This is a genomic window from Solibacillus sp. FSL H8-0523, assembly GCF_038051985.1.
Lineage (GTDB): Bacteria > Bacillota > Bacilli > Bacillales_A > Planococcaceae > Solibacillus.
Genome location: NZ_CP150291.1, coordinates 4,092,696 through 4,144,207 on the forward strand (window position 1 = coordinate 4,092,696; position 51,512 = coordinate 4,144,207).

Here is a 51,512-nt window from a genome sequence, read left to right on the forward strand (position 1 = left end):
AATCTTTATAGAATAATAGGTATCTTCATGTATCATATTGTCAGAAAAGTTATTTTATTTCAAATATTAACCTGCAATTTTCAGAAGATTTTACTTTCAATATTTTGCTATACTACTATTTGTTAAGAATTATTTAAGCGGCTTATTAAAATGAAACGATAGATTTTAATTTTTACAGTGATGGTAGTGTCATTTTAACCCCTGTACAAAGCATGGTAACACTCGAGAAATTTAAAGAACTCGTAAAAATTAAACTTATGCAGGAATTATTGTATACTGAAGATATTCTATTAGTAGGTGAGAAAATTATGCGTATAAATAAATTTTTAGCAGAAACAGGCATCACCTCTCGTCGTGGTGCCGACAAATGGGTTGAAGAAGGACGAGTTACCATTAATGGTGAGCTAGCAACAAACGGGAGCCAAGTGGAAAATGGCGACCAAGTTTGTGTAGATGGCAAACCGGTACAGCGTGAAGAACAGCTTGTTTATATCGTATTAAACAAACCAGTGGGTATTACAAGTACGACGGAAAAGCACATTGAAGGTAATGTTGTCGATTTCATCAATCACCCGTTACGTATTTTCCATATCGGGCGTTTAGACAAAGATTCAGAAGGCTTACTACTGTTAACAAACGACGGTGATATCGTAAACGAAATTTTACGTGCCGAAAACCATCATGAAAAAGAGTATGTCGTACAGGTAGATCAGCCAATTACGGAAGACTTCCTGCATGAAATGCGCTCAGGCGTTGAAATTTTAGATACAAAAACACTGCCTTGTCGTGTAGAAAAGGTATCGTCGCAAGTATTTAAAATTATTTTAGAACAAGGCTTAAATCGTCAAATCCGCCGTATGTGTTCAGCACTTGGCTATTCGGTAAAACGTCTGCAACGTATTCGCATTATGAATATCCAGATTGGCAACTTAAAAGTTGGTCAATGGCGCGATTTAACCGATACAGAACGAAACGAACTCTTTGATTTACTAGACTATACACCAAAGCAATAAGTGCAGCTGCCTCCTAAAAGCTACACATTTTGCGCTTTTAGGGGGATACACGATGCTGACGATACACCCGACTGAACATTTAACAGGATTAACGGTAAGCGGAGATTATTGGGATTTAGATGACATCATTCAAGCCATTCATGAAATTGTTGGTGAAGAAATGCATTATTTTCACTATGAAGGTGCACGAAAACGCCTGTTAAAGGTTTGTGCAAAAATGCGCCAAGCAGCAAAAGGTGAGCATGACATTCACTATATCGCCAATGGTATTAATAAAAATGCCATTAAAAAAATGAAGGCCATTGTCCCTGAACGCAGTGTTTATTATGCGGTAAATATTCTCCTACCTGAACTCGTCTTTACCGCTTTAGCGTTAAATGATTTCGTAGTACTCTATAAAGAAACTGTGGATGATTCGGAGTGGAGCTTGGTGACGACCTCGGTTCGAAAGTTCCAAGCAATGATTGCAGATGCAATTGCGTCATTCATGACAGAAGATCATTATCTTTTATTTTTAACGACGCTCCATACAAAGTCGCCGCTGTTTCACCAGTATGCAACGCAGTATGTCGATATTTTAAACTTGGAATATTTAGCGCTATCAAAAGAAGAACGCGCGGAGTATATCACTTCGTTTACACTGCGTCTATTAGCAGAAGACGAGGCTTATAAAGTACTAATCGATCGACTATTAAACGTAACCCGAATTTCAAAGCAATCGCTATATGAAGTGGTGCTTACCCTAAAATATCCTGAAGATGAAAATATTCTTTGGTAAGATAAAAAGGGAGCTGAACAAAAATGTTCAGCTCCCTTTTTAAATTTGTTCAAATGCCATTTTCTTAATCATTAATTATAGTCCACCTAAGTAGGCTGCTTTTACTTCTTCACTTTCCTGAAGCTCTTTCGCAGTACCAGCAAGTACGATTTTTCCCGTTTCTAATACGTATGCGCGGTGTGCAACTGACAACGCCATATTGGCATTTTGCTCTACAAGTAAAACCGTTACCCCTTCTTTATTGACCATTTTAATAATGTTGAAAATGTTTTTTACCATAAGTGGTGCCAGACCCATTGATGGCTCATCCATGATGATTAGCTTTGGTTTTGCCATTAGTGCACGGCCCATCGCCAGCATTTGCTGCTCCCCACCTGATAACGTACCAGAGAGCTGCTTACGACGCTCTAACAGACGTGGAAATAGCTCATACACATGCTCCATGTCCTTTTTGATGCCGTCCTTATCTTTACGTAAATAGGCACCCAGCTCTAGATTTTCCTCTACGGTCATATTCGAAAATACACGGCGGCCTTCTGGAACGTGTGAAATCCCGTCTTTTACAATCGATTGCGCGGCTTTCCCATCAATTGCTGCGCCTAAATATTCAATTGAACCACGCTTTGGCTTGAGTAAACCCGAAATCGTTTTTAATAGCGTGCTTTTACCCGCACCATTTGCGCCGATTAATGTGACGATTTCACCTTCATTTACTTCGAGGGAGAGCCCTTTTAAGGCTTGAATATTGCCATAGTAAACATCGATGTCATTAATTTTTAGCATATTATTCTGTTACCTCCTCACCTAAGTATGCTTCAATTACTTTTGGATTTGAACGAATTTCCTCCGGTGTACCATCCGCAATTAATTGCCCGTGATCGAGCACATAAATACGTTCACAAATCCCCATAACTAAATGCATGTCATGCTCGATTAATAAAATTGTTAAATCGAATTCTTTCCGGATGAATGCGATTAATTCCATTAAATCATGCGTTTCTTGCGGATTCATACCAGCAGCTGGCTCATCTAGTAATAAGAGTTTCGGATTCGCCGCTAACGCACGCGCAATTTCTAAGCGGCGCTGCATGCCGTACGGTAAATTTTTTGAGAGCTCATCTCGGTACACATCTAAGCCAAAGATTTTTAAAAACGCGAGCGATTCCTCTTCCATTTTCGCTTCTCCTTTAAAGTGACTCGGTAAGCGGAAAATGCTTGAAATTAAATTATGCTTCGCTAATCCATGGTTCGCTACTTTTACGTTGTCCAGTACCGATAACTCTTTAAACAAGCGAATGTTTTGGAATGTACGACTAATGCCTTGGCGTGTTACTTTATATGGATCGAGTCCGCCAATTGATTTGCCGTCAAACAGAATTTTGCCTTCCGTTGGCGCATAAACCCCAGTTAACATATTAAATGTTGTGGTTTTACCAGCACCATTCGGCCCAATCAACCCAACTAACTCCCCTTGATTCATATAAAAATCAACGTTTTGTACCGCTTTTAACCCGCCAAATTGAATGCCTAGTTTATCTACTTGAAGAAGTGCACTACTCATACACCAGTACCTCCTTTTTTACCGAACTTGAAGAATTCTGTGATTTCTTTCGTGCCAAGTAATCCTGTTGGACGGTAGAGCATGACTAAAATTAAGACAAGTGAATAAATAATCATCCGTGTTTCTGGGAAGCCTTGTAGGTACGTAGAAACGATTGTTAAAAGAATCGCTGCAATAACAGAACCTGAAAGACTACCTAAACCGCCTAATACAACGAAAATCAAAATATCAAATGACTTTAAAAAGCCAAATGCTGTCGGTTGAATTAAGTAATAGTTATGCGCATAAATCGCACCTGCAACGCCGGCAAAGAATGAACCAATCGCAAATGCCACTACCTTGTAGTACGTTGTATTAATCCCCATGGCATCTGCTGCAATTTCATCTTCACGAATCGAAATACACGCACGGCCATGGCGTGATTTGGTAAAGTTCGCAATAACTAAAATCGTAATGAAGGTACCGAAAAACGCATATGTCCATGTTGCCTGATGTGTAACAGTCATCCCTGCTGCACCACCAACATAGTCAATATTTAAGAACACGATTCGAATAATTTCAGCAAAGCCCAGTGTAGCAATCGCTAAATAGTCCCCTTTTAAACGTAAAGACGGAATTCCTACGAGTAAACCTGCTAATGCAGCAACAACGGCACCTACTAAAATAGCTGTTATAAATGGCATCCCTAGCTTCATTGTACAAATTGCTGAAATATAGGCCCCTACCGCTAAGAAACCAGCATGACCAATCGAAAACTGTCCAGTAACCCCGATAATGACATGTAAACTAACCGCAAGCATAATGTTAATGCACATCGCAATAAACATATTCTGATAGTAAAACGCGATAACCCCGTTTGAAATTAATAATTGAACAACCGCGTAAATAACAAGTGCTAGGACCGCATAACCCCAAAATATTTTTGACTTTTTCATGCTGTTCACCTACACTTTCTCGCGCGTATTTTTACCGAAAATACCCGCTGGACGAATGATTAAAATTAAAATTAAAATGACAAATGCTGCAGCATCGCGCCATAGCGAATATCCAAGTGCTGAAACAACGGTTTCTACTACACCTAACAGTAAACCACCAACCATCGCCCCTGGAATGATACCAATCCCACCTAATACGGCTGCGATAAACGCTTTAATCCCTGGGAGCATCCCCATAAGTGGATCAATACGTGTATAGTAAATCCCAAAAATTACCCCTGCTGCACCTGCTAAAGCTGAACCAATCGCGAATGTTGCTGAAATTGTATTATCAACATTAATTCCCATTAGCTTTGCTGCGTCGGCATCATGTGAAACTGCACGCATCGCCTTTCCGATTTTTGTTTTATGAACGATGAATTGTAATAAGAGCATTAAGAAAATCGATACTGATAAAATGAAAATTGCAAGCGTACTAATTTGAACACCGAAAATATCAAAATTCGTTTTTGAGAATACATTTGGGTAGGCTTCTGGTGACGAACCACGGAAGAAGATAACCGTATACTCAATAAGTAGCGAAACCCCGATCGCTGTAATAAGTGCTGCAATCCGTGTCGCATTACGTAAACGTTTATACGCAATACGCTCAATAATTACTCCGATTACCGCACACAAAATCATCGCTAAAATAAGTGCTAAAAAGACGTTCATTTCCCAGCGAGCGATCGCATAAAAGCCAATGAATGCACCGAGCATGAACACATCACCATGGGCAAAGTTGATTAATTTAATAATCCCATATACCATCGTGTAGCCAAGTGCGATTAGCGCATAAATACTGCCTAGCGAAATCCCGTTTACGAGCTGTTGGATCCATTCCATACCTTTCACTCCTTTATCTTTTTTATGTACGACCAACGAAAAAAAGGGAGGCAAAATTTTCGCCCCCCCCTACTTGTAGTAAAAAATTAAGGATTTACTTTAGAGTTGAACTGTTGCTTACCGTCTACGAATTCTAGAACTGTTGCAGATTTTACTGGGTTGTGGTTTTCGTCAACTGTGAATGTACCTGTTACTAAGCTTAAGTCCTTCGTTGCTGCTAGTTGTTCTTGAACAGCTACACTTGTAATGTCACCATCGACACGGTTGATGGCATCGACAATAAAGTAAATTGAATCATAGCCTAATGCGTGGAAAGCATTTGGTGCTTGGCCATATTCATCGTTAAATGCTGTTACGAAATCTTGAATTTTTGCATCTGGATCTTCAGATGAATAGTGGTTCGTGATAAATGTATTATTTAATGCATCACCACCAGCTAAATCTACTAATGTTGGTGAATCCCAACCATCAGCACCCATTAATGGTACGGTAATACCCGCCTCACGTGCCTGCTTAACAATTAGACCAACTTCTTCGTAATAACCTGGAATGAAGATGAAATCTGGATTTTTGCCTTTAATATTTGTTAACTGTGATTTGAAGTCTACATCTTTTGCTACATACGCTTCTTCAGCAATAACTGAACCGCCGTTTGCTTCAATTGTTTCTTTGAATGATGCTGCTAGTCCTTTTGCATAGTCAGATGCGTTATCCGCAAAGATTGCTACATTTTTCGCTTTTATCTCATTTGTTGCAAAGTTCGCTGCCACTGTCCCTTGGAATGGGTCAATGAAACATGTACGGAATGCATAGGCATTTACTGAACCATCGTCATTCACTGTAACATTTGGTGCTGTACCAGAACCCGTTACCATAGGCACTTTATGTTGATTGGCAATTTGAACGGTTGCTACCGAGTTACCCGAAGTTGCTGGTGCGAGCATTGCTACAACTTTTTCCTGCTCAGCTAAACGAATTGCCGCAGAAGTTGCCTCTGCTGTTTCTGATTTATTGTCTACTGGAATGTACTCGATTTGTTTGCCATCGATACCACCTGCAGCATTAATTTCTTCAATTGCTAATTTTGCCCCATCATTAATAGATGAACCGTAAGAAGCGACATTGCCTGATAATTCTAAGTTAGCACCGATTTTAATTGTGTCACCCGATACTGCGTTACCGCTTCCCGATTTGCTTGCATCTTCATCTGATCCGCAACCTGCTAATACCCCTGTTAGTAGTGCTGTTGCCATAAATAATGAACCATATTTTTTCATTTTGTTGTGTTTTCCCATCTTTGTGTCCCCCTAGTATACTTTTAAAAGTTTGATATTTCTGATAATTATACTTAATTTAGCACCATCCGACAATCTATTTTTTAAATATTCAGAATTGAAGATGCGAGAATAATTAAGTAATATATTCCAACTTCTGTATTGTAATTTATTTAGAATATTTAGTCTACTGTGATTTTTCTGTAAATTTTACAGATTTAGCGTTAATAAAATTTACAGTTCCAGTTTGAATACATGTAAATTTTATTAACTGTGCATTACGAAATACGGAAGACAACGATACGCTCATTTTCATTTTTTTCATGTCTTAATTTTATATTCATATAGTATTCTAATGCTAAATCCTGCTGTAAATAATCTAAGTAGTCGGGCGATGGATAGTATAGGACAATATCGATGATGCGTGGGTTTTGCTCATAAGATGTGTAAATATGCTGCATAAACTCACGAAATACATGAACCGAGAACGGGTTGAAGAAGAAAAATACTTGGTCTTGTTTTTTTATTTCATAGTGTTCTGCAATTAAATGGTAAAATTCAATCGCACCTTGTTTTTTTCCACACTTTTTTAAATACCGCTCTTTATTATGCTCAGCTTCCACAAAAAACTTTTGATCCATCTCAATCCCTTTAGCTGGAACATCAAAACGGTGATAAATATAAATTGGCACACGTCCTTTGCCACAGCCAACGTCTAAAAAATGTCCACCCGCTGGCATTTCATAATGCTCGAATAGCTGCTCTAGCCCACTATAAGGAGTCGGTTCGTAGCGATGGTATTTCGCTAGCTTTGGAAACCCATACTGAAAACCAACTGTGTCAATATTTAAAAATTTATCAAATTGTTGTTCATTCATTACATAAAACTCCTCACAAAAAAGCTATTCTATAAATTTACCTTATAGAACAGCTTTCAATTTTACTCTATCGTTTATGGACATTATACACTCATTTGAACATGGAATGCTTGCACCAGTCCATGAGTTCTACCTCTCGCATTGCAATGATCCTTCAAAAACTGAACCTATTCTGTTCTACGGTTTCTACCCCTTCCACAACAACCTTTAAATTAAGCGAATTTCCTAATTGAATAATCGACTTAATAATCGATAAATCTTTTTCTGACATCGGGACGTCCTCAATAAAAAAGCAACCTTTTAATTAAAAAAGTTGCTTTGTAGACGATCCGTTATTGGTCTTTTTTCTCATGTTCAAGTAACCATTCTTTTCTCCATAGTCCCCCTGCATAACCAGTTAGCTTTCCATTCTTACCGATTACACGATGACATGGAACAATAATACTCAATTGATTTTTACTATTTGTCATTCCTACGGCGCGTACTGCCTTCACATTACCAATCACTTCCGCAATCTCTTTATATGAAGCCGTTTTACCAAATGGGATGGTTGTTAAAGCTTGCCACACGTGATTTTGAAAGACCGTTCCTTCATGTAGATAAGGCACTGTAAATTGCTGACGTTCTCCTTTAAAATATTCATCTAATTGCTCATAACAACGGTTCAAAACAACTGGTGTCGCTTCTGTTTTTTCAAAGACTACGTGCTCACGTGATGCAAATAATACCGCTGTGATCTGGTGATTTGTTGCCGTTATTTCAATCACGCCAATCGGTGAATGATAATCTAATTGATAGAACATATAGAACCTCCGTTTTAATAGATAATTTGCCCTTTACTATAACGTACAAAAAAAGAACCTTCAATCTCCGAAGGGATTAAAGGTTCTTTTTTGATTATTTATTTAAGTTTAACGCTTCAGCAGTTGATTCATGTACTTCTTTAAGAAGTGCTGTGTTTTCAGCTAAGTTTTGACCATAAGCTGGAATCATTTCTTTAATTTTTGCTTCCCAAGCTTTCACTTCTTGTGGGAAACATTGATTAATTACTTTTATCATTACAGATACTGCCGTAGAAGCACCTGGAGATGCCCCAAGTAATGCTGCGATTGAACCGTCTTCTGAATTAATTACTTCTGTACCGAATTGTAATGTACCTTTACCAGCCGGTGTGTCCTTAATAACTTGTACACGTTGACCCGCTACAATAATTTCCCAATCCTCTGACTTAGCAGTTGGTACGAATTGACGTAATTCTTCAATACGTTTATCTTTAGAAGCCATAACTTCTTTCATTAAATAAGTTGTTAGGTCCATGTTTTTCATACCACAAGCCATTAATGTAACTAAGTTATGTGGTTTGATTGAAGCTGGTAAATCCATATAAGAACCTGTTTTTAAGAACTTCGTATTGAAGCCTGCGAATGGTCCAAATAATAATGATTTTTTGCCATCAATGAAACGCGTATCTAAGTGAGGTACTGACATTGGAGGTGCTCCAACTGCCGCCTTACCATATACTTTAGCGTGGTGTTGGTTGACAACTTCTTCGTTGTTACAAACTAGGAATAAACCTGAAATTGGGAATCCACCAACATGCTTCGATTCAGGGATGCCTGTTTTTTGTAGTAACTCAAGGCTACCACCACCAGCACCTAAGAATACGAATTTTGCCGTGTGGTATTCTACTTTACCGCTATTTTTATCGTGGACTTTAACTTCCCATAAGCCTTCTTTGTTACGTTTTACATCAAGAACGCTATGGTTGTAGTTTACATCTACATCTTGCTTTTGTAAGTTTGCAACTAACGTTCTTGTTAACGCACCGAAGTTTACGTCTGTACCTGTATCAATTTTTGTCGCCGCGATTGGCTCTTTTGATTTACGGTCATTCATAATTAATGGAATCCATTGTTTTAACGTTTCTGGATCATCAGAGAATTCCATTCCTTCAAATAATGGGTTAGCTGTCATTGCTGCGTGACGCTTTTTAAGATACTCAACATTGTTCGCACCTTGTACCATACTCATGTGTGGTAAAGGCATGATGAAATCTTGAGGGTTTTCGATTTGACCTGTTTTTACAAGGTAAGACCAGAACTGTAAAGAATCTTGGAATTGCTTATTTACGTTAATCGCTTTTGTAATATCGATTGTTCCATCTTTTTTCTCACTTGTATAGTTTAATTCGCATAAAGCGGCATGCCCTGTTCCGGCATTGTTTAATTCGTGAGAGCTTTCCTCACCTGCTTTTGCTAACTGCTCAAATACAGTAATTTTCCACTCTGGTGCTAATTCTTTAAGCATTGTACCTAAAGTAGCACTCATAATTCCGGCACCAATTAAGATAACGTCTGATTTAATATGATTGTTACTCATTTTTACCTTCCCTTGTATATATTAAGATTTTTAGAATTTTGAAAGCGCTCTATTTCATTGTCGACAACATAATAATGGAAAAGAGCTACGTATTCTAGATCATTTATTGCCTTCATGTAGTGTAACATAATTGTTAAAAGATTAAAATATATACGGATTGCTTAGCAGTAAGGTAGTTAAAAGCACATCATTTACGAGAAATCTCCTTACAATTATGAGCATTTTTTGCCTCGGAAGAATTTAATTGTTTTTATTTTCTATATTTTCTTACTATTAACCCTTGCTTTTTACATGTTCTTTATATCTTTACGTAGGGATGTTACTGCAATGGTCTACCCGTGTATTTTTCAAAACCTTTATAGGCATTCTTTTTATGGCCTCGTTTTACAAGCAAAGCAAATATTTTACGTTGTAGCCAAAGCGGTATACCCGCTACTAATGTATTTTGCATGGAGAGAATAAGCGCTGTATGAGCCATATTTTTAGGATTACCCTTCCCATCAACTAACCCGTCATTGATTAGACCATAGTGAATACGTACAGATTGTTCAAATTGACTCGGTGGCGTTAAACGTACACGGAATACAACCGGTTCATCATGGTTATTGGTAAATGTATGTGGTGTATTTAATGTCACTAATCGCATATCTCCAGGCTGTAGTACATGTTGCTCTTTTCCTAAAGTCACCGTTAATTGCCCTGAAATCACTTCAAACGTTTCTTCAAATTCATCATGCACATGTAATGGTGGGCCTTCTCCTTGTGATGGCAATGTAACCTCTATGTAAAGATACTTTCCTTGCGATTCTTCTGCTGTTTCCAAAAAGGTGATTTGCTCACCTGTAATTTGGTGTTTTACTGTACGATTCATATACGCTCTCCTTTTATAATACTTTTTGTTACTCGTAGCATAATTGTATGTTAAATTTGATATATATAATAGAAGTTACTTTTATTAAAATTGTAGGAAATAGGATAAACATCATGATGAACATATGACAAATGTAAATAGTTCAAAGTGAAAATTCCTTTTACAATTAACTATGTATGAGATAGGGGGATGTTTATGAAAATTTTTACGGATAGTGGTTCAGACTTACCAAAAGCTTATTTTGATAAGGAAGACGTACATCTTTTTCCGTTACGTGTATTAGTGAAGGGTGTCGAGTATGATGATATTATTGGCATCTCAACTGATCAAGTTTACGCAGCAATTGCAGAAGGCGAAGAACTTAAAACATCACAAGTTTCATTAGAAGTCTTTTTAAATGCTTTTGAGCAACTAGCAAAATCGGGGGAAGAAGGAATTTATCTTGCCTTTTCTTCTGCGTTATCGGGTACTTGCCAAAGTGCCATTTTAGCAAAAAATCAATTACTAGAAACATATCCAGACTTAAAATTAGCGATTATTGATACAAAATGTGCTTCATACGGACAAGGCTTAGTCGTAAAAGAAGCCGTACGTTTAAATAAATTTGGTATTGCATTTGACGATGCCGTTACACAATTAACGGATATGGCGAACTCGATGGAGCATCTCTTTACGGTTGGCGATTTAAATCACTTAGCAAAAGGCGGTCGTGTTTCAAAGGCAAGTGCTATTGTAGGTGGTTTACTAAATATTAAACCAATTTTAAATATGGAGGATGGAAAGCTTGTACCGATCGAGAAAACACGTGGTTTTAAAAAAGCCATCCAACATATGATTGCCCTTATGAAAACGCGTGGTGGCGACTTTACAAATAAAACGGTCGGCATTTCTCATAGTAATGATGAGGAATTAATGCACGAGGTAAAAGTTGCGATTGAAGAAGCACTTCAGCCAAAAGCCATTGAAACAACAACGATTGGCTCGGTCATCGGTGCACATGTTGGACGCGGTACAGTTGGCATTTACTTTACCAATACAAAATAACACTTGAAAGCTAGCACAATTTACATGTGCTAGCTTTTTGTTCTTTAAATGAAAAAAACCGATGCAAGTGCAATTCCTGTAATTGCACCTAAGGCAATCCCATAGCCAAACCCTGCGCCTGCGCCAAATCCCCAAAAGCCAATGCCATAACCACCCGCATCTGGCATGAGCCAGACATTGCGATTATCTACTTTGGTAATACGTCCGACGTGCACATTCCCACAATTATCGGTGATTCGTACACGCTTCCCTTGATATTTACAACACATGTTATACGCGGCTTGTGGATTCATCTTTTCCCCCTCCTCTCATTTTTTCTACTATATGTTTAAGGAAATCGCACATACGAGCGTATCGTCTAATTCATATAGTAAGAAGAAAGGAAGGGAGATTTTTTGGAGATAATCGATACACGAAAATTATTTTACGACCTGAAGAATCGTAGCACACACACATATCCGCTCGTACAATCTATTTTCCCAACGATTCCACCCGCAGCTGTACAGTACGAATTACAGCGTCAAGGCTTATTAGAAAATGGCGAAATGTCTTTACCGCTAGATGTATGGACAATTGCTAAAAGACAGCTGGATGATTTGGTGAACCAATGGGCTGGACCCCCAACGAAAGTAGCCATTTTACCAATTCAACATGGCTATGTTAAAAATGGTGTTGCCTATCCGCATGGCATTTGTTTATTTGTTTCGCCCCATACCTCAGTAAAAGAACTTCTTGCACTCATTACACATGAATATCACCATATTTGTCGGCAATCCTATTACGCAGACTCTCCTACTTTATTAGACGCGGTCATTATGGAAGGCTTAGCTGAGCATGCTGTTGAAAGTTTATTTGGTGAACATGCCGTTAGTTCATGGACAAAACGGTATTCTTTAGAAGAGGTAATCGATTATTGGCACAGGTATTTTCTAGAATACGTAACCGTCCGCGGCTTACATAATCACCAACATTTTTTGTTCGGTGACGGCAAGCAACTACCAGCTCATATTGGTTATTGTATGGGGTACCGCATTGTTGAAGCGTTCTTGACTAAAAATCCCTTACTTACAACACAACAATTGCTGCAAGTTTCTTCTGAAGAAATCGCTTTAGGTGCCGGTTTTACATTGCTATAGGTATGTAAAAAACCATTAATGCATGTCTACGAATAGACAAACGTTAATGGTTTTCACGTTTACTTTTGAGTTACTGGGGCTGGGTAGTCGAAGCCTTTTGTATCGACCTCAACTTTTTTCATTTTTTGATCTTGTAATGGCTTGTCGCTTCCATCGCGCTCTACTGCAACGATTTCATCAATAACATCCATTCCTTCAATCACTTGTCCAAATGCTGCATAATCACCGTCTAAATGTGTTGCCGACTCAGTCATAATAAAAAATTGTGAGCCTGCTGAATTTGGATCCTGTGTACGCGCCATCGATAACACGCCGCGCTCGTGGGTTAGTGTATTTTCGAAGTCATTCGAAGAAAACTCTCCGTTAATTGAATAATCTGGCCCACCCATACCTGTTCCATCTGGGTCGCCACCTTGTACCATGAAGCCTGGAATAACACGGTGGAAAATTAAGCCGTCATAGAAGCCATCTTCAACTAATGAAATGAAGTTCGCTACTGTATTTGGTGCTGTTTTTGGCTCGAGTTCGATAACAATTTTTTTGTCATTTTCCATCGTAATGGTCACGATTGGGTTTTCTGTTACGTCATTTGCGTAATTTGTATTATCTGTTTGTTCCTTACTTTCTGTTGTTTTGTCGTCACCACATGCTACGATCATCAGCATTGCCATTGCCGTTACGAATAAAAGTATCGTTTTTTTCATAAAATTCCCACTCCTTTTCTACGTAATTCAATCATACTTCGAGCGGTTAAACAAGTATTGTGACTAACTTTTTGAGGGGCTCAGCTTCCAACAAAAAAAGGGCACGTATCTTGTACGTACCCCTTCTACATTACCAGCCTCTTCGTCTTTGGCAGCCACATCCACTCGGTCTAAACGGCGTGCCACACATTCTATTCGTTTGATAGCATTCATTGACAACTGATTGCGTGTGCGGGAAATGATGCTCATGATGCATATATTGTTGATTAACCGTTGTTAAATGTGATGGATGAATGTGCGGTACAACTGAATTCGTCACGTTTCTTTGAACATATTGTCTCGTTGGGGATACTTGTGGCGATGCATATTGATTTGGAGCTGTCTGTGTTGGCAATTGCTGAGCATTATTTAACATCCCTTGATTCATAGCACCATCAAATAAATCAAGCCAGTTTCTATTAACCATTGTGATCTCCTTTCATCATTTATCTTTATTAACATATGAAATAAAACACACATGACCTATTTACATGCCTATTGTTACTTACTTAAAATGTGCGCATCTAAAAACCATCTAAACAATTGAATGAACAAAAGTTTAGATGGCTCATTTAGTTAAGTCTTTGCTATAGCATAATTCGTCGCTTCTTTTAATGCCTTTTCCTCTATTGGAATGCGCACCGAAAGCATGATGACATTTAAAATAGTAAAAATAATTGCGGTCACATACGCGCCGAACATGAAAGGCAGTACCAAAATTTCAAGGCAGACAACTAAGTAATTGGGATGCCGGATATATGCATACGGACCTTTCACAACGACATTTGCACCTGGTAAAATTATAATTTTCGTATTCCAAAACGTTCCGAGTGATACTAAACACCATACCCTTAACAGTTGTAGTAATAAAAAGAAAACTAACCAAGTAAAATGCGGCATAAGATTGGATTTAAAAAAGAAAACTTCAATAAGGAGACTAACAAAAAAGCTTACATGTAACAAAATCATAAATGGATAATGAGAGGCTCCAACTTCATAAGCCCCTTTTACTAGCATTAATTTTTCATTTCTTTTTGCAATGCGCAGTTCTACAAACCTTTGAATGATAACGAAGACTAGAATGAAGTAAAAGATCAACTTACTCCCCCCATTCCAATAACACAGCTTCGCCACTAAAACCTGGACCTAGCGCAACTAATAAGCCATGCGTATTTGCTTTATTTTCTTTTAACATAAATTGCTCTAACACATAAAGAACGGTCGGCGAGGACATATTGCCGTAATTTTTTAATATTTCACGTGAAACATCTGTGTGCTCTTTTGCTAACGCTAATGCTTCCTCATAAGCACTCAGTACCTTCTTTCCACCCGGATGTGCTACGAAATTTGTGATATTACTCGGATCAATTTGATAATCCTTTAAAAATTCATGAATAAAAGGGCCAAGCCAATTCGTTATAATACCCGGAATACTTTTAGAAAATACAACATGTAAGCCACTATTTTTCACATCCCAGCCCATTACATCTTCAGATTTCGGCATCCACTTTGATCTACGGCCAATGATAGACGGTATCACCTTGTCTTGTTCTAGTTCTACAAGATCCCCGCAAACAAGTACACATGCCGCCCCATCTGCAAATAAAGACGTCCCGACTAAGTTACTTTTTGAATAGTCGTCTTTTTGAAATGTTAGGCTACATAGCTCCACACAAACAACGAGCACTTTTGCATTGGGATATGCTTTGCAATAATCATAGGCCCTACTAATGCCAGCCGCGCCCCCCGCACAACCAAGCCCCCAAATCGGCATTCGCACCATTTGGTCTGAAAAAGGTAAAAGGTTCATAACACGGGCATCAATGCTCGGTGTTGAAATCCCTGTGCTGCTAACAAAAATGAGGGCATCAATCTCTTCAGTTGAAAGATCAGCTTGCAAAAATGAGCGATTCGTTAAACACCTTTGAATAACTTCCACACTATACCGTGTAGCGAACTGAGTATAAAGCGCATTACGCTCTTCAAACGTATGCGCTTCACGATACCAATCGGGTGGAACGCAAAAATTCCGTGTTCCTATTTCACCATTTTCAAAAACCTTTAATAACCTTTCGAGTCTAGGAATCTTATACTGAAAAAGCTCTTTTGTTAGTTGTTCAATATTGGCCTGAGCTAATGAAAAAGGCGGTGTATATGTACCAACCGAAGCGATTTTTGGAATGACGATTTCTCCTTATACAAATTACTTTCTTTCAATGTATGGATGAAGGATGTGAAATATACAAAATGCTTGGATTCAATTTTAATTTAGCTTTAAAACAGTTTAGTTCCGTCATCGTCTGGTCATACTTTGAGTGTTAAAAAATTTGGAAACCTATTGGAGGCAAGAGGATGAAAGCTTTAGTCTATGCAGGTCCCGGAAAAAGAGAAGTACGTGATGTTGAAAAGCCACGTATTCTGAACGATGGAGATGCGATTGTTAGATTAACGAAAACAACAATTTGCGGTACGGATTTACACATTCTCGGTGGCGATGTACCCGCTTGTAAAGAAGGAACGATTTTAGGACACGAAGGTATTGGAATCGTTGAAGAAGTTGGTTCAGGGGTGAAACACTTTAAAGTTGGCGATAAGGTGATTATTTCATGTGTTACCGCTTGTGGTGTTTGTGATTACTGTAAAATTGCGTTATACGCACACTGTAAAGATGGTGGTTGGATTTTAGGACATCTGATTGATGGTACACAAGCAGAATATGTACACATTCCACACGCGGATAACTCGCTTTACCACATTCCAAAAGGGATGTCTGACGATGCAGCCGTTATGATTTCTGATATTTTACCTACAGGATTTGAGATTGGAGTACTAAATGGCCAAGTTTCTCCTGGTGATACGATTGCCATCATTGGTGCGGGTCCAATTGGCATGTCCGTATTATTTACGTCTCAATTTTATTCACCCGCTACCATCATCATGGTGGACTTAGATGAAAACCGACTAGCAGAAGCCAAGCGCTTTGGTGCTACACACACCATCAATTCTAAAGATGGGGATGCAGCCATAAAACAAATTATAGAAATAACAGGCGGCCGAGGTGTTGACGTTGCGATTGAAGCAGTAGGATACCCTGCCACATTCGATATATGCCAAAAAATATTAGCTCCGGGTGGTCACTTAGCAAACGTTGGCGTACACGGAAAACCTGTAGATTTACAATTACAGGATCTTTGGATTCGTAATGTTACGATTACGACTGGGCTTGTATCCACAAATACAATTCCTATGCTGTTAAAAACGTTAGTAAACGGCAAAATTCCTGTTGAAGATCTTGTTACACATAACTTCAAATTCGATCAAATTACAGAAGCTTATGACACATTCAAAAACGCAGCAAAAGAAAAGGCACTGAAGATTATTATTGATTTTTAAATAAGTAACAAGTTTATTAATCCACTATATGAACAAAAAAAATGTCCAAAAACCTATACTTTTGGGCATTTTTTTTATTTTAGTGATTTATGCTGTTGTTACAATTTACATATACCCTTTTAATAAAAACCTAGTATATTTCCTTTACTTTGTACAAAAAATATTACGGTATTTGTTACAAATTTCGTATTACTATCATTAATTTTGGAGGTATTTAAATGTCGTTAATTGGTAAAGAAGTATTTCCCTTTAAAGCACAAGCGTATAAAAATGGTGAATTTGTAGAAGTGACAGAACAAGATTTCAAAGGCCAATGGAGTGTGATCTGTTTCTACCCAGCAGACTTTACATTTGTTTGTCCAACTGAACTTGAAGATCTTCAAGGACAATATCCAGAACTACACAAACTTGGTGTTGAAGTATATTCCGTTTCAACGGATACTCATTTTGTTCATAAAGCTTGGCATGATTCATCCGAAGCAATTGGGAAAATTACGTATACAATGATTGGCGATCCTTCACACCAGATTTCTCGTGACTTTGATGTGTTAATCGAAGAAGAAGGTGTTGCTGATCGTGGCACTTTCATCATTGATCCAGATGGTGTAATTCAAGCTTTTGAAATTAATGCAGGTGGGATTGGACGTGACGCAAGCACTCTTATTAACAAAATTAAGGCAGCACAATATGTTCGCAACCATCCAGGTGAAGTTTGTCCAGCAAAATGGCAAGAAGGTAGCGAAACGCTCAAGCCAAGCCTTGACCTTGTAGGTAAAATTTAAGGAGTGATACTCAGTGGCACTTGATGCAGAAATCAAATCTCAATTAAATCAGTACCTACAACTGCTAGAAAACAATATCGTGCTAAAAGTAAGTGTTGGGTCTGATAAAGTTTCAGACGAGATGTTAGCCCTAATTAATGAGCTCGCTTCTATGTCATCTAAAATTACAGTGGAAAACGTAGCACTCGTGAGAACACCCAGCTTTAGTGTCAATCGGGTCGGAGAAGATACAGGTGTTACTTTTGCTGGTGTCCCTTTAGGTCATGAATTTACCTCTTTGGTGTTAGCTTTGCTTCAAGTAAGCGGACGCGCACCAAAAATAGATCAAAATGTAATCAATCAAATTAACAATATTGATGGTGAGTATCATTTTGAAACATACGTTAGCTTAACTTGCCACAATTGCCCTGATGTTGTCCAAGCGCTAAATATTATGAGTGTACTAAATCCAAACATTACACACTCCATGATCGACGGCGCCGCATTCAAGGAAGAGGTGGAACGCAAAGATATTTTAGCTGTACCCGCTGTTTATTTAAATGGTGAGCCCTTTGGAAATGGCCGCATGGTGATTGATGAAATCCTAGCTAAATTAGGAACGGGTCCAAAGGCAGAAGAACTTTCAAACAAAGAGCCCTACGATATCCTTGTTATTGGTGGCGGTCCTGCGGGAGCTAGTGCAGCGATTTATTCAGCGCGTAAAGGAATTCGTACAGGTATTGTCGCAGAACGGTTTGGTGGCCAAATTTTAGATACACTAACCATTGAAAACTTTATTAGTGTAAAAGAGACAGAAGGGCCAAAACTTGCGCAAGCTCTTGAGGAGCATGTGAAGGATTATAACATTGACGTAATGAACCTACAGCGAGCAAAACGGTTAGAAAAGAAAGACTTAGTGGAGATTGAATTAGAAAACGGCGCTCTTCTTAAGAGTAAAGCGGTTATCATTTCAACTGGTGCTCGTTGGCGCAAGGTGAATGTTCCTGGTGAGGAAAAATTTAAAAATAAAGGTGTCGCCTATTGTCCTCACTGTGATGGTCCTTTATTTGCAGGAAAGGATATTGCCGTTATCGGTGGCGGTAACTCTGGTATCGAGGCAGCAATTGACCTTTCCGGTATTGTCCATCATGTAACGGTACTTGAATTCGGCACAGAACTAAAAGCAGATGATATCTTACAAAATCGTTTACGCAGTCTTTCAAATGTAACTGTTCTCACAAATGCTCAAACAACAGAAATTACAGGTAAAGATAAAGTAAATGGGCTGACATATGTAGATCGTGAGTCCGGGAAAGAAAAACACATCGAATTAGCTGGTGTGTTTGTCCAAATCGGGTTAATCCCAAACACTGACTGGTTAGATGACACACTTGAACGCAACAAAATTGGTGAAATAACTGTTGATAAGCGTGGTGCTACTACAATTCCTGGTGTATTTGCTGCTGGTGATTGTACGGATAGCGCCTACAATCAAATTATTATCTCAATGGGATCTGGTGCTACTGCTGCATTAGGGGCGTTTGATTATCTAATTCGAAATTAGTTGTTTCTTACAAGCTCTCCTATAAATATTCCCGTAAATTAAGCAAAGAAGCATGATGTTTTTAGATGTGCTTTTGGCAAATTAAATTCTAAAAAAGCTCAAAATGATTTGAGAACATCATTTTGAGCTGAATTTTAGAACCGCACTTACTTATGATACGGTTCACCCTTAATAATTCTAAAACTTCGATAAATCTGCTCCACTAACACCAACTTCATTAACTGATGTGGCAATGTCATTTTACCAAAGCATAGCTTTTCATCGGCGCGCTTTAAGACATCATCATGTAAGCCAAGTGAGCCACCAATAACAAACGCGACTTTGCTTTTACCGTACGTCATTAGGCTATCTAAATCCGTAGCCATTTCTTCGCTCGATTTCATCTTACCATCTAGTGCTAGCGCAATCACATATGTGCCATCATTAATCTTCGCTAAAATACGTTCGCCTTCTTTGCGTTTTACGATATTCATGTCAATCTCACTTAGCGTTTCCGGTGCTTTTTCGTCTGGTACCTCCACTAAATCGATTTTTGCATAGCCACCTAAACGCTTAACATACTCATCGATGCCCATCTTTAAATACTTTTCTTTCAATTTCCCGACAGAAATGACCGTTATATTCACAACTTATCCACCTTTACACGTAATTTACAAACAAGTTATACACAGGAGTTATCCACTTATCCACAGGCAAAAACAACATATGGTGTAAAGTTATTTACTTGATACAATATATGTCGCTTTCTCTTCACAATAAGAGCAACCTGTTGATAACTTTTCGTCTTCTGTTAAAAAATCCATCATAGGATACTCTCCAGTTTCTGCAACGTGCATATCTAAAGCGTGGTCTATATGGGTTTCACAGCTATATTTTTTCATTTTATAATCCTTCTTTCTTTTCTGAAATTTCCACAAACTTATTCACAATTTCAAGATGTTATCCACAACCTATTGTAACAAACAAAAAACAAGTAGAAAAGAAAAGCCTTTTTCTTCTCTACCCGTTGTGTGTAAATTGTAAATATTATTCAGTTATCCACAACTACAATTGTGCATTTTCCACTAATTCTAATTGTGCTTCTACTAGCTGACCTTGGCGATATACTTTGATCTGCAATGTATCACCAATTTGTTTTTCGTTGTATAAGTGCTTGCGTAATTGAATTGCATTTTCAATTTTTTGGCCGTCCATCTCTACGATGACGTCATATTGCTGTAAGCCTGCACGCTCAGCAGCAGAACCACGCACCACTTGAGAAATTACAACACCGCTATTAACCTCTGCTGGTAATTGCAGCGTCTGTTGTTGATAATACGCCGGCACCTCTGTTAAATCAACTAATGAAATGCCCATCGTTGGACGTTTCACTTCACCACTTTGCTCTAATTGCTCAATGATTGGTATGGCTGAATTAATTGGGATGGCAAAGCCTAACCCCTCTACAGAAGATTGTGCAATTTTCATGGAGTTAATGCCAACTAAGTCGCCCGCTACATTAATTAACGCACCACCCGAGTTCCCCGAGTTAATAGCTGCATCCGTCTGTAATACATCGGTTGACCAGTCCTCTACACCATCATCATTTAAATCGACTGGCACTGAACGATCCTTACCTGAAATAATGCCGCGCGTTACTGAGCCGTAAAAGTCTAAACCAAGTGGATTCCCGATTGCCACAACAGTTTCCCCTTGTTTTAGCACATCTGAATCGCCAAACTGTGCAATGGTATCAATACTTTCACTTGCAATAGATAGTACCGCTAAGTCTGTCCAAATATCACTTCCGACTAATTGTGCTTCTGCTTTTGAACCATCATCTAATGTCACTTCAATTTGCTTCGCACCGTCGACTACGTGGTGATTCGTTACAATGTATGCACGCTCACCTTCTACTTTATACACAACACCCGAGCCACTACCAACCTCTTGTCTCGTTGCTGTATTTTGACTCCAGAAGTTTGGGGCAACGTCTTGGATATTCGTAATCCCTACAACGGCACTCGATACCTTTTCAACGGCCTCTGTCACATCATTCGTCACTTCTGTTGCGTTTTGTGTAATCGTAGACTTGGGTTCATTACTACTATTCGAAACTTGAGTAGCACCAGGTAATTGATTGGCAAGCGAAGGTAATAGTAACCACAAAAGCAATGCGCCGACGATGACACCACTCAAGCCTGAAACAAAATAGCCCCACTTGCTGCCACCTTTGTTATTTTTCTTATGTTGACGTAGTTGCTTTTCATCTTCCTCACGCTTTAAACGTGCCTCCAGCTCAGCAACACGATCTTGTTGTTTTTGTTCATCCTCTGGAAAATAGCCCATCACACTCATCCTCTCTTGTTGTTCCTTTTGTTAGTATTAGCATACACAGCAAACATTAAAATTAGATGAAAAATACTTAAAACATTACTAAAAAAGTAAAAGAACTTTGCCAAAATTATTTCAGCAAAGTTCTTTTACCCTTATTTAGATGGTTACAAGCTTTGTTGGAATATTTGCATCTGTATCATGCAAATTTAAATATTCCCCAGTAACGATCCCGCATGATTGTAGCGTTTGCGTAACACTCATACGTGCTAATTCCTTCATATTGTTATCTTTACTTAAGTGCGCTAAGTAAATTTGTGTTGGTTTTTCAGCTACAACATCCGCCATGGCAACTGCTGCATCTTCATTTGACACATGCCCCACATCAGATAGAATACGACGCTTAATACTCCATGGGTATTTCCCCATTTGAAGCATGTTAACATCATGGTTACTTTCAAATACATACGCATCTGCCGCAGAAATATAACCCTTCATGCGGTCACTTACGTAGCCCGTATCGGTAATAACAACAAGTTTACGCCCATCTTGCCCGAACGTATAAAACATTGGATCCGCTGCATCATGCGATACCGCAAATGACTGAATATCTAAAGCACCGAATGTTTTCATTGTTTCCATATCGAAATGGAAACGTAAATCAGTCGGGATGTTGCCAATAAGCCCGTCCATCGCATCCCAAGTTTTCGCATTCGCAAAAATCGGTACATTGTATTTACGTGCGACAACACCCAATCCCTTAATATGATCACTATGCTCATGCGTTACTAAAATACCGGATAAGCTTTTCATATCACGATCAATTTCAGCAAAAAGCTGTTCCATCTTCTTACCACTTAAACCGACATCTACTAAAAATGAATGCTCATCATTTTCTACGTAAACTGCGTTGCCCGTACTGCCACTAGCTAAAACGCTAAATCGCATCATTAAAACTCCCTACTACTCTAAATCCTCTTGCCCTTCTACGACTTCGGATAAATCATTTTGAATCTCTAAGATCTTACCTTCTACCGCATTTACAAAATGAACTTCCTCGGATTTATCCGACAAACGAACTCGTACTTCCCAAGTAGGCGCAAAAACCTGTGTTTGTGCTAATTGTACACTCGTCGAATAGCCTAGGTTCATTTTTAATATTTGAGAATCTGGTTTCAATAAATTTTTACCATATAAAACTTGTAACACTTGAATCGGTGTTAGTAAGTTTTGTTGTTTTTTTAATTTTTCATGCTTCTCCAGCATTGTTTGCTCATAGGCCACTATCCGCTCATCATCATTCCAATAAATTTTTACATAACCCCGTACATTATAGTAAAGGGTTACGTTATTAACCTTTTGGAAGAATATCGCCACTTTATTTTCCTCATCGACACTCCATAATTTATACGAATCCCCTTGATGTACGTGACTATGAAGAAACTCAGTAAATTTATCACGTCCAGCGTTTTCCTGCAATTTCACAGGCTTGTCCATTTTGATAAGTAATTTGTTACCATTTTCAATTTCTGTTTTTTGATTCGCAAAAAATGGGACTTCTGAAGGTGCGAAGTTTTTAATTTGTCCTGAATAATAGGCCGCACTTTCATTGTTACTTGGTAAGGCAATATACGTAATATTATCTTCCTTTAATTGCGATTCAATTTTTGTCGTTCCACCTAATACTTCAATTTTTTGGCCCTCATTATAGCTCTCTAAATACTGTGTATATAAGAAGATATTTAAAATTAAGAACACCCAAATAAAAATCGTCTTCGTTCTATTCCAATCCATTCATCACACCTCCTAATTGGTCAGGTGTGATGCGCGTCAAATCATTATTTGAAATAACAAACCAGCTCGGGTCAAAAATATAAGCATCAGGATTTTGAATTAAATGATAGCCCATCACGATTTCATCCACTTCTTCAAAATTGTAGTCTTCTGAATTCCGAACATAGTCAACAACCATTTCGCCTGAAGGCAAATTCTTCACCAAACGCTCATTTGGAACGTCACTTTCAATAGAATAATATGGACGGCGGTAACGGAATAAACGGTTTTCGCCCCACGTCGTAATAATACTCGTTGTGATGTTACTATAAACTGGATAGCCATGTAAAAACAGCTGATATTCAATAATATGCTTACCGACATTCATCGACGATAAGCGGAAATCAGATGTGAAGCCTCCATGCTCATTTACATACTCAAAGCTATCGAATATGAGGTTTGTTGAAGGAATCGGTGCAATGCTTTCCGCAAGATAGTTTACGTAGTTCAAAATTTTATTTTGTGTATCAACTTGCATCCACGACATATCATCACTATATTTTTCAGACTGTGGACTTTCTATGTTGCGCTGCACAATACTAGGATTCGTAAAAACAATATTTTTAAAGCTATCTAACGATAATTCCTCATCTAAATACGTATACTGAGTCGCCTCAATCGGATCTTGTACAACATATAAGGATCGTAATGAATCACGCTCGATTTCTGTATATGACGTATATTGTTTAGCTGGCTCTATAATTTTTGCTAAAAATCGTTGGTTGCTTTGTAAATCAATATAGCCTCTAAATAACAACCGTTTTTCTGTATTTAAAAATAATAACTGTAGCTGATCTTGTTCTTCAAGAGTTGACCAATCAATAATCAAACGTGTAAAACTTGCATCTGGTAGTAAATCCTTATTGTAAAAAGTCAACACATTCGAAAAGGTTTGCAGTGGGATTTCTTCATTGAAAAATAAAGTTGCACGATTATTTGTGCGTACAATTTCATTCATTCTCACATCTGAAATATTACTGTCAATTTCAAGATCAGAAACCTGCCAAGTAATTAAATGACGATATAACTCATTCAAGACACTATTTGATACCGTCCCTGTAAACAGATCATTTTGCCGATATAATACGCGGTAGGGCCTCAAGACATCCTGCATTTGCTTTGGCTCACTAATTAGTACTTCTTCTACCTGTGTTTCCTCAATCAGCTCATACTCCGGCTTATAATTCCAAATGAGGAGCGTTAACGTAATACTTAAGAAAACAAGGAACGCTAATAAAAATGATTTTATTTGCTCAACATACTTCATTCCCAATCCCCCGCCTCATCTAGTTCATACGGTAGTGTGAAGAAGATTGTTGTGCCTTGCCCTTCCTCACTTTCAGCCCAAATTTTTCCGCCATGCGCTTCAATCATTTCCCGCGCAATCGCAAGTCCTAGCCCTGTACCACCCATCGAACGGGCACGCGCACGGTCCACACGATAGAAACGGTCAAAAATGCGACTCACATTTTCTTTTGGTATCCCCAACCCGTCATCTGAAATCATGACACGTAACATATTGTCATGCACCGTAAAGCCAAATCGAATATTGCCACCATCCGGAGAATACTTCAAAGCATTTGAAATAATATTATCGATAACTTGCGTTAATTTGTCTGTATCAATATCTACGTAATAGCTTTTCTCTGGTAAGAGACGCGCAAATTCAACATGCTGGGATTTCGACATTTCAAAACGGTCAATAATGCCCGTAAAGAATTTATTAAACTCAACAAATTCAAAGTTTAATTCATATTCTTGACTATCCATTTTTGAAAGCTGCAGTAAATCATTTACCAAACGAATCATACGTTCGGTTTCCGTTTGTGTCACATTTAAAAACGTCGGTGCAATGTTTTCATCACGCCAAGCACCATCCGCTAGCGCCTCTAAATAGCTGCGCATCGTTGTCAGTGGCGTTCGTAATTCGTGTGAGACGTTCGCTACGAATTCACGACGCTCCATGTCGATTTTTTCCTGCTCAGTAATATCGTGTAGGACAGTAATTAAACCATTTACAAAGCCTGTTTCTTTTTGAATAACCGAAAAGTTCGCACGTAAAATATATGGTGCATCATTCACACTAAAATCAAGGTTTACTGGCTCTTTCATATGAATTAAGTCTTCAAAGCTATATTCCTGATCCAACCTTAATACCGATGCAATCGGACGGTTTAACGTTGATTCACGTGAATCATGGAGCAAATCAAGTGCCGGTTCATTAATTAAAATAATCTTCCCTTTACGGTCTGTTGCTATTACCCCGTCGGTCATATTACTAAGTACACTTGCTAGCTTGCGACGTTCTGCTTCAGTTGTTGACTGCGCTTCTTGCAGGCGGTTTGTTAAATGGTTAAAAGCAATCGCTAATTGACCAATTTCATCGGTACCATATACACGAACTTTACGTGAATAGTTCCCTTTAGACATGGCCTGTGCCTGTTTCCGCATATCCGAAATTGGTCGCGTAATGGTACGTGCTACTAAAATCCCTAAAATAATCGTAATCACCAGTGACATCACAATCCCAGCTGCAAAAATACGATTTATTTCACTAAGTTGTTCATATACCTTTTCGATGTTTGACTCTACATAAATAGCACCTTTCACTTCACTATTTGGACCAACCGTTTCGGTAATAGGAGAGGCAAGTACCCACACCCGATCACCAGTATCACGCTCAACTGAAATCGTATCAAGCAATGTTTCAGCAGAAATCGCATTACGAATAATTTCTTCATTTGCACGTTGCCCAATTAGCGCCTGATTGTCTGCTTCAGATGTAGCTAATATTCGATTCCGATTATTAACGACATTAATTTTATTTATATCCTCTGTTGAAAACTCATGTAAAATTGCACCCAAACTTACTTCAAGCGAGGATGTCTCATCACGGTCTACCTTTAGCATCTCTTCACGAATGCTATAGTGCACTAATTCAATACGCTGCCTGATCGAGTCTTGGAAATTGGTTTTTAAATTCGTCTCCAGCTGCTTCATGAAATAAATACCAATTATTTGCAGGGCGATAATAATTAACAGCATATAAATCAAAACAAGCTTTACATGAATCGATTTGAAAAAACTAACTTTTTGCATGTAGTCTACTCCTGTTCAGGATTACGTAAGTAGTAGCCGACCCCTCGTCTTGTCACAATCCACATTGGATGACTTGGATTGTCCTCGATTTTTTCACGTAAACGACGAATCGTTACATCTACTGTTCGTACATCCCCAAAATAATCATAGCCCCATACCGTTTGTAATAAGTGCTCACGTGTCATCACTTGTCCGATATGCTTTGCTAAATAATGTAATAATTCAAACTCACGGTGTGTTAATTCAATCGTCTCTTCACGCTTTAATACTAAATAAGCATCCGGCTGAATTGTCAGTGAACCAACGACGATATCATTCGTTTCCACTATCTCTTCTACTTGTGCTGGTACATTTAAACGTCGCATATTTGCCTTTACACGTGCGATTAATTCGCGTGTACTAAATGGCTTTGTGACATAATCATCTGCGCCCATTTCAAGTCCTAATACTTTATCAATTTCCGAACCTTTCGCTGTTAGCATAATAATCGGAAAATCATATTTTTTTCGAATTTCACGACATACTTCCATGCCATCACGCTTTGGTAACATAATATCTAATAGCATTAAATCTGGTTGTTCTTCTTCCACTTTTTGTAATGCCTCATCGCCATCATAGGCGCAAATAACGCGGTAACCTTCTTTAATTAAGTTAAATTGCAAAATGTCTGCAATCGGCTTTTCATCATCAACAACTAAAATCGTTTTATCCATCTTACATTCCTCTTTTCTTTAGAATATCTCTATATTGAAAGGGTTTCATTTAATATCACTATTCTTACTCTATCATGGTTTCACTTTTGGCGCATTATACAGATAGTTTAGCGGATTATTTTCCGGGAAATAAAGTATTATTGCACAATATTTTTTGAATTTTTTCACATATTTATATAATTATTATACATAATTTTACACCATTAAATAAAAAACAGTCTCACAAATACTGTGGACTGTTTTTTTGATAAATAATACCCGTAAAAAGCGAGGTATCCTTTTTTTCTACTGTGGATTTTCTAGAAAACTCAAACTTGCCAATCCACTAACATTAATTTAAATAGTCTAACGGATTTACTTCGGATCCGTTTTTATGAATTTCAAAGTGTAAATGTGTTCCCGTTGAACGACCCGTTGAACCCATTACACCAATTGCAGCACCTTGTCCAATGACTTGACCAACTGAGACATCAATTTTTGATAAATGTGCATATAGTGATTCATAACCGTTATTATGATTAATCACGATATAGTTTCCGTAAGTCGAATGACGGCCTGCTGTTTTTACAACACCATTATCTGATGCTTTAATTGTGTAACCTGATGGACGAGCGATATCAATACCGTAATGGTAACGACCCCATCGATGCCCCATCTGACTTGAAATATACCCACCCTCTGCTGGCCAAGCAAATGTACCTGTACCCACTGAAGGAATTACTTTTGTCCCAACAATGACAATGCGGTTTTCTGGCTCGACAAGAATGTTTTCAGCTGTTTGTACACGCTCTGTACGCACGCCATTTTCTTCCGTGATTACATACGTTACTTCTTTTTTACCGACAGCGCCTTCTTGCTTGACAACTTTTTCACCTTTTAACATTGTTGGATCTTCTTCAACAATCTTCTCAAAGTCGATTGTTTCTACTATTTTCTTTTCATGCACAGCCTTTACAGATAAAAACGGCTTTTCTACTGTCACGTTTAACTGTTGACCAATTTGCAAGACAGAAGTAGCTGTTAATCCTGGATTTAACTCAAGTAACTGAGCTGTTGTTAAGCTGTGTGATCTTGCAATCGAACCTAATACATCTCCAGCTTTTACGGAGTACGTTTCTTTTTGTGCAGCACCTGTTTGTAACGTTTGTACAGCTTGCTCTACTGATACAATTTCAGCAGGATCTACTAGTAGTTCTTCTGTCACAATGTCTTCTGATAATTCAATATCAATAATACGTGTTTCATTCTTTTGTAAAGCGGGTAAAGAAGAGTCGGTATTGTTTTTTACTTTTTGTAATTGATTTTGTGTAACAAATTGAAGCTTTAATCCGTCAGTTACTGCTTCAATCTCTTCTTTGGCCTTTAATGTAGCAACTGCTGTGTCCCCTACCTGTAATGAGTAGGCTTTTGCTTGTACAGTAATTGCTTGTTGAAGGTCTTTTGTTGCTTGCGCTTCATTTGTATCAACAGTAAATACTTGTTCTGGCACGACCGTAATATCTGATCCTGCAACAAGCTCCATCTGCTCATACTGCTTACTCGCTTCTATCTCTTTTTGTTTTACAATTTTTGCAACTGTTGCCTCATCAGCAACAGATCCCACATAGGTATTTGCTACATAAACATGGTAAATCTTCGCAAACTCTTCTTTATTTGTTTCGTTTGCAAACCCTAAATTAAATGTCACTGTTGAAACAAGTAGCGCTAATACTGCAGCTATTTTAAGTTTACCGTTGTGACGATTAATTAGACTTGGCTTTTTACCTGTCAAATCTAACTGGCTTTCATTTGATTCCATGATAGAGCCCCTTCCAAAAACTTCATTCTATATTATAAAAAAGTATTATTTATATTACTTTAACTTTAAAAACACACTTTGCTACTGTATCATAATTCTCATTTCAATAGAACCTTTTCAAACTTTTTGTAATGAAATTGTATTATTTTCTAAAAATTTGTTACATTCTCATTACTAGTTTTGATAACTCTATATCTTTATATTCAGTTGCGTGTTTATTTATTCTCTCATCACCCATAATCCATATAAAAAAGGCAACGGGTGCATGATACAATCCGTTGCCTTTACTCTATTTAAACGCTATTTTATTCCCAAATGGCATTTACAATGTTCGTTTGTTCACGTGCTGGGCCAACTGAAAAAGTCATTAGTTGAATACCCGTTAGCTCTACGACACGATTTACATAGTTTTGTGCATTTAGTGGTAAGTCTTTAAAGTCACGAACGCCTGTCACGTCTTCAGACCAGCCAGGTAGCTCTTCATAGATCGGTTTGCACTGTTCAATAATTTCTAGGTTTGCAGGATACTCGGTAATGATCTCACCATTGTAGTCGTATGCTGTACAAATTTTCACCGTATCCAGACCCGCTAATACATCAATTGAGTTTAGCGCTAAATCGGTAATACCCGATACACGGCGCGAATGACGTACAACAACTGAATCGAACCAACCGACACGGCGTGGACGTCCTGTCGTTGTTCCATATTCACGGCCAACCTCACGAATTTGATGACCAACTTCATCATGTAATTCTGTTGGGAATGGACCATCCCCAACACGAGATGTATACGCCTTACATACACCAACTACACGAGAGACAGCATTTGGTCCAACACCTGAGCCAATTGCGATTCCACCTGCTACAGGGTTTGATGATGTCACAAAAGGATATGTACCTTGATCAACGTCTAGCATAATGCCCTGTGCGCCTTCAAATAGCACTTTACCCCCTTCATCAATCACGTCATTTAACACTTTTGATGTATCGGTTACATACTGAGCAATTTCTTGACCATATGCATAATATTCTTCAAATATATCATCAAAGTTTAAGCCCTCTACTTCATAAAACTTCGTAAATAAGCGATTCTTTAATTCTAAGTTTGCACGTAATTTTTTTTCAAAAGTCGGTTTATCTAGTAAATCCGCCACGCGAATGCCGATACGACCTACTTTATCTTGATAGCATGGACCAATTCCTTTAGCAGTTGTACCAATCTTTTGGTCTCCACGGCTTTCTTCATCTACAATATCTTGATGAATATGATACGGTAGAATAACATGTGCACGATTTGAAATTCGTAAGTTTGACGTATCAATGCCACGTGCCTTCAAGCCCTTTAATTCCGTTATAATCGACTTTGGGTTAATGACAACGCCATTACCAATAACTGATAATTTGTCCGAATAAAAAATCCCTGAAGGAATTAAATGCAGCTTATACGTTTCTTCACCAATTTTGATTGTATGACCTGCATTATCGCCACCTGCAAAACGTGCAATGGCATCTGCTTTTTTTGAAAGGAAGTCTGTAATTTTACCTTTACCTTCGTCTCCCCACTGTGTACCTACTACAACTACTGCTGTCATAAATGCGCACCTCCGACGAATGAGCCCCCTAAACTTTTAGGCGTCCAATTCTTATTCATAAAATTATTCTTACTCAAGTTATTTTATAGTGAAGCATGAACATTTTAACAATTCCGAAATGTAAAAGTCAACAAAAAACACGAACGTCCTTGAATTGTTATCAAAGAACGTTCGTGTTTAAAGGCTATTCCTCACGCGGTGGTGGGGTAAATTCTAAGTTTAAGAATTTATTATATTCTTTTCGGAATGCTAAGCTTACTGTACCGGTTGGACCGTTACGTTGCTTTGCAATAATAATTTCGATAATGTCCTTACTTTCGGATTCTTTATCGTAGTAATCGTCACGGTAAAGGAACGCAACGATATCGGCATCTTGCTCGATCGAACCTGATTCACGTAAATCACTCATCATCGGACGCTTATCTTGACGTTGCTCTACACCACGTGATAGCTGAGATAGGGCAATTACCGGGACTTGAAGTTCACGGGCTAATCCTTTTAACGAACGGGAAATTTCCGATACTTCTTGCTGACGGTTTTCCCCGGGCTTCCCACTACCTAAAATGAGCTGTAAATAATCGATTAAAATCATCCCAAGACCATTTTCTTTTGCTAAACGTCGGCATTTGGCACGGATATCGGCCATACGAACACCCGGTGAGTCATCAATATAAATACCCGAGTTCGATAAACTTCCCATTGCCATGGTCAGCTTGCTCCAGTCATCATTCTGCAAATCCCCGGTACGTAAGCGTTGAGCATCGATATTGCCCTCTGCACATAACATACGCATGACAAGTTGGTCGGCACCCATCTCTAAAGAGAAAATCGCGACATTTTCACGCGCCTTTACAGCAACGCTTTGCGCAACATTCAGTGCAAATGCTGTTTTACCAACAGATGGACGCGCTGCTACGATAATTAAATCATTGCGCTGGAATCCGGCCGTCATCTTATCGAGGTCACGGAAACCAGTTGGAATACCTGTCACATCTCCGGCACGTGATTGTAGCTGCTCAATATTATCAAATGTGTGAACCAATACATCTTTTACATGCTTGAAATCCCCCGCATTTTTACGGTTAGATACTTCAAGCATTTTCTTTTCAGCTTCAGCTAAAAGAATTTCTACTTCATCTTCACGCGTATAACCATCATCCGCAATTTTCGAAGCCACTCGGATTAAGCGGCGTAAAATCGCTTTCTCCTCTACGATTTTCGCGTAATGACCAATATTGGCAGCAGTCGGAACCGCGTTCGCCAACTCCGTCATATACGTTAAACCGCCAACATCCTCTAGCTCTTTTTTCGCAGATAATTCTTCCGTGACAGTGACAACATCAATTGCTTTTCCTTGGTCGCTTAAATTCAGCATCGTTTGGAAAATCTTTTGATGCGCAATGTGGTAAAAATCATCGGCGATTACGATTTCAGATGCTGTAATAAGTGCTGGCGGCTCAAGGAAAATTGCGCCAATTACCGAGGCTTCTGCTTCGGTATTATGTGGCGGCACGCGGTCCATCATGGAATCGCTCATTGTTGTCGCTCCTTATTCTGCAATTACATGTACTTTTAACGTTGCCTTTACATCTTGGTGTAACTTAACCGGAACGTTTGTAAAACCTAATGAACGGATACCATCGCTGCAATCCATTTTACGTTTATCTACTTTAAAGCCATGTTTCTTTTGTAATGCATCTGCAATTTGTTTTGTAGAAACGGAACCGAATAAACGGCCACCTTCGCCTGATTTTGCTTTAATTTCTACTGTAAGTTTTTCTAATTCGTCTTTTAAATCTTTTGCTGCTTGTAATTCAGCTGCTGCATTTTTTTCAGCTAGGCGCTTTTGGCCTTGTAACTCGCTCATTGCTTGCGCATTTGCTTCTTTTGCATGGCCATTTTTAATTAAAAAGTTGCGTGCATAACCTTCTGAAACCTCTTTAATTTCGCCTTTTTTACCTACATTTTTAACGTCTTTTAAAAATACTACTTTCATGATTGTTGACTCCCCTCGACTGTTTCTGTAATTGCTGCTACTAAACGTGTTTTTGCTTCATCAATTGAACTCGCTACAAGTTGTGTTGCGGCATTGGTTAAATGCCCACCCCCACCGAGCTGCTCCATGATGAGTTGCACGTTCACTTCACCTAATGAACGGGCGCTAATCCCAATGAGCCCGTCGCTACGATGCGCAATAACAAACGCTGCACCAATATCTTTCATTGTCAGTAAAATATCGGCTGTTTGTGCAATGAGCACCGAATCATACACGACTGAATTTTCCCCATTTGCAACGGCGATTCCTTTGTAAGGGAACTCTACCGTTTGGACAATTTTCGAACGTGTGACATACGTGTCTATATCTTCTTTCAGTAAACGCTGGATCAGTACTGTATCGGCACCAAATGTACGTAAATACGATGCTGCTTCAAACGTACGGGCACCCGTTCGGAGTGTGAAGCTTTTCGTATCCACAATAATACCAGATAATAGCGCTGTTGCCTCTAGTGGTACTAACTTTTCGTTTTGTGGCTGATATTCGAGCAATTCTGTGACAAGCTCGGCTGTAGAAGATGCGTACGGCTCCATATAAACAAGCGTCGGATTCGTTATAAATTCTTCACCACGGCGATGATGATCAATTACAACGACCTTATCAGTTTTACTAAGTAAACGATTATCAACGACTAAGCTTGGTTTATGTGTATCGACAATGACAACAAGTGATTTTGCTGTCATTTTTGACAACGCTTCTTCTGGTGAAATAAAACGATCATAGAAGTCTGTTTTCTCTTCTAGCTCTGCCATTAAACGGTCCACACTACCATGTACTTCTTCTGAGTTCACAATAATATAACCATCAATACCGTTCATCGCCACCATTTTACGTACCCCTACACATGCGCCTATCGAATCCATATCTGGGTTTTTATGTCCCATGACAAACACGCGATCACTATCTTGAATTAAATCACTTAAGGCATGTGAAATGACACGGGCACGTACCCTTGTGCGTTTTTCCACAGGGTTGGTTTTTCCGCCGTAAAAGCGAATTTTACCGTTCGACTGCTTAATCGCCACCTGGTCACCGCCACGTCCTAATACTAAATCAAGCCCGGATTGTGCGAGTTGGCCAAGCTCTACTAATGACTGTGAACCTGCACCAATCCCAATACTTAACGTTAATGATAGATTTTTTTGTATCGTACGTTCACGCACCACGTCTAAAATAGAAAAGCGCTTTTGCTCTAAATCCGATAAAATCGACTCATTGAAAACTGCAATAAAGCGATCGGACGCAAAGCGTTTTACGAAAATATCATACTGTGCCGCCCATTCATTAATAATCGACGTGACCATCGTATTCGTTAAACTACGCGCCTGATCATCCATACCCGAGGTTAATTCATCGTAGTTATCGATAAATAAAATCGCTAATACAGTACGGTCTGCTAAGTACTGCTTCTCAACTTGAATTTGCTTTGTGACATCAAAGAAATATAAAATCTTTTCGTCTTTTTTATAGAACACATTATATTTACGATCAAATAATGCAATTGAAAGCTCTTCTTTTTTACCTTGTGCAACAAGAGTATGCAGGTTTTCCGAAATCCCAAAGAGCTCTTGCCCTACTAATGAACCTTGTTGAAGCACACGCTGCATAAAAGGATTGGCCCATTCAATCGAAAAATCATCATTTAATATAAGTATTCCAAATGGCATCTCTAAAAATGCCTCTTCGCCAACATCCTTCATGCGAAACGACAAGGCTTCAATATGCTTTTCTGTTTCTAAATACGTTAACAATTCTAAGCGCAACGCATAATACATTGTTAGTGCATAAATGATTACAAAGGCAATTCCAATCCATATATTCCACATCATAATAAGGACAGCTGCTGCTAAGCCTAGTAAACACAATACTAGCAATGGATATCGAATTGGTCGTTTACGAAAAATCCCCACTTCAATCAGCTCCTCATTTTTGACTCTTTTGTTGAATATAATCTCGTGCATTAAAGCCTAAATCAATAATTCCTATTAAAACGACAAACGAATAAAAGGGAATCGCAACAAGTGTACTAATGACCTTTAAAAACTTTGGCTGCTTATAGCAGTCAAGCATATAGTGAATAAAAGAAATCCCTTGTACGGTTAACAGTACCCATAAAACCATCGAAACATTTAGCATAATAACTGCCAATGCTGAATCTGGTTCTGGACGCACGAACAAGTTAATTGATAACACAATTAAATAATACCAAAGTACAGAACGTGGTAAGCGTAGCTCACTAAACTTCGCAAATTTCGGTACATCTACTTTCAAACGCTTTAAAATCGGTAAATTTACCGCCATGAATAGTAGTGTGAATAGTAACATCGCCAGTGTAATAGAAGCTGGAATCGTCATTTCTAACGTATTCAACATACTTGTTAAATTCTCCATCACTTCTTTTGGTGTTGCTTGCCCAGTGATTTTCTCTGACATCTTAATTGATTCCATATACGAAGTTTTCATTAAATCAAGTGACTCTCGAATAAAGTCTACTTCAAATAAACGAACTGCAATCACGTACTGAATCGCAAATGTAATGAGTAAAACAACGCTTGTTGATATAAACATAAAGACTTTGCTTTTTTTATTAAAAATAGCGTCACCAATCGTCATACCTGCTGCGGCAAAGATTAATGAAGCTGGTAGAATGAGCAATCCACCAATAAAAAAAGTAACCGCTACGGCCGCAACAAAAACTAACGCCGATGATTTTCGATCGTAATGCGCACTATACCAAATAATCGGTAGTGGTGCGATCAATGCTGCCACGATATTCGCCATAGGCACATAAAAAACGATGGCCATTAACACTGTAAATAGTGCAATCATCATCGCGCCATGTGCTAACTTCCTTGATTGATTATTTTGCATGGAGAACCTTCCTTATCTAAGTGTTCGAAAGACTTTTAAATTGAGCATTGTGCTTACGTCTTCCTTATGATGGGTCCTATAAAATGTGTATCGGCCCTTCAACTTTTCTCACCTTTCTATTGTACCATTTTTATATAACCAAACAAACTAACGCTACGCAATACATGAAATTGAAAAACAAAAAAGCCATTGAAATCTAAAATTAGATTTCAACAGCTTATTAATGGTTAGCAAGTAACCAAATGAGACTTATTTGTCTTCAGCAACGAATGGTAATAAAGCCATAATACGAGAAACTTTGATTGCAGATGTAAGTTTACGTTGGTATTTAGCTGAAGTACCTGTTACGCGACGTGGTAAAATTTTACCGCGCTCAGAGATGAATTTCTTTAAAAGATCTACATCTTTGTAGTCGATGTGCGTAATGTTGTTAGAAGTGAAGTAGCAAACTTTACGGCGTTTGCGGCCTCCGCGACGTGGTGCCATTATCGGTGTCCTCCTTTAATTTTTATTTTGTAGATAATTGAAGCTCTTAGAACGGTAAATCGTCTTCAGAAACTTCAATAGGTCCTTTGCTATTCGCAAATGGATCTTCATCTACACGTGTATAATTTTGCTGATTTTGAGGTGGTTGTTGATAAGAACCATAAGATTCCTGTGGTTGCCCACCACCATAGTTTTGGTTTGACTGATTCGATGTTGGTTGCCCACCATAGTTTCCGCCACCGCCGTATGATGCAGCTGGTGCTTGTCCACCTTGAGATGCATTTGCTCCTCCGCGCGGTTCTAAGAACTGCACAGCGTCTGCAATTACGTCCGTTGTATAGACACGCTTACCATCTTGTCCTTCATAGCTGCCTGTTTGAATTCGGCCTTCTACACCAATCAAACTCCCTTTTTTCATGAAGTTTGCTAAGTTTTCAGCTTGCTTTCTCCAAGCAATACAACCAATGAAATCTGCTTCGCGTTCACCCGATTGGCTCGAAAAAGTACGGTTTACAGCAATTGTAAAACGCGCCATTGGAACTCCACTCGGTGTGTAACGAAGCTCTGGATCTTTTGTTAGTCTTCCAACTAATACAACACGGTTAATCATCAATATACCCTCCCTTTTTTCAGCAGTTTTGTTTAAAAATTATTTGTCTTCTTCGCGTACTGCGATGTGACGGATGATATCTTCGCTGATGTTAGCTAAACGAGTGAACTCGTTGATCGCTTCAGTTCCAGCGTTGATTTTCACGATTTGGTAGAAACCTTCGCGGAAGTCGTTGATTTCGTAAGCTAAACGGCGTTTACCCCACTCTTTTGCTTCAGTGATCTCTGCACCATTTGAAGTTAAGATTTCGTTGAAACGCTCTACTAAAGCTTTCTTCGCTTCTTCTTCAATGTTTGGGCGGATGATGTACATTAATTCGTACTTTCTCATTTGTGTTTGCACCTCCTTATGGACTTGGGCTCTCCTGTTAACAGGGAGCAAGGAGTAAGTAACTTCTGTTACTCACATCAATGAATTGTATCACAATTTACTTTTATACGCAACCGCATAGATCACTTAATCTTTATTCATTTTTTGTTATAATCATTAGTAACGGAGGTGTTTTATGGATGACAAACAACCAATCATCATTGAATTAAATATGCAAAAAATAATGCGTGATAATATTATTTTAACCATTGTACTAGTTATTTTAATGATTGCCTTAAATGCACTGATTCATCAACGTTTTACATTCGACTTTTCGCTGGTTGATTATATTTACTTGTTTACAGCCTATATATTGCTGATTATTTTACATGAAGCTTTTCACTTAATCGGCTTTATGATTTTTGGTGGTGTACCGTATAAGGACCTTGATTATGGGGTTAACTTGAAACTTGGCATTGCTTATGCGACAACTAAACAGCCACTTACAAACGCAGCAATGAAAAAAGCATTATTATTGCCATTTTGGATGACTGGTGTTGCACCTACTGTAATTGGTTTAGCACTCGATAACTTTTTAATTGTATTTGTCGGTGCACTCTTAATGGCCGGTGCGATTGGTGATTTTCATATGTATAAAGAATTGCGTAAATATCCAAACGATGCTGTCGTGAAAGACGATCCAAAAGAACCTAAACTATATGTTTATGAAAAGTAAAAGACGATTTGCCAAGCTAAATTGGTGGCAAATCGTCTTTATTTTCCTACACGTTAAATAAGAATTCCAGTACGTCGCCGTCTTGTACAACGTATTCTTTACCTTCAGCACGCACACGGCCTGCTTCTTTAGCAGCTGGCTTTGAGCCGAATTCTACTAAGTCTGTGAACGCAACTGTTTCTGCACGGATGAAGCCGCGCTCGAAATCAGTATGGATAATTCCTGCACATTGAGGTGCTTTCATCCCTTTACGGAATGTCCATGCACGAACCTCTTGTACACCAGCAGTGAAGTAAGTTGCTAAACCTAATAAGCTATAAGAAGCTTTAATTAATTGATCTAAGCCTGATTCAGCAATTCCTAATTCAGCTAAAAATTCTTTTTTCTCATCGTCTTCTAACTCAGAGATTTCCTCTTCAATCTTCGCACAAATTGTAATGACTTGTGCGCCTTCAGCTGCAGCATATTCTTGTACCATTTTTACGTACTTGTTATCCGCTGGGTCTGCCACTTCATCTTCAGAAACGTTTGCTACATAAAGCATTGGTTTGACTGTTAATAAGTGTAGACCTTTAATGATTTTTTTCTCATCATCTGAAAGGTCTGCTGCACGCGCAGGTTTTTCAGCTTCTAATACTTCTTTAATTTTTTGAAGAATAGGTTCTTCTAGCATGGCTTCTTTATCTTTTTGCTTCGCCATTTTTACTACACGTGCAATACGCTTATCCACTGATTCCATATCTGCTAAAATTAACTCAAGGTTAATGACTTCGATGTCGTCAATTGGGTTTACTGTACCTGAAACGTGCGTGATGTTATCGTCTTCGAAACAACGAACCACTTGGCAAATTGCATCTACTTCACGGATATGTGCTAAGAATTTGTTCCCTAGACCTTCACCTGTAGAAGCACCTTTTACAATCCCTGCGATATCCGTGAATTCGAATGTTGTTGGAACAGTTTTCTTTGGTGTTACAAGTTCTGTTAATTTATCTAAGCGTTTATCAGGAACCGTTACACTACCTACGTTTGGCTCGATTGTTGCGAATGGATAGTTGGCAGCAAGTGCCCCTGCCTTTGTAATTGCGTTGAATAATGTTGACTTACCTACGTTTGGTAAACCTACGATACCAGCTGTTAATGCCATGTTGACACAACCTTTCTATGTTCAGTACATTTTTTCTAAAAAAACCGTTTTGGCGGATTGTTTTTATCCACTAATTTTATAGCCTTGTCTATTATATTGATTCCCACATTAAAAGTCTATTTTGCTCTTAAAGCTCGTTCGACTTATTTAACACCTTTTTCATTTTCTTCTCAAATTCTCGGCGTGCAATCATTACACTATGACCGCAGCCTTCGCATTTAATACGAATATCTGCGCCAAGGCGAATAATTTTCCAGGCATTCGTTCCACAGGGATGCTGCTTTTTCATTTCAACAACATCCTGTAGCTCATATTGTTTTGCTTCCATCGATTATTCTCCCCCTCGTTCATAGAACATCATTTTCGGCGCTGCTAATGGAATGCCATTACGCGTTAAAATATCGATGACGTCTTTACGAATAATGCGTGAAATCGCATGCTGCTGTAATGGTAACGTTTCTACTGTAATACGAATTGTCGCTTCTGTACCTGTCGTATTCGTAACACCTAAAAATAATGGTGCGTTAATGAGCTCTTCATATTGTGAAGGTAATGTATCTAAATAATCTTGAATAATTTTTTGCACTTTTTCAATGTTGGCATCAAGCGATACTTGCATATCAATCAGCGCTTTTGAGTTATTAATCGAGTAGTTAATAACCTCACTAATGCTCCCATTTGGCATAATAAATTGCTCACCCGTACCACCTTTAATTTTCGTTGTACGTAGACCAATTTCCATTACCGTACCTTCTGCAGCACCAATTCTTACATAGTCACCGACACTAAATTGGTCTTCTAAAATAATAAAGAATCCCGTAATGACATCTCTTACTAAGTTTTGCGCACCAAAGGCGATGGCAACAGAAGCAATCCCGGCCCCTGCAATTAGCCCGGCAATTTGAATATTAAGTGCTGATAATACACCCATAATAGCCGAGAAATATACTAAATAACTCAGTACACTTTGAAGTAGCTTAACAATCGTCACTTGTCGACGCTCATTATTACGCACACGAATCATAAAGACACGTGCAATGATTTTTTTACCCGCCCACACAACTAACGAAGAAATAAGCCAAATCGCTAAAATCTTAATGCTTACCTCAAAAATCATGTCCCAAAACTCCTGGCTTGTCGCATAATCCCATAATTTTGTTGTATAGCGCGCTAGGCCCTTTAAATCCGTTTCTGCTAAATCAATCGTTAAATCCTCTTCCAAAATTTTCACCTCTTGTATAACTGTCTTGCATATTGAATATACTGCCTAAATATATCGTATTTTTTCATATTTCTCGAGTAATCTATTTTAAGGAGTGTATACATGACACAAGCATTTGAAAAAAATTATAGCATTCATTATGAGCAAACGAGTGCGGTTTGGGAACTTAGTGAATTTTTATTGCAGCGGATTCCATTTGATCATGAAAAATTAGTGTTTTGCTGCATTGGTACCGACCGTTCTACCGGCGATGCACTCGGACCGATTGTCGGCAGTCAGTTACAACAAATTTTTTCATTTCCTTTTGAAATCGTTGGTACTCTGCAAACCCCACTCCATGCACTAAATATTGTGGAGCGTCATGAAAAACTGTATGAACAAGAAGAGCCGTTTATCGTTGCCATCGATGCGTGCTTAGGTGAAGCATCAGCAATTGGCTCTATTTTAGTCCAAGATGGCCCACTCTATCCCGGAAAAGCCGTAAACAAAGCGCTACCTCCAATCGGTCATCTATCGATTAAAGGCATCGTCAATGTCGGGGGCTTTATGGAAGCGAAGGTACTCGCAAATACACGACTACATGTTACCTATTCTATGAGTGACAAAATTGCCCGCGCGCTACAGCTTGCCTGGCAACGCCACTTACTGAAACAGAAAAATAATCGCAACTATGACCGCAACAATTATAATCGCTGGCAGCAAATTGGCTATACGGATTTTCGTTAGTCCAGCAATATTTAAGCCGATTGCTAATATCATAACACCGCCTGTAGCTGTCATTTCTTTAATAAACAAATCCAGTGCCTCCGCCGGAATATATGTACTAATGACGCCAGCAAAAACAGCGATTGTGCCTTGATACAAAAAGACTGGCACTGCTGAAAGCATGACACCTATCCCTAGCGTAGATGCCAAAATAATTGCCATAAAGCCATCGATAATCCCTTTTGTAATGAGCACATTGTGATCATTACGAAGCCCACTGTCAAGCGCTCCAATAATCGCCATCGAACCAATTACAAAAATTAATGATGCCGTAACAAAGCCCTGTGCAATAGTTCCTTTTTGTGCACGCGTTCCAAATAGGGATTCAACCCATAAGCCGAAACGATTGAATTTCCCTTCTAGATCAAGCCATTCACCAATAACCGTCCCAATTACTAAACTCACAACGATAATAATAAAATTATCACTTTCTAAGCCCATTTGAATACCAAGTACAGCAACAACTAAACCGATAATGACCATTACCGTTTGCTGCATTGATTCTGGGATATTTTTAAATAAACGTCCTACAAATGCGCCAATGATGATAAAGAGCGCATTTAAAAACGATCCAAGTAATACCATGAGTAAGCCTCTTTCTTTTCATAATAGAATCGATTTTAACATGCACATGGCATTACTTGATATTCAATTTTTAAATTTTCTAAAATATCCGTACTGTGAAATGCTAAAAATGGGCGAACAACCTACTTGTTGCGCCCATTTCTTTATTCCTCGATATTCAACATTTCTAAAATGCGTTGCAAATCATCTTCTGAGTAAAATTCAATTTCAATTTTCCCTTTATTTTTTGCTTTTTTAATTTGCACTTGGGTACCAAAATATTCACGGAGCTGTGATTCGGTCGCTTGTGTATGGATATCCGTTTTCGGACTCTTTGTTTCACGTGAAACAGCCTCGTTTACATCCTGAATATATTTTTCAAGCTGGCGAACATTTAAATGGTCTTTTATCACCTTATGTGCCACTTCAGGAATACGGCGCTTATTTTTTAAGCCCAGTAAAGCGCGGCCATGCCCCATTGATAATTTCCCTTCGTTTACAAGCTCGCGTATATCCTCAGGAAGCTGCAATAAGCGAATTAAATTGGCGATATGCGGACGACTTTTACCTAAACGCTTCGCTAAATCATCCTGTGTGAATTTTAGTTTCACAATTAAACTATTGTACGCTTCTGCTTCTTCGATTGGCGTTAGATCCTCACGTTGCAGATTTTCTAAAATCGCCACTTCCATCATTTGCTGCTCACTAAAATCGCGCACGATAACGGGTACTTCTGTTAACCCTGCCAACTTTGCCGCACGATAACGACGTTCCCCTGCTACAATTTCATATTTCTTACCGTTTTTCCGGACAACTATCGGCTGAATAATCCCGTGTTCATGAATCGACTGCGCTAGTTCCTCAATTGCTGCTTCATCAAACACTTTACGTGGCTGAAATGGATTTGCAATCATTCGCGCAACAGCAATTTGCTGCACTTGGTCTTCCTGATGTACTGCTTCTTCACGAAACAATGCATCGATCCCTTTCCCTAATCCTCTAACCATTTTTAATCACTTCCCTTGCAAACTCTAAATAGGTTTCTGATCCGCGTGATTTTGCATCGTACAATAATACAGGCTTACCATGACTCGGTGCCTCACTTAACCGCACATTACGTGGAATAACTGAATGGTACACCCTGTCTTGGAAATACCGCTTTACTTCATCAATCACTTGTAAACCTAAATTTGTTCGTGCATCCAGCATCGTCAGGAGCACCCCATCAATCACAAGTGACTTATTCAAATGCTTTTGCACCAAGCGCACCGTTGATAACAGTTGGCTCAAGCCCTCTAATGCATAATATTCACACTGTACGGGAATAATTAATGCATCCGCTGCCGTTAATGCGTTAATCGTTAATAATCCAAGTGAAGGTGGACAATCAATAATAATAAAATCAAAGTTATTTTTAATTTCCTGTACAGACTTTTTTAGACGCGCTTCACGTGAAACAGTCGAAACAAGTTCAATTTCTGCCCCCGCGAGTGAAATCGTTGCAGGCACAATATATAAATTTTCTACTTCCGTTTTCTGAATCACTTCTTTAATATCCTCATCGTTAATCAGGACATCATAAATACAGCTTTCTAACTCACCTTTTTTCACGCCAAGACCGCTGGACGTGTTCCCCTGTGGATCAATATCAATTAGTAACACTTTCTTTCCTAAATAAGCTAAACATGCACTTAAATTCACGGATGTCGTTGTTTTACCTACACCACCCTTTTGGTTGGCTATTGCAATAATACGTCCCATATTCGCACCTGCTTTCATCACTTCAGTTTAGGTATATTAGTGAATCTATTGATTTATTACGGTTGCCTTCTTTGTCGGTTACTTTTCTACTTTTATCTTATCAAAAAACTATGAACAACGTTGTATAAAAAAACCTTCTACGTAAAAAAATACATAGAAGGCAAAACGGTTATTTTTTCTTTGGAATTTTCACAGTGATTTGATAATACTCATCTGTATCTTCTTCCTCTGTTTTTAAATCGATACCGCTTTTGGTAACCATCGATAATGATTGCTTAATGGTATTGAGGGCAATACGTACATCTTTACTAATCGCTTTACGAGAAGGCTTACGTTTTTTTACGTCCGGCTCTTCTGGATGGAGGATTTTTTGAATTTGATCTTCAAGCTGTCGAACATTCCAGTCAAACTCTTTCGATGCTGCAATTAATTGCATTTGGAGTTGTTCATCCTTAATGGCAATTAATGCACGGGCATGACGCTCCGAAATTTCACGATTTAAAATAGCATCCTGCACAAATTGCGGAAGCTTTAGTAAACGCAATTTATTGGCAACTGTTGATTGACCCTTACCAAGACGTTGGGCAAGCGCTTCTTGTGTAAGCGAATGCAGTTCCAACAGTTTTTGGTAAGCCAGTGCTTCTTCAATTGCTGTTAATTCTTCACGTTGAAGGTTTTCAATAAGCGCGATTGAAGCCGTTTCACGATCATTTAAATTACGTACAATCGCAGGCACTTCTGACCATTGAAGTGATTTCATTGCACGGTAGCGACGTTCACCCGCAATGATTTCATAGTTCCCCACACTACCACTCATCGGACGGATCACGATTGGTTGAATGACACCATGTGTATGAATTGTTCTTGCTAATTCTTCAATCTTCTCATCATCAAAAACGGTACGTGGCTGATAACGGTTCGGAATGATTTTATCTATAGGAATTTTAACTACTTCTTCAGAAGCCATCGAGATATTCTCCATTACTTCTACTTCACTGTTTACTTCTGGTTGCTTCGGGCTCCCTCCGAAAAAACGTGAAAAAGTACTTTTCATCCGTGTGGCACCACCTTTAAGAAACTGTCTAGCTCATATACAATATTATTTCTGATTCAGTCAAAAATGTACAGTGTCCAATGAACAGTTATTTTGTAAAAATGACATAAATATAATTATGTATGCATCAAAAGACGAAAACATTTCATAATTTATATGATTACATAATAATTATTAGCCTATTTGATCGGTGTTTTATTTGGAACACCTGGTTTACGTGGGTATTTTTTTGGTGTTGCTTTTACTTTATCAAATACATACAGTGAACGTTCACTTTCTTCGACAGGTAAATGGAATGCGAATTCTTCTTTTAATTTTGCACCTAATGTGACAATCGCTTTTTGTGCATCTTTCATTTCTTCAGCACCAGCTGCTGCTTTTAATGCCACAAAGTAGCCGCCTTCTTTTGCTAATGGCACACATAACTCTGATAAAACTGAAAGACGGGCAACCGCGCGTGCCGTAACAACATCAAATTTCTCACGGTATTTAGCATTTTGTCCAAATTCTTCCGCGCGTGCGTGCACAAATGACATATGGTCTAAGTTTAACTCATTTGTTAAATGATTTAAAAACGTAATACGCTTGTTTAATGAATCCACAATTGTAATTTGTAAATGTGGGAAGCAAATTTTAATTGGAATACTTGGGAAGCCTGCACCTGCACCAACATCACAAACGGTTGTCACTTTTGTGAAATCAAAGTAAAATGACGCGCTAATTGAATCATAGAAGTGTTTTAAATACACACCTTCTAAATCAGTAATCGCGGTTAAGTTCATTTTTTCATTCCACTCAACTAATAGTTCAAAGTATTTGCGGAATTGGGCGACTTGCATATCTGAAAGCTCGATTCCCTTTTGTTTTAACGCTTCAATAAATTGCTTTTCGTTCATAAAAACGCTCCTTTACATAATCGTAAAATAAGAGCGCCTATAAAAAGACGCTCTCTTGATTAGTTACTTACTTTAGCAATTTTTCCTTGTTCAATATAGACAAGTAAAATCGAAATATCTGCTGGGTTTACCCCTGCGATACGTGATGCTTGTGCGATGGATAATGGACGCACTTGCTTTAACTTTTGTAAGGCTTCTGAAGCTAAGCTACCGATTGCATCATAATCGATGTTCTCTGGAATTTTCTTATCTTCAAGCTTTTTCATTTTTTCTACTTGTTGAAGGGCTTTTTGAATATAACCTTCGTATTTCAATTGGATTTCCACTTGCTCACGTACTGCTTCATCTAACGCTTCTTCCGTAGGCTCAATTAAGCTCGCTACTAAGTCATACGTCATTTCTGTACGTTTTACAAAGTCAGATGCACGAATGCCGTCTTTTAATTCTGCACCACCAACTGAACGCACCGTTTCTTGTGTCTTTTCATTTGGTTTAACAATGATTTCACGTAAGCGGGCGATTTCACCTTCTACTTGCTGACGTTTTTTCTCAAAACGTGCATAACGCTCATCTGAAATTAAGCCAACCTTATGACCAACCTCAGTTAAACGTAAATCGGCATTGTCATGACGTAATAGCAGGCGGTATTCCGCACGAGATGTTAATAAACGGTACGGCTCGTTCGTACCTTTTGTTACTAAGTCATCGATTAATACACCGATATAAGCGTCAGAACGTGAAAGAATCACTTCTTCTTTACCTAAAACTTTAAGTCCGGCGTTCATACCAGCCATTAAGCCTTGGCCCGCCGCTTCTTCATAACCTGAAGTACCGTTTAACTGACCTGCTGTATATAATCCTTGAATCGTTTTTGTTTCAAGTGTTGGCCATAACTGTGTTGGCACAATCGCATCGTACTCAATTGCATAACCAGCACGCATAATTTCCGCATTTTCAAGTCCTGGAATTGAAGCAACCATTTTACGTTGTACATGCTCTGGTAGTGACGTTGAGAAGCCTTGTACATAAACTTCTTGCGTATCACGACCTTCTGGCTCTAAGAAAATTTGGTGACGTGGCTTGTCAGCAAAGCGTGTAATTTTGTCTTCAATTGATGGGCAATAACGCGGACCAGTCCCTTTAATCATCCCTGAGAACATTGGTGATAGGTGTAGGTTGGCATTAATAATGTCATGCGTATTTTCGCTTGTATACGTTAACCAGCAAGGTAATTGATCGGTAATATATTCCGTTGTTTCAAAGCTAAATGCACGTGGTTCTTCGTCACCCGGTTGAATTTCCGTTTTTGAATAATCAATCGTACGGCTGTTAACACGTGGTGGTGTACCTGTTTTAAAACGAACCATATTGAAACCTAACTCGATTAAGTTATCCGCTAACTTGATTGATGGCTGTTGGTTGTTTGGACCAGATGAATATTTTAAGTCCCCAATGATGATTTCACCGCGTAAGAATGTACCTGTTGTTAAGACAACGGCATCTGCACGATAAATCGCACCAACCTGTGTAATAACACCTTTTACTTGGCCATCTTCCACGATTAATTCTTCCACCATCGCTTGGCTAATTTGAAGGTTTTTCTCTTCTTCCAATAAACGCTTCATTTCACGTTGATACAGTTGTTTGTCCGCTTGCGCACGTAATGCACGTACCGCTGGACCTTTTGCTGTGTTGAGCATACGCATTTGAATATGCGTTTTATCGATAACGCGTCCCATAAGACCGCCTAATGCATCGATTTCACGTACAACAATCCCTTTTGCAGGACCGCCGACTGATGGATTACATGGCATAAATGCGATTAATTCTAAGTTGATTGTAAGCATTAATGTTTTTGCGCCAGTTTTTGCTGCAGCATAAGCCGCTTCAACGCCGGCATGGCCGGAACCGACAACAATTACATCATAATTACCTGCCTCATATTTTGTTGGCATGATGTTCTTCCTTCCTCGTATTGTGCTTTAAAAGCATTGATTTATTTCCCTAAACAGAATTGTGAGAATAACTGATTGATTAAGCTTTCTTGCACGGTGTCTCCGATAATTTCACCAAGAAGTTCCCATGTGCGTGTTACATCGATTTGAATCATATCCACAGGTACACCTGCTTCTGCTGCTTCGAGCGCATCTTCAATAACCGTCTGTGCTTGGTGTAATAACGCGATATGACGTGCATTTGATACGTATGTTAAATCCTGTGATTCCACTTGTCCTTCAAAGAATAATGCCGCAATCGCTTCTTCAAGCTCGATAACGCCCTCTTCTTTTAGTAATGATGTTGTGACAACGCGGTGCTTGCCTGCAAGCTCATGAACACGGTTTAAATCGATTTTGCGCTCGATATCTGTCTTATTGACAACAACGATGTAATCCATCGCATCAATTGTTTCAAAGAGGCGCTCGTCTTCGATCGTTAATTCTTCACCGTAATTTAAAACAAGTAAAATTAAATCGGCATCTTTTAACGCCTCACGAGAACGCTCAACACCGATACGCTCTACGATATCTTCTGTTTCACGAATACCTGCTGTATCGACTAAGCGTAATGGTACGCCGCGCACATTCACATATTCCTCAATGATATCACGTGTTGTCCCGGCAATCTCCGTTACAATGGCTTTATTTTCCTGTACGAGGCTATTTAAAAGTGATGATTTCCCTACGTTAGGTCGCCCTAAAATAACTGTAGATAACCCTTCACGTAAAATTTTCCCTTGTGATGAAGTTTGTAAAAGTTTAATGATTTCTTCGCGTACCCAGCCACATTTTTCTTGCAGTACTGGTAGCGTCATTTCTTCTACATCATCATATTCTGGATAATCAATATTAACCTCTACTTGCGCTAATGTCTCAATTAATGCTTGGCGTAGTGATGTAATTAAACGAGATAATTTCCCATCCATTTGATTTAATGCTACATTCATCGCGCGGTCTGTTTTCGCACGAATTAAATCCATAACTGCCTCTGCTTGCGACAGGTCAATACGACCATTTAAAAAGGCACGCTTTGTAAATTCGCCTGGCTCCGCTAAACGTGCACCAAAACGCAACGCAAGCTGTAGTACACGATTAACCGATACGATCCCACCGTGACAGTTGATTTCAACAACGTCTTCACGTGTAAATGTTTTCGGTCCACGCATGAGTGATAGCATTACTTCCTCTACCACTTCGTCTGTTTTTGGATCCACTAGGTGTCCGTAATGAATTGTATGTGTCGGGACTTCTGTTAATTTTTTATTGTTTGGTGATTTAAATATTTTATCTGCAATCGCTACTGCTTCATCGCCACTTAAGCGGACAATTGCAATAGCTCCTTCTCCCATTGGTGTGGATATTGCAGCAATCGTATCAAATTCCATTTATATCCTCCTATATCAGTGTTATCCACATGTGGATAAATCACATCCGTACTATACTATCTAACAATTTAGACTAACATATTTTAAGCAAAATCTAAAGTAATGATGATTTTAAACAAAAGCGCAAAAACGACCTATCCCAAAAAGAATAGGTCGCGCTTGTCTGTATGTTATTTCACTGGTTCAATGACTAAATAACGATTCGGCTCAGCACCTTCTGAGAATGTTTCGATATCTAAACGATTTGCTAAAGCATTATGAATGATTTTGCGTTCGTATGAAGCCATTGGTTCGAATGCAACTGGTTTTCGAGTACGGATTGCCTTATCTGCCATACGTGCAGCAAGCTGTTCGAGTGCGACTTGGCGACGTTCACGATAATCCTCTACATCCATCTGTAAAATCATAAACGATTTTGCTGATTTGTTTAATGTAAGCTGTGTTACTTGTTGCAATGCATTGAGTGTTAACCCGCGCTTGCCGATTAATAAGGCCGCTTTTTCGCTTGATAGCTTAAATGACACATGCTTACCATCTGAAGTATGTTCAATTGCTAAGTCTGTAATGCCCATTTCTTTAGCGATGCTCGTTAAATAGCTCTTCGCCTCTTCAATTGGATCAACCTGTGTATCTTCTGTTTGTTCTAGGTGAATTGGTTGCTCATCTTGTACAAAAACTGGCTCTTCCAGAGTCACTTCTTCAGCTACTTCTTCTACAGGAGTAGCTGGCGCTGAAATGAGCTCATTCACTTGTTGTTGAACAGTGTCTTTGACCGTTACACGAACTTCTGCGTTACGTGCACCGAAACCTAAAAATCCTTTTTTACCTTCTTGTAAAACTTCCACATCAACTTGTTCGTGACTTACGCCAAGCTTTTGTAACGCTAATGAGATCGCTTCTTTTACTGTTGCGCCTATTTGCGTAGTTTGTTTCACTTAGTTCGCTCCTTTGTCGGCAGCTTCCGGTTTATTTTTATTCCAAGGTTTATAAATCACAAGGTTTTGTAATACAGAAACAATGTTTCCGACTACCCAATATAATGAAAGTGCTGCAGGTAAGATAATACCGAAACCAACGATCATTAATGGCATAATGTACATCATAATCTTCATTTGAGGATTATCCATTGCTGGGCCAGTCATTAATACAACATACTGGATTAAACCTGCAACAACGGCAAAAACGATACTTGGTTCTGCTAAATTTACCGATAAGAATGAACCTAATTCAAATGCTGGTGAAGCATTCATACGACTAATCGCATGATAGAACCCGATTAAAATCGGCATTTGAATAAAGATTGGTAGACATCCCGCAAGTGGGTTAACCCCTGAACCTTGCATGAGTTGCATCATTTCTTGTTGGTATTTTTGTTGTGTAACCGCGTCTTTAGAGCTGTATTTTGCCTGTAGCTCTTTTAACTTCGGTTGGATTTCTTGCATTTTTTTAGAACTTTTTACTTGCTTGATTGTTAAAGGTAAAATAACTAAACGAATGATAATTGTTACAATAATAATTGCAAAAGCATAATTCGCTACATTGCCTTCAAACATATCAGCAAAAAGCTTGATGAATGACACTAATGGCCAAACGATATACTCATTCCAGAAACCTTCGCTATCTGCAGTAATCGGTTGGTCAAACTCTGTACAGCCTGATAACAGTAAAACAACTGATACAAGCGACAGCATTATCCAAAGATTTTTCTTCAATCTTCTTCCTCCTAAAGCTAACCTATTCAGTTAATATGACAACAGTTTACCATGTGCGTATGTTTCTACACTACTAATAGTTCCGATAATTTAAAAAATAGTTGTTAGTTTATTTCAAACTATTGAACGCTAGTTACGCAAAATTCTTTTCTATAGAAAAACAGATTCCGCGCCATAAGCGTGAAATCTTGTTTTTAAAACTATTCATTTAGCCTTTATAGACTCTTGCAACCTTTAATACATGCTGCAAGCTTTTTTTTGTTTCATGAAAATCAAGTGTGGCCGCCTGCGTTCTGGCGATAATAACATAATCGTAGTCTGGCTTTACTTCGTCTTTCATTTCCAGAAAAGCTTGGCGAATATAACGCTTCACTTGAACACGTGTGACAGCGTTCCCTACTTTTTTGCTCACTGATAAGCCAATACGAAACGCAATCTGATCCTCTTGCTTTAAGCAATACACGACAAATTGGCGATTCGCAAATGACTTACCTTTTTTAAACACCTTTTGAAAATCTTCATTTTTCTTAATACGTTGGCGTTTATTCATTATCCATTCACCTGCTCCATCTAATCATTGGTACTTTTTTTACTTCGTTCAACTATAAAAGAAAAAAAGACCACTGATGTGGCTCAGTGGACTTATGCTGATAATACTTTTCTTCCTTTTTTACGACGGCGAGCTAATACATTACGGCCGTTTTTTGTGCTCATACGAGCGCGGAAACCGTGAACTTTGCTGTGCTTACGTTTTTTAGGTTGGTACGTACGTTTCATTTATATACACCTCCTGAATCTGAGTGTTACTATATCTATTGCTACATACAGACCATGACATTATATAAATAAAACAACACACTTGTCAATGGTTCTATCTATTTTTTTCAGTTTTTATTCTGAATTCCTTGTCCCACCCCCTCTCTCACAGTTATCCACAAATCTATTCGTAGTTTTAAATGTACCCTGTGCATAATTAATTTTCGTGATTTTTTTATCCACAAGCGTTATCTACAACTTTTTCACATATTCTACCCCTGTGGACAACTTGTACGTGGATAGTTTATGATTATGTGGATAAAGTCTTTTAAGTATTGAAATAACACACTTTATTTGATACGATAACTGTGTTTTACTTTGTGGAATTCTTTTCTGGGAAATATCTTATCCACAGTTGTTGATAATCTGTGGACAAAGATTTCCACCTATTTCGAATAACGTTTATCCACAGCTTGTGGTTATGTGTATGAATTGTCTTTTTACGAAAAAAACGCATACTAATTAGCTCTGTTTATCTACTAAAAATAATTTTTTTAACAGAGCCTTTCTTTATTTATATACGAATTTAATAGTGCATTGACTTATGAAAGGAAGAACGAGC

The 51,512-nt window shown here is 38.5% G+C and carries 54 protein-coding genes; 9 read left to right on the forward strand and 45 right to left on the reverse strand.

All coding sequences use genetic code 11. From position 1 onward, the window contains the following. Positions 1-308 precede the first annotated feature (308 nt). Both NSQ62_RS20650 and NSQ62_RS20655 read left to right on the forward strand, forming a co-directional pair. Positions 309-1,013 carry a pseudouridine synthase gene (locus NSQ62_RS20650; RefSeq protein ID WP_341321885.1) on the forward strand — a complete coding sequence of 235 codons (705 nt, stop codon included), beginning with the start codon at positions 309-311 and terminating at the stop codon, positions 1,011-1,013. A 52-nt stretch (positions 1,014-1,065) separates the two neighbouring features. Then, complete coding sequence (locus NSQ62_RS20655; RefSeq protein WP_341321886.1) at positions 1,066-1,791, forward strand: hypothetical protein; 726 nt, start codon at positions 1,066-1,068, stop codon at positions 1,789-1,791. Between the two features lie 75 nt (positions 1,792-1,866). Here the strand turns inward: NSQ62_RS20655 and NSQ62_RS20660 are convergent, their stop codons facing one another. The 9 genes from NSQ62_RS20660 to NSQ62_RS20700 all read right to left on the reverse strand — a co-directional run bounded on the left by NSQ62_RS20660 (position 1,867) and on the right by NSQ62_RS20700 (position 10,574). Beyond that, complete coding sequence (locus tag NSQ62_RS20660; protein ID WP_341321887.1) at positions 1,867-2,574, reverse strand: ABC transporter ATP-binding protein; 708 nt, start codon at positions 2,572-2,574, stop codon at positions 1,867-1,869. A gap of 1 nt (position 2,575) precedes the next feature. After that, positions 2,576-3,352: an ABC transporter ATP-binding protein gene (locus NSQ62_RS20665; protein ID WP_341321888.1), complete on the reverse strand. Its 777-nt coding sequence runs from the start codon at positions 3,350-3,352 to the stop codon at positions 2,576-2,578. Then, positions 3,349-4,287 (reverse strand): branched-chain amino acid ABC transporter permease, encoded by a 939-nt coding sequence (locus NSQ62_RS20670; protein ID WP_341321889.1) that lies wholly within the window; start codon positions 4,285-4,287, stop codon positions 3,349-3,351. Before NSQ62_RS20670 ends, NSQ62_RS20665 begins: the two co-directional genes overlap by 4 nt. A 9-nt stretch (positions 4,288-4,296) precedes the next feature. Continuing rightward, entirely contained in the window at positions 4,297-5,172 is an 876-nt protein-coding gene (locus tag NSQ62_RS20675) for a branched-chain amino acid ABC transporter permease (protein WP_341321890.1), read from the reverse strand. A gap of 86 nt (positions 5,173-5,258) precedes the next feature. Beyond that, positions 5,259-6,467 carry an ABC transporter substrate-binding protein gene (locus tag NSQ62_RS20680; protein ID WP_341321891.1) on the reverse strand — a complete coding sequence of 403 codons (1,209 nt, stop codon included), beginning with the start codon at positions 6,465-6,467 and terminating at the stop codon, positions 5,259-5,261. 257 nt (positions 6,468-6,724) lie between these two features. Continuing rightward, positions 6,725-7,324: a class I SAM-dependent methyltransferase gene (locus NSQ62_RS20685; protein WP_341321892.1), complete on the reverse strand. Its 600-nt coding sequence runs from the start codon at positions 7,322-7,324 to the stop codon at positions 6,725-6,727. Positions 7,325-7,656: 332 nt separating this feature from the next. After that, positions 7,657-8,127 carry a methylated-DNA--[protein]-cysteine S-methyltransferase gene (locus NSQ62_RS20690; RefSeq protein WP_341321893.1) on the reverse strand — a complete coding sequence of 157 codons (471 nt, stop codon included), beginning with the start codon at positions 8,125-8,127 and terminating at the stop codon, positions 7,657-7,659. Positions 8,128-8,221: 94 nt separating this feature from the next. Continuing rightward, positions 8,222-9,703 (reverse strand): malate:quinone oxidoreductase, encoded by a 1,482-nt coding sequence (locus NSQ62_RS20695; RefSeq protein WP_341321894.1) that lies wholly within the window; start codon positions 9,701-9,703, stop codon positions 8,222-8,224. A gap of 319 nt (positions 9,704-10,022) precedes the next feature. Further along, positions 10,023-10,574: a cupin domain-containing protein gene (locus tag NSQ62_RS20700; protein WP_341321895.1), complete on the reverse strand. Its 552-nt coding sequence runs from the start codon at positions 10,572-10,574 to the stop codon at positions 10,023-10,025. A 195-nt stretch (positions 10,575-10,769) separates the two neighbouring features. Between NSQ62_RS20700 and NSQ62_RS20705 the strand changes: the two genes are divergently transcribed. Then, positions 10,770-11,618, forward strand: coding sequence for a DegV family protein (locus NSQ62_RS20705; RefSeq protein WP_341321896.1), 849 nt, complete (start codon positions 10,770-10,772; stop codon positions 11,616-11,618). Positions 11,619-11,662: 44 nt separating this feature from the next. Here NSQ62_RS20705 and NSQ62_RS20710 read toward each other — a convergent pair whose 3' ends face one another. Continuing rightward, complete coding sequence (locus NSQ62_RS20710) at positions 11,663-11,911, reverse strand: hypothetical protein (RefSeq protein ID WP_341321897.1); 249 nt, start codon at positions 11,909-11,911, stop codon at positions 11,663-11,665. 102 nt (positions 11,912-12,013) lie between these two features. Here NSQ62_RS20710 and NSQ62_RS20715 point away from each other — a divergent pair, with 102 nt between their 5' ends. Next, positions 12,014-12,754: a DUF2268 domain-containing putative Zn-dependent protease gene (locus tag NSQ62_RS20715; protein ID WP_341321898.1), complete on the forward strand. Its 741-nt coding sequence runs from the start codon at positions 12,014-12,016 to the stop codon at positions 12,752-12,754. Positions 12,755-12,813: 59 nt separating this feature from the next. On the opposite strand, the gene NSQ62_RS20720 is transcribed toward NSQ62_RS20715, so the two are convergent. The 4 genes from NSQ62_RS20720 to NSQ62_RS20735 form a co-directional block, all read right to left on the reverse strand. Continuing rightward, on the reverse strand, positions 12,814-13,458 hold the full coding sequence (locus NSQ62_RS20720) for a peptidylprolyl isomerase (protein WP_341321899.1): 645 nt from the start codon (positions 13,456-13,458) through the stop codon (positions 12,814-12,816). Between the two features lie 130 nt (positions 13,459-13,588). Next, complete coding sequence (locus NSQ62_RS20725) at positions 13,589-13,924, reverse strand: CotD family spore coat protein (RefSeq protein ID WP_341321900.1); 336 nt, start codon at positions 13,922-13,924, stop codon at positions 13,589-13,591. A gap of 149 nt (positions 13,925-14,073) precedes the next feature. After that, a complete protein-coding gene (locus NSQ62_RS20730) occupies positions 14,074-14,595 on the reverse strand; it encodes an isoprenylcysteine carboxylmethyltransferase family protein (protein WP_341321901.1) in 522 nt (173 codons plus the stop codon). Position 14,596: 1 nt separating this feature from the next. After that, entirely contained in the window at positions 14,597-15,679 is a 1,083-nt protein-coding gene (locus NSQ62_RS20735) for a 3-oxoacyl-[acyl-carrier-protein] synthase III C-terminal domain-containing protein (RefSeq protein WP_341323991.1), read from the reverse strand. A 170-nt stretch (positions 15,680-15,849) separates the two neighbouring features. On the opposite strand from NSQ62_RS20735, the gene NSQ62_RS20740 reads away from it, so the two are divergent. From NSQ62_RS20740 to ahpF, 3 genes are all read left to right on the forward strand, one after another. Further along, positions 15,850-16,890 carry a zinc-dependent alcohol dehydrogenase family protein gene (locus tag NSQ62_RS20740; RefSeq protein WP_341321902.1) on the forward strand — a complete coding sequence of 347 codons (1,041 nt, stop codon included), beginning with the start codon at positions 15,850-15,852 and terminating at the stop codon, positions 16,888-16,890. Between the two features lie 218 nt (positions 16,891-17,108). Then, positions 17,109-17,672, forward strand: coding sequence for an alkyl hydroperoxide reductase subunit C (gene ahpC / locus NSQ62_RS20745; RefSeq protein WP_341321903.1), 564 nt, complete (start codon positions 17,109-17,111; stop codon positions 17,670-17,672). Positions 17,673-17,685: 13 nt separating this feature from the next. After that, complete coding sequence (gene ahpF, locus NSQ62_RS20750; RefSeq protein ID WP_341321904.1) at positions 17,686-19,215, forward strand: alkyl hydroperoxide reductase subunit F; 1,530 nt, start codon at positions 17,686-17,688, stop codon at positions 19,213-19,215. A 146-nt stretch (positions 19,216-19,361) separates the two neighbouring features. On the opposite strand, the gene rlmH is transcribed toward ahpF, so the two are convergent. The 17 genes from rlmH to rpsF form a co-directional block, all read right to left on the reverse strand. Continuing rightward, the gene (gene rlmH, locus NSQ62_RS20755) at positions 19,362-19,841 is read right to left on the reverse strand and encodes a 23S rRNA (pseudouridine(1915)-N(3))-methyltransferase RlmH (RefSeq protein ID WP_341321905.1); all 480 of its coding nucleotides are present in this window, start codon (positions 19,839-19,841) and stop codon (positions 19,362-19,364) included. A 90-nt stretch (positions 19,842-19,931) separates the two neighbouring features. Then, positions 19,932-20,096: a CxxH/CxxC protein gene (locus NSQ62_RS20760; protein ID WP_341321906.1), complete on the reverse strand. Its 165-nt coding sequence runs from the start codon at positions 20,094-20,096 to the stop codon at positions 19,932-19,934. A 163-nt stretch (positions 20,097-20,259) separates the two neighbouring features. Further along, positions 20,260-21,543, reverse strand: a complete 1,284-nt coding sequence (locus tag NSQ62_RS20765) for a trypsin-like peptidase domain-containing protein (RefSeq protein WP_341321907.1) — start codon at positions 21,541-21,543, stop codon at positions 20,260-20,262. Positions 21,544-21,687: 144 nt separating this feature from the next. Beyond that, positions 21,688-22,476 (reverse strand): MBL fold metallo-hydrolase, encoded by a 789-nt coding sequence (locus NSQ62_RS20770; protein ID WP_341323992.1) that lies wholly within the window; start codon positions 22,474-22,476, stop codon positions 21,688-21,690. A 15-nt stretch (positions 22,477-22,491) separates the two neighbouring features. Beyond that, positions 22,492-23,322 carry a two-component system regulatory protein YycI gene (gene yycI, locus NSQ62_RS20775; RefSeq protein WP_341321908.1) on the reverse strand — a complete coding sequence of 277 codons (831 nt, stop codon included), beginning with the start codon at positions 23,320-23,322 and terminating at the stop codon, positions 22,492-22,494. Then, positions 23,309-24,628 (reverse strand): two-component system activity regulator YycH, encoded by a 1,320-nt coding sequence (yycH, locus tag NSQ62_RS20780; RefSeq protein ID WP_341321909.1) that lies wholly within the window; start codon positions 24,626-24,628, stop codon positions 23,309-23,311. Before yycH ends, yycI begins: the two co-directional genes overlap by 14 nt. Next, positions 24,625-26,460 (reverse strand): cell wall metabolism sensor histidine kinase WalK, encoded by a 1,836-nt coding sequence (gene walK, locus NSQ62_RS20785; protein ID WP_341321910.1) that lies wholly within the window; start codon positions 26,458-26,460, stop codon positions 24,625-24,627. Before walK ends, yycH begins: the two co-directional genes overlap by 4 nt. A gap of 5 nt (positions 26,461-26,465) precedes the next feature. Continuing rightward, complete coding sequence (yycF, locus tag NSQ62_RS20790; protein WP_341321911.1) at positions 26,466-27,173, reverse strand: response regulator YycF; 708 nt, start codon at positions 27,171-27,173, stop codon at positions 26,466-26,468. A gap of 331 nt (positions 27,174-27,504) precedes the next feature. Then, positions 27,505-28,971, reverse strand: coding sequence for a M23 family metallopeptidase (locus NSQ62_RS20795; RefSeq protein ID WP_341321912.1), 1,467 nt, complete (start codon positions 28,969-28,971; stop codon positions 27,505-27,507). A 305-nt stretch (positions 28,972-29,276) separates the two neighbouring features. Beyond that, on the reverse strand, positions 29,277-30,563 hold the full coding sequence (locus tag NSQ62_RS20800; protein WP_341321913.1) for an adenylosuccinate synthase: 1,287 nt from the start codon (positions 30,561-30,563) through the stop codon (positions 29,277-29,279). Positions 30,564-30,747: 184 nt separating this feature from the next. Then, positions 30,748-32,100, reverse strand: coding sequence for a replicative DNA helicase (gene dnaB / locus NSQ62_RS20805; protein WP_341321914.1), 1,353 nt, complete (start codon positions 32,098-32,100; stop codon positions 30,748-30,750). Positions 32,101-32,112: 12 nt separating this feature from the next. Continuing rightward, positions 32,113-32,559 (reverse strand): 50S ribosomal protein L9, encoded by a 447-nt coding sequence (gene rplI / locus NSQ62_RS20810; RefSeq protein WP_341321915.1) that lies wholly within the window; start codon positions 32,557-32,559, stop codon positions 32,113-32,115. Continuing rightward, positions 32,556-34,529, reverse strand: a complete 1,974-nt coding sequence (locus NSQ62_RS20815; protein ID WP_341321916.1) for a DHH family phosphoesterase — start codon at positions 34,527-34,529, stop codon at positions 32,556-32,558. The genes rplI and NSQ62_RS20815 overlap by 4 nt, the downstream gene beginning before the upstream one ends. A 13-nt stretch (positions 34,530-34,542) precedes the next feature. After that, positions 34,543-35,490 carry a YybS family protein gene (locus NSQ62_RS20820; RefSeq protein ID WP_341321917.1) on the reverse strand — a complete coding sequence of 316 codons (948 nt, stop codon included), beginning with the start codon at positions 35,488-35,490 and terminating at the stop codon, positions 34,543-34,545. Positions 35,491-35,739: 249 nt separating this feature from the next. Next, complete coding sequence (gene rpsR, locus NSQ62_RS20825) at positions 35,740-35,979, reverse strand: 30S ribosomal protein S18 (protein WP_188227411.1); 240 nt, start codon at positions 35,977-35,979, stop codon at positions 35,740-35,742. 43 nt (positions 35,980-36,022) lie between these two features. Then, on the reverse strand, positions 36,023-36,586 hold the full coding sequence (gene ssb / locus NSQ62_RS20830; protein ID WP_341321918.1) for a single-stranded DNA-binding protein: 564 nt from the start codon (positions 36,584-36,586) through the stop codon (positions 36,023-36,025). Between the two features lie 39 nt (positions 36,587-36,625). Continuing rightward, positions 36,626-36,916 carry a 30S ribosomal protein S6 gene (rpsF, locus tag NSQ62_RS20835; RefSeq protein ID WP_341321919.1) on the reverse strand — a complete coding sequence of 97 codons (291 nt, stop codon included), beginning with the start codon at positions 36,914-36,916 and terminating at the stop codon, positions 36,626-36,628. 175 nt (positions 36,917-37,091) lie between these two features. On the opposite strand from rpsF, the gene NSQ62_RS20840 reads away from it, so the two are divergent. Next, complete coding sequence (locus NSQ62_RS20840; RefSeq protein ID WP_341321920.1) at positions 37,092-37,631, forward strand: DUF3267 domain-containing protein; 540 nt, start codon at positions 37,092-37,094, stop codon at positions 37,629-37,631. 46 nt (positions 37,632-37,677) lie between these two features. Here the strand turns inward: NSQ62_RS20840 and ychF are convergent, their stop codons facing one another. The 3 genes from ychF to NSQ62_RS20855 all read right to left on the reverse strand — a co-directional run bounded on the left by ychF (position 37,678) and on the right by NSQ62_RS20855 (position 40,000). Further along, entirely contained in the window at positions 37,678-38,778 is a 1,101-nt protein-coding gene (ychF, locus tag NSQ62_RS20845; protein ID WP_341321921.1) for a redox-regulated ATPase YchF, read from the reverse strand. Between the two features lie 127 nt (positions 38,779-38,905). After that, positions 38,906-39,106 (reverse strand): DUF951 domain-containing protein, encoded by a 201-nt coding sequence (locus tag NSQ62_RS20850; RefSeq protein WP_341321922.1) that lies wholly within the window; start codon positions 39,104-39,106, stop codon positions 38,906-38,908. 3 nt (positions 39,107-39,109) lie between these two features. After that, positions 39,110-40,000 (reverse strand): mechanosensitive ion channel family protein, encoded by an 891-nt coding sequence (locus NSQ62_RS20855; RefSeq protein ID WP_341321923.1) that lies wholly within the window; start codon positions 39,998-40,000, stop codon positions 39,110-39,112. A 102-nt stretch (positions 40,001-40,102) separates the two neighbouring features. Between NSQ62_RS20855 and yyaC the strand changes: the two genes are divergently transcribed. After that, positions 40,103-40,726 carry a spore protease YyaC gene (gene yyaC, locus NSQ62_RS20860; RefSeq protein ID WP_341321924.1) on the forward strand — a complete coding sequence of 208 codons (624 nt, stop codon included), beginning with the start codon at positions 40,103-40,105 and terminating at the stop codon, positions 40,724-40,726. Here the strand turns inward: yyaC and NSQ62_RS20865 are convergent. The 11 genes from NSQ62_RS20865 to rpmH form a co-directional block, all read right to left on the reverse strand. Then, entirely contained in the window at positions 40,643-41,350 is a 708-nt protein-coding gene (locus NSQ62_RS20865) for a DUF554 domain-containing protein (protein WP_341321925.1), read from the reverse strand. The two genes, yyaC and NSQ62_RS20865, sit on opposite strands and share 84 nt — an antisense overlap. Before the next feature lie 143 nt (positions 41,351-41,493). Continuing rightward, positions 41,494-42,336, reverse strand: coding sequence for a ParB/RepB/Spo0J family partition protein (locus NSQ62_RS20870; RefSeq protein WP_341321926.1), 843 nt, complete (start codon positions 42,334-42,336; stop codon positions 41,494-41,496). Further along, positions 42,329-43,090, reverse strand: a complete 762-nt coding sequence (locus NSQ62_RS20875) for an AAA family ATPase (protein WP_341321927.1) — start codon at positions 43,088-43,090, stop codon at positions 42,329-42,331. The genes NSQ62_RS20870 and NSQ62_RS20875 overlap by 8 nt, the downstream gene beginning before the upstream one ends. 169 nt (positions 43,091-43,259) lie before the next feature. Continuing rightward, a complete protein-coding gene (gene noc / locus NSQ62_RS20880; RefSeq protein WP_341321928.1) occupies positions 43,260-44,144 on the reverse strand; it encodes a nucleoid occlusion protein in 885 nt (294 codons plus the stop codon). A 179-nt stretch (positions 44,145-44,323) separates the two neighbouring features. Next, entirely contained in the window at positions 44,324-45,040 is a 717-nt protein-coding gene (gene rsmG / locus NSQ62_RS20885) for a 16S rRNA (guanine(527)-N(7))-methyltransferase RsmG (protein WP_341321929.1), read from the reverse strand. Between the two features lie 59 nt (positions 45,041-45,099). Further along, on the reverse strand, positions 45,100-46,995 hold the full coding sequence (gene mnmG / locus NSQ62_RS20890) for a tRNA uridine-5-carboxymethylaminomethyl(34) synthesis enzyme MnmG (protein ID WP_341321930.1): 1,896 nt from the start codon (positions 46,993-46,995) through the stop codon (positions 45,100-45,102). 41 nt (positions 46,996-47,036) lie between these two features. Then, positions 47,037-48,422: a tRNA uridine-5-carboxymethylaminomethyl(34) synthesis GTPase MnmE gene (gene mnmE, locus NSQ62_RS20895; protein WP_341321931.1), complete on the reverse strand. Its 1,386-nt coding sequence runs from the start codon at positions 48,420-48,422 to the stop codon at positions 47,037-47,039. A 170-nt stretch (positions 48,423-48,592) separates the two neighbouring features. Beyond that, positions 48,593-49,357 carry an RNA-binding cell elongation regulator Jag/EloR gene (gene jag, locus NSQ62_RS20900; protein ID WP_341321932.1) on the reverse strand — a complete coding sequence of 255 codons (765 nt, stop codon included), beginning with the start codon at positions 49,355-49,357 and terminating at the stop codon, positions 48,593-48,595. Beyond that, complete coding sequence (yidC, locus tag NSQ62_RS20905; protein ID WP_341321933.1) at positions 49,358-50,134, reverse strand: membrane protein insertase YidC; 777 nt, start codon at positions 50,132-50,134, stop codon at positions 49,358-49,360. It abuts the gene before it with no gap. A 208-nt stretch (positions 50,135-50,342) separates the two neighbouring features. Next, positions 50,343-50,684: a ribonuclease P protein component gene (gene rnpA / locus NSQ62_RS20910; protein WP_341321934.1), complete on the reverse strand. Its 342-nt coding sequence runs from the start codon at positions 50,682-50,684 to the stop codon at positions 50,343-50,345. A 92-nt stretch (positions 50,685-50,776) separates the two neighbouring features. Further along, positions 50,777-50,911 carry a 50S ribosomal protein L34 gene (rpmH, locus tag NSQ62_RS20915; protein ID WP_008408389.1) on the reverse strand — a complete coding sequence of 45 codons (135 nt, stop codon included), beginning with the start codon at positions 50,909-50,911 and terminating at the stop codon, positions 50,777-50,779. Between the last annotated feature and the right edge of the window lie 601 nt (positions 50,912-51,512).

Excerpts from the sequence above, each read along its gene's own strand:
- NSQ62_RS20650 (WP_341321885.1), top strand. The coding sequence starts at position 309 with ATGCGTATAAATAAATTTTTAGCAGAAACAGGCATCACCTCTCGTCGT.
- NSQ62_RS20655 (WP_341321886.1), top strand. The coding sequence starts at position 1,066 with ATGCTGACGATACACCCGACTGAACATTTAACAGGATTAACGGTAAGC.
- NSQ62_RS20660 (WP_341321887.1), bottom strand. The coding sequence starts at position 2,574 with ATGCTAAAAATTAATGACATCGATGTTTACTATGGCAATATTCAAGCC.
- NSQ62_RS20665 (WP_341321888.1), bottom strand. The coding sequence starts at position 3,352 with ATGAGTAGTGCACTTCTTCAAGTAGATAAACTAGGCATTCAATTTGGC.
- NSQ62_RS20670 (WP_341321889.1), bottom strand. The coding sequence starts at position 4,287 with ATGAAAAAGTCAAAAATATTTTGGGGTTATGCGGTCCTAGCACTTGTT.
- NSQ62_RS20675 (WP_341321890.1), bottom strand. The coding sequence starts at position 5,172 with ATGGAATGGATCCAACAGCTCGTAAACGGGATTTCGCTAGGCAGTATT.
- NSQ62_RS20680 (WP_341321891.1), bottom strand. The coding sequence starts at position 6,467 with ATGGGAAAACACAACAAAATGAAAAAATATGGTTCATTATTTATGGCA.
- NSQ62_RS20685 (WP_341321892.1), bottom strand. The coding sequence starts at position 7,324 with ATGAATGAACAACAATTTGATAAATTTTTAAATATTGACACAGTTGGT.
- NSQ62_RS20690 (WP_341321893.1), bottom strand. The coding sequence starts at position 8,127 with ATGTTCTATCAATTAGATTATCATTCACCGATTGGCGTGATTGAAATA.
- NSQ62_RS20695 (WP_341321894.1), bottom strand. The coding sequence starts at position 9,703 with ATGAGTAACAATCATATTAAATCAGACGTTATCTTAATTGGTGCCGGA.
- NSQ62_RS20700 (WP_341321895.1), bottom strand. The coding sequence starts at position 10,574 with ATGAATCGTACAGTAAAACACCAAATTACAGGTGAGCAAATCACCTTT.
- NSQ62_RS20705 (WP_341321896.1), top strand. The coding sequence starts at position 10,770 with ATGAAAATTTTTACGGATAGTGGTTCAGACTTACCAAAAGCTTATTTT.
- NSQ62_RS20710 (WP_341321897.1), bottom strand. The coding sequence starts at position 11,911 with ATGAATCCACAAGCCGCGTATAACATGTGTTGTAAATATCAAGGGAAG.
- NSQ62_RS20720 (WP_341321899.1), bottom strand. The coding sequence starts at position 13,458 with ATGAAAAAAACGATACTTTTATTCGTAACGGCAATGGCAATGCTGATG.
- NSQ62_RS20725 (WP_341321900.1), bottom strand. The coding sequence starts at position 13,924 with ATGGTTAATAGAAACTGGCTTGATTTATTTGATGGTGCTATGAATCAA.
- NSQ62_RS20740 (WP_341321902.1), top strand. The coding sequence starts at position 15,850 with ATGAAAGCTTTAGTCTATGCAGGTCCCGGAAAAAGAGAAGTACGTGAT.
- ahpC (WP_341321903.1), top strand. The coding sequence starts at position 17,109 with ATGTCGTTAATTGGTAAAGAAGTATTTCCCTTTAAAGCACAAGCGTAT.
- NSQ62_RS20760 (WP_341321906.1), bottom strand. The coding sequence starts at position 20,096 with ATGAAAAAATATAGCTGTGAAACCCATATAGACCACGCTTTAGATATG.
- NSQ62_RS20765 (WP_341321907.1), bottom strand. The coding sequence starts at position 21,543 with ATGGGCTATTTTCCAGAGGATGAACAAAAACAACAAGATCGTGTTGCT.
- NSQ62_RS20770 (WP_341323992.1), bottom strand. The coding sequence starts at position 22,476 with ATGCGATTTAGCGTTTTAGCTAGTGGCAGTACGGGCAACGCAGTTTAC.
- yycI (WP_341321908.1), bottom strand. The coding sequence starts at position 23,322 with ATGGATTGGAATAGAACGAAGACGATTTTTATTTGGGTGTTCTTAATT.
- yycH (WP_341321909.1), bottom strand. The coding sequence starts at position 24,628 with ATGAAGTATGTTGAGCAAATAAAATCATTTTTATTAGCGTTCCTTGTT.
- walK (WP_341321910.1), bottom strand. The coding sequence starts at position 26,460 with ATGCAAAAAGTTAGTTTTTTCAAATCGATTCATGTAAAGCTTGTTTTG.
- yycF (WP_341321911.1), bottom strand. The coding sequence starts at position 27,173 with ATGGATAAAACGATTTTAGTTGTTGATGATGAAAAGCCGATTGCAGAC.
- NSQ62_RS20795 (WP_341321912.1), bottom strand. The coding sequence starts at position 28,971 with ATGGAATCAAATGAAAGCCAGTTAGATTTGACAGGTAAAAAGCCAAGT.
- NSQ62_RS20800 (WP_341321913.1), bottom strand. The coding sequence starts at position 30,563 with ATGACAGCAGTAGTTGTAGTAGGTACACAGTGGGGAGACGAAGGTAAA.
- dnaB (WP_341321914.1), bottom strand. The coding sequence starts at position 32,100 with ATGAGCGATTCCATGATGGACCGCGTGCCGCCACATAATACCGAAGCA.
- rplI (WP_341321915.1), bottom strand. The coding sequence starts at position 32,559 with ATGAAAGTAGTATTTTTAAAAGACGTTAAAAATGTAGGTAAAAAAGGC.
- NSQ62_RS20820 (WP_341321917.1), bottom strand. The coding sequence starts at position 35,490 with ATGCAAAATAATCAATCAAGGAAGTTAGCACATGGCGCGATGATGATT.
- ssb (WP_341321918.1), bottom strand. The coding sequence starts at position 36,586 with ATGATTAACCGTGTTGTATTAGTTGGAAGACTAACAAAAGATCCAGAG.
- rpsF (WP_341321919.1), bottom strand. The coding sequence starts at position 36,916 with ATGAGAAAGTACGAATTAATGTACATCATCCGCCCAAACATTGAAGAA.
- NSQ62_RS20840 (WP_341321920.1), top strand. The coding sequence starts at position 37,092 with ATGGATGACAAACAACCAATCATCATTGAATTAAATATGCAAAAAATA.
- ychF (WP_341321921.1), bottom strand. The coding sequence starts at position 38,778 with ATGGCATTAACAGCTGGTATCGTAGGTTTACCAAACGTAGGTAAGTCA.
- NSQ62_RS20850 (WP_341321922.1), bottom strand. The coding sequence starts at position 39,106 with ATGGAAGCAAAACAATATGAGCTACAGGATGTTGTTGAAATGAAAAAG.
- yyaC (WP_341321924.1), top strand. The coding sequence starts at position 40,103 with ATGACACAAGCATTTGAAAAAAATTATAGCATTCATTATGAGCAAACG.
- NSQ62_RS20865 (WP_341321925.1), bottom strand. The coding sequence starts at position 41,350 with ATGGTATTACTTGGATCGTTTTTAAATGCGCTCTTTATCATCATTGGC.
- NSQ62_RS20870 (WP_341321926.1), bottom strand. The coding sequence starts at position 42,336 with ATGGTTAGAGGATTAGGGAAAGGGATCGATGCATTGTTTCGTGAAGAA.
- NSQ62_RS20875 (WP_341321927.1), bottom strand. The coding sequence starts at position 43,090 with ATGGGACGTATTATTGCAATAGCCAACCAAAAGGGTGGTGTAGGTAAA.
- noc (WP_341321928.1), bottom strand. The coding sequence starts at position 44,144 with ATGAAAAGTACTTTTTCACGTTTTTTCGGAGGGAGCCCGAAGCAACCA.
- rsmG (WP_341321929.1), bottom strand. The coding sequence starts at position 45,040 with ATGAACGAAAAGCAATTTATTGAAGCGTTAAAACAAAAGGGAATCGAG.
- mnmG (WP_341321930.1), bottom strand. The coding sequence starts at position 46,995 with ATGCCAACAAAATATGAGGCAGGTAATTATGATGTAATTGTTGTCGGT.
- mnmE (WP_341321931.1), bottom strand. The coding sequence starts at position 48,422 with ATGGAATTTGATACGATTGCTGCAATATCCACACCAATGGGAGAAGGA.
- rnpA (WP_341321934.1), bottom strand. The coding sequence starts at position 50,684 with ATGAATAAACGCCAACGTATTAAGAAAAATGAAGATTTTCAAAAGGTG.
- rpmH (WP_008408389.1), bottom strand. The coding sequence starts at position 50,911 with ATGAAACGTACGTACCAACCTAAAAAACGTAAGCACAGCAAAGTTCAC.